The sequence below is a fragment of the Streptomyces sp. NPDC090108 genome (assembly GCF_044747185.1).
Classification (GTDB): Bacteria; Actinomycetota; Actinomycetes; order Streptomycetales; family Streptomycetaceae; genus Streptomyces.
In genome coordinates this window covers 744357-786298 of sequence record NZ_JBIVDQ010000005.1, presented here as the reverse complement: position 1 = coordinate 786298, position 41942 = coordinate 744357, and the positions used below count along the sequence as shown (strand labels likewise).

Genomic DNA, 41942 nt, shown 5'->3' with positions numbered 1-41942 from the left:
CGCCCGGCGCAACGGTGGGGGCCCGCCGGGCCCCACGGCGGTGTTTGCCCGCCGCCCTAACGGCCCCGCCCGGGGGGGGGGGGGGGGGGCGGCCCCCCGCCCCCCCCCCCCCGCGCCGGACGGCTACTTCACTCCCAGCAGCTGCTCCACCGGGTCGATCGCGAAGTAGACCACGAACAGCGCGGAGACCGCCCACAGCAGCCAGTTGACCTCCCTGGCCCTGCCCAGCACCGCCTTGAGGACCACGTAGGACACGAAGCCCGCGCCGATGCCGTCGGTGATCGAGTAGGTGAACGGCATCACGGCGATGGTGAGGAACGCCGGGACGGCGATCTCGTACCGGTCCCAGTCGATGTGCTTGACGTGGCTCATCATCAAAAAGCCCACCGCGATCAGCGCGGGCGCCGCCGCCTGGAGCGGGACGATGGTGAGCAGCGGGGTGAGGAAGAGCGCGAGGCCGAAGAGCCCGCCGGTGACCAGGTTGGCGAAGCCGGTGCGGGCCCCCTCGCCGACGCCCGCGGCGGACTCGATGTAGGCGGTGCTGGAGGAGGCCGAGCCGACGCCGCCGGCGACGGCCGCGGCGCCGTCGATGAACAGGACGCGGCCGATGCCCGGCACCTGCCCCCGCTCGTCCAGCAGCCCGGCCTCCGCGCTGACGCCGACGATGGTGCCCATGGCGTCGAAGAAGTCGGACAGGACGAGGGTGAAGACGAGCAGCACGGCGGTGAGGAAGCCCACCTCGGCGAAGCCGCCGAACAGGCTGAAGTGACCGACGAGCCCGAAGTCGGGGGTCGCGACGATCCTGTCGGGCAGCTTCGGCGTGGTCAGCCCCCAGCTCTTGATGTCCGCGACGGCGTCGATCACGATCGCGACCACCGTCGTCGCGACGATGCTGATGAGGATCGCGCCCTTCACCTTGCGGGCGAGCAGCGCGACGGTCAGCAGCACGCCGAGGCAGAACACCAGCACGGGCCAGCCGGTCAGCCGGCCGTCGGCGCCGAGCTGCACGGGCACGGTGGTGTGCGCGGCGTCGGGGACACGGCTGACGAAGCCGGCGTCCACGAAGCCGATGAAGGCGATGAACAGGCCGATACCGACGCCGATGGCCTGTTTCAGCTGCTGCGGGATCGCGTCCATGATCGCCTTGCGGAGCCCGGTGAGCACCAGCAGGCAGATGAGCAGGCCCTCCACGACGACCAGGCCCATCGCGTCGGGCCAGCTCATCAGCGGGGCCAGCTGGAAGGCGACGACGGCGTTCAGGCCGAGCCCGGCGGCGATGGCGAGCGGGAGGTTGCCGCCGACGCCCATGACGACCGTCATCACACAGGCCACCAGCGCGGTGGCGGTGACGAGCTGGCCGGTGTCGAGGGAGTGCCCGAACTTGTCCTTGGCGCTGCCCAGGATGATCGGGTTCAGGACGAGGATGTAGGCCATGGTGAAGAACGTGGCGAAGCCGCCGCGTATCTCCCGGCCGAAGGTCGATCCCCGTTCGGAGATTCTGAAGTACCGGTCGACGCCGTTGCCGCCCGGGGGCGGCGCGGCGTCGGACCGCTGGTCCGCCTTCTGTGTCTGGGCCATGACCGACACCAACTCCTCATCATCAACAGGCTGTTGTGCGCGGATGCTGGCTGGATTGTTCCCCCGGAAGGGCGGTCTCAGGTTCCCGTCGTGTTACGGAATCGGCCGCGGCACGCGGACCGGCCCCCGCCCCGGCGGAGAATCGCCGGTGACGAGGGCCGGGGCGCGTCAGGAGACGAAGTACGTCGGGTTCGGCAGCTTGTAGGTCCGGTCGGCGTGGCCGCCGTCCAGGTCCGAGTACTGGTCGCCGAAGTTGGCGATGATGTCGTAGCCGAGGTCGTCCTCGATGTGCCCGCGGGTGCCGCCCTTGTACTGCACGGTGGTGCAGGTCCAGGTGCCCGGGGTGGCGCAACCGCTCAGGTAGGCGGGCGGGTTGGCCTTGTTCTTGAGGAACATGTGCGCGGCGTCGAGGTTCACGTCGGCACCGACCTTCTTCAGGTTGGCGACGGCGCCGGCGCGCTGGTCCTCGCTGAGACCGGAGTTGTAGAAGACCTCGACGCCCTTGGACTGGGCGTACCGGACCAGCTCGGGGCTGCCGAACACGGCCGGGCGGTCCGCCCGGTTGACGTAGTCGTTCCACGTCGTGGGGTTGTACGTGTAGTTGTAGCGCTTCTCGTAGTCGAGGCTGAGCAGCAGCGTGTCGTCGATGTCGAAGACGACGGCCGGCTTCTTCCCGTGCCGGTGGGCCTTGCGGGCCGCCCGGTCGATGTACCCGCGGGCATCGGAGTCGATCCGCGCCAGGTCCTTGGCGTACGGGCTGTCCGGGGACGCCTGGTACACGCCGGCACTGTCGGCGGCCGTGCCGTAGTAGGCGTCGATGTCCTTCACCAGGACCCCGATGTTGTACGGCTCGTGGGTCGAGTTCGCCGTCGACTGGCCGGCGGTGGCCGCGCCGGCGCCGTACAGCGCCGAACCGGCGACGACACAGGCGGCACCGACGGCGGCCGCTCTGAGGGACTTCCGCATGGAATCTCCGGATCTGCAGGAATCTGACGATACGTGACATGACCTGAAGGCAGAGGATCAGGCCACGCACTGTCTACGCGCATCACACCGGGAGCGCACGGGGTGTTACCCGATCGATATGCGCCAACTCCCCCGCAGTACGGCCGGAATCGGGAAACAGCGGCACCGGCCGGGACGTCAGCCCGCGTACGGGTCGGGCACCTGCCCCGGCCGGGACAGGAACGCGAAGTCGCAGCCCGTGTCGGCCTGGCTGATCTGCTCCTCGTAGAGCGCGCCGTAGCCGCGCGTGTACCGGGCGGGCGGCGGGGTCCATCCCGCCGTCCTGCGCGCCAGCTCCGCCTCCTCCACGTGGAGATGGAGCCTGCGGGCGGCCACGTCCAGGGTGATGAGGTCGCCGGTGCGGACCATCGCGAGCGGGCCGCCGACGTACGACTCGGGGGCGACGTGCAGCACGCAGGTGCCGTAACTCGTCCCGCTCATCCGGGCGTCGGAGACGCGGACCATGTCCCGTACGCCCTGTTCCAGCAGATGGGCGGGGATGGGGAGCATGCCGTACTCGGGCATGCCGGGACCGCCCCGGGGACCGGCGTTGCGGAGCACCAGGACGCTGTCCGCGGTGATGCCGAGCGCGGGGTCGTCGATGGTGCGCTGCATGACGCGGTAGTCGTCGAAGACGACGGCGGGGCCGGTGTGCCGGAGCAGCCGGGGCTCGGCGGCGATGTGCTTGATGACGGCGCCGTCCGGGCAGAGGTTGCCGCGCAGCACCGCGACCCCGCCCTCGGGCGCGAGGGGGTTGTCCCGTGGCCGGATGACGCCGTCGTGGTGCACCCGGGCACCGGCGAGCTGTTCGCGCAGGGTGTCGTGGGCGACCGTGGGCCGGTCCAGGTGGAGCAGGTCGGGGATGCGGGAGAGGAAGCCGGGCAGGCCGCCCGCGAAGTGGAAGTCCTCCATGAGGTACTTCTGTCCGCCGGGGCGGACGTCGGCGAGGACGGGGACCGTGCGGGCGATGCGGTCGAAGTCGTCCAGGCTCAGGGGCACTCCGGCCCGGCCGGCCATCGCGATCAGGTGGATCACGGCGTTGGTGGAGCCGCCGAGGCCGAGGACGGTGGTGACGGCGTCCTCGAAGGCCTCCCGGGTGAGGATGTCGCGCGGCCCGAGGTCCCGGTGGACCAGTTCGACGGCCGTCCGGCCCGCCCGGGCGGCCATCCGCTCGTGCCCGGAGTCCACGGCCGGGATGGAGGAGGCGCCGGGCACGGTCATGCCGAGCGCCTCGGCCGCCGCGGTGAGCGTGGACGCGGTGCCCATGGTCATGCAGTGGCCGGGCGAGCGGGCCAGGCCGCTCTCCAGTTCGGCGATCTCGCAGTCGCCGATGAGTCCGGCCCGCCGGTCGTCCCAGTACTTCCACATGTCGGTGCCGGAGCCGAGGACCTCGCCGCGCCAGTGGCCGGGCAGCATGGGCCCCGCGGGCACGAACACGGCGGGCAGCCCGGCGGACGCGGCGCCCATCAGCAGGGCGGGCGTGGTCTTGTCGCAGCCGCCCATGAGCACCGCGCCGTCGACGGGGTAGGACCGCAGCAGTTCCTCGGTCTCCATCGCGAGGAGGTTGCGGTAGAGCATGGGGGTCGGCTTCTGGAAGGTCTCGCTCAGGGTGGCGACCGGGAACTCCAGCGGGAAGCCGCCCGCCTGCCACACCCCGCGCTTGACGGCCTGGGCGCGCTCGCGCAGGTGCACATGGCAGGGGTTGATGTCCGACCAGGTGTTGAGGACGGCGACGACCGGCTTGCCGAGGTGCTCCTCGGGCAGGTAGCCGAGCTGGCGGGTGCGGGCGCGGTGACTGAAGGAGCGCAGGCCCCCGGTGCCGTACCACTGGTGGCTGCGCAGCTCCTCCGGCCGCTTCACCGCGACCAGCCGGCGACGATCGCGGCGACCTCGGCCCGTGCCTCCCCGTCCGGCGGTGTGCTCGGCGGGCGGACGTCGGCCCGGCACAGGCCGAGGACGGCGAGCGCCTCCTTGACGACGGCGACGTTGTCCGCCGAGCCGTGGGCGGCCCGCAGTTCCTCGAAGCGGCGGATCCGCTCCCACACCCGCATGGCGGCCGGGTGGTCACCGGCCCGCAGCGCCTCCAGCATGGTCAACGACAGCGCGGGGGCGACGTTGACGAGTCCGGAGGTGAACCCGGTGGCGCCCGCGCCGAAGTAGGCGGGCGCGTAGGTCTCGGCGAGGCCCGCCACCCACACGAACCGCTCCAGGCCGGCGTCCCGGGCGAAGGCCGCGAAGCGCGCGGCGTCCGGGACGGCGTACTTGACGCCGATGACGTTCGGGCAGCCGTCCGCCAGTTCGGCGAGGCGGGCGCCGGGCAGGCGGGCGTCGCGCACGTAGGGGACCACCCCGAGACCGGGCACGGCCTCGGCGACGGCCCGGTGGTAGGCGACCCAGCCGGCCTCGGAGACGTACGGGTGGACGGGCTGGTGGACCATGACCATCCGGGCGCCGAGGGCCTCGGCGTGCCGCGCGGAGGCGACGGCGGTGGGCAGGTCGTGGCCGACGCCGGCCAGGACGGTGGCGCGGTCCCCCGCCTCGTCCACGGTCAGCTCGACGACCAGGCGGCGCTCCCCGGGGGCGAGGGAGTGGAACTCGCCCGTGTTGCCGCCCGGGGTGAGGGTCCTGATCCCGGCGTCGAGCAGGCGGCGCAGCAGGGCCCGGAAGGCGTCCCGGTCGACCGAGCCGTCCTCGGCGAAGGGGGTCACGGGGATGGCCACCACGTCGGCCAGGGCGGCCCGCTGGGCCGCGAACTCCGGACTGCTCACTGTTCCCCTCCCTGTCCCTGCTTCTCTTGCTGTTCCTGCTCCAGTTGCTGTTGCTGCTCCTGCTCCCGCTCCTGCGGGCACGAGGCGGGGAAGGCCCGCCGGGTGAACGAGGTGATGTGGGCGTGCAGGGCGTCCGCCGCGCCGGCCGCGTCGCCGCCCCGCGCGAGGCGGAGGATCTCCCGGTGCTCGGCCGCCTCCCGCTCCCAGGAGGGGTCGGCCGCCCAGGCCACGGCGGCGACGAGGGCGGCCTGGTCGCGGACGTCGTCGAGCATCCGGGCCAGCAGCGGATTGCCGCACGGCAGGTACAGGGCACGGTGGAACGCCCGGTTGGCGAGGGCCCGTTCGGCGGTCGTGCCCGCGGCGTCCGCGCGGTCCAGCGCGTCCTCCGCGGCGTCGAGAGCGGCGCGGCGCGCGACCGTGCGGCGCAGGGCCTCCGGCTCCAGCAGCAGCCGTACGTCGTGGACCTCGCGCGCCGTCACGGCGTCCACCGTGCGCACGGTGACGCCCTTGTACTGGCTCATCACGACGAGTCCGGTGCCGGCGAGGGTCTTCAGCGCCTCGCGCACCGGGGTCTTGGACACCCCGAAGAACGCGGCCAGTTCGGTCTCGACGAGCGGCTGTCCGGGCGTCAGCGTGCCGGTGAGGATGCGGTGCCTGATCGCGTCCAGCACGTACTGGGTGCGGGACGGGACCGGGTCCGGGGCGGGAGGGGGGATCGGGGCGGGAACGGGGGTGGGCCTGGGGCTGGGCACAGCGGTCACGGACGCCTCCCGGTGACACGGCCGCGCGGGCTCGCGGCCGTGAACTCGTCCACCGCGCCTCGTATATGACGTATGGCGTATCGCGTATGGCGTATGAGGCGCGACGCGTCGAAGTTAGGAGGGGGCCCGCGTTTCGTCAATGCCGCCGGCGGAAGACGCGCGGGAACCCGCCGGGTCCGGGCGGGACGGACCGCGGTTCACCCCCTGGGGGCGTCGCGGAACGTGCGGAGACCTAGGGGCGCCATTGGGGGTCGCGGCCGCTCAGGCCGACCGCGCGGTCCAGGGGCAGGGCGTCGGCCGGGACCGGTACGACGGGGCCGAAGGGGCCGTTCTCCCGGTCGAGGCCGCCCGCCGCGGCGGCGAGGAAGCCGAGGGCCGCCTCGACGGCGGCGGGGTCGGGCTCGTAGGGCACGCCGAGGGCGCGGGCCAGGTCCCAGCCGTGGATCACCAGTTCGTCGGCGACGACCGCGCCGGCGACGGCGCCGGGCAGGTCCACCCCGCCCGCGCGGGTCATGCCGGTCCACGCCTCCGGGTCGCGCCAGGCCTCGGCCAGCCCGTCCAGCGCCCCGGCCAGCCGCTCGCGCCAGTCGGGGGCGAGCTGAGGAAGACCCGCCTGCGGGCTGGTGTCGGTCGTCGGTCCGAGATCCTTGCGGGCGGCGTCCCCGAAGGCGACGGCCAGCCCGCTCAGGTGGGCCAGCAGTTCGCGCACCGAGTAGTCCGGGCACGGTGTGGGGTACGCCAGCCGCTCGTCGGTCACCTGGTCGGCGAGCCGCGAGAGGACGCGGGCCTGGGCACCGAGATCGAAGACGGGGTGGGTCATGCCGTGCTCCTTGCGCGTGGGGCATCCGTGGCCGGGTGCGGGGGTGACATCCGTACCCACGAGTGACCGTTCCGGGCACGGGAACTCATCGGAAGCCCCCTCACCGGCCCACGCCCGGCCCGCCACCGCCGTCCCGTACCTCCTCCCCCGTACCTCCTTCCCCGTACCTCCTCCGCTGGCCCTGCCCGCCCCTGGTCCCGCCCGTCTCCTCGCTCAGCGTGCGGACAGGGCGTCGCGGACCGCGGACAGGTCGGCGTCCGACGCCAGTCCGGCGTGGTACAGGCGCAGTTCCGTCGCCCCTTCCGCACGCGCGCGGGCCGCGTCCGCCGCGAGGGTGCCGGGGCTGCCGCCCAGGCCGGCGACCACCGGGAAGTTCGCCGCGAGGACCGGGGCCGCGCGGACCGGCCGCCGCTCCCCCTCAGGCAGCCTCTCCCCCTCAGGCAGCCCCTCCGACTCAGGCCGCCCCTCCCGCCCGGACCGCCCCTCCCGCTCAGCCCGTCCCGCCGCCCCCGCCCCCGCCCGCGCCTGTGCGGCGAAGGGCGCCAGCAGGGACGTGCCGCCCGCGCACGGGACGACCACGCCGTCGGCGACGGACAGGATGTGGGCCGGGTCGACCCCGGCGTCGGCGCCGCAGTGGTACGGCACCGGGTCCGCGTGCAGCAGCACCTGGAAGCCCTCGGGCGCGGCGGCGCGCACGGCGGCGACGGCCGCCTCCTGGAGGGTGCGGGCGGTCTCCTCCCGCCACGCGCGCGTGGCCGACGCGGTGTCCTCCCCGAGGAGCCCGCCCACCGCCGCCCAGCCCCCGTCGTCCGGAGCGCCGCGCCACAACGGCTCCAGGGCGGTCCGTACGGCGGCCGCGAGCGCGTCGGGGTCCAGGCCCCGTCCGCCGTAGCCGGCGCGGCAGTCGGGGCAGAAGCACAGGGACATCAGGTACTGCCCGGCCTCCCCGAGGGCGACCCCGGCGGTCTTGTCGTGGGCGTGCAGGTGCCGCAGCCCGTACCAGCCGAGGGACTCCAGTTCGGTGCCCCGCGCACCCGGCCGTACGGCGGCCTCGGCGGCCAGCGCGGTCAGGTACGCGCGCGTGGCGGGCTGGGCGATGCAGGGCGCCCACGGGTAGCGGTCGCCGTAGGCGTTGACGACGGAGGTGTCCGGGTGTTCAGCGCCCAGGCGGGAGCTGTGCGCGAGGACCACCCAGCTGTGCACCTCCAGACCGGCCGCGCCGAGCGCCTCGGCGGCCCGCCCCCACGCGTCGCCGGGGGCCCAGCGGCCCGCAGGGTACGGGCGCAGGGCCCGGCCCGCCCAGCGGCCGTCGGGCGGGTAGAGGGCGGCCGCGTACTCGGCGGTGACGACCCGGTGGCGGGGGTGGCGCGGGGTCAGGGCGCGGGTGGAGTGGTAGGCGGCGGCGAGGGTCACCTGTGCCACGCCGAGTCCGGCGATCAGATCCGGGGCGGCGGGGTCCCCGTCGACGTCCCAGGGGTAGACGAACGCCGACGCCTTCACGCACCCGCCTCCAGCAGCGCGTGGCCGCGTTCGATCAGCCGGGCGAGCTGCTTGACGTGGTCCTCCGCGGGCTCGTGCAGCGGGGGCCGGACCTCGCCGACGTCCAGACCGCGCAGCCGTACGCCCGCCTTGACGAGGGAGACGGCGTATCCCTGTCCCTGCGCGCGCAGTTCGACGAAGGGACGGTAGAAGCCGTCCAGCAGGCGGTCCGCGGTGGCCCGGTCGCCCGACTCCAGCGCCCGGTGGAAGGCCAGGGCGATCCCGGGGGCGAAGCAGAACACGGCGGAGGAGTACAGGGTGATGCCGAGGGCGCGGTAGGCGAGCTGGGTCTGCTCGGCGGTGGGCAGCCCGTTGAAGTACAGGAACTCCCCCGCGCCCTCGGTGCGCACGGCGCTGACGATCCGCTGCATCAGGTCCAGGTCGCCGACACCGTCCTTGAGGCCGATGACGCCCTCGGTGCGGGCGAGCGCGGCGACGGCCGGCGGGGTGAGGACGGCGTTGTCGCGCTGGTAGACGATCACCGGCAGGGCGGTCGCGGCGGCGATCTCGCGGTAGTGCCGCAGCAGGCCCTCCTGTCCGGCGACGACGAGGTACGGCGGCATGGCGAGGAGCCCGTCGGCGCCCGCCCGTTCGGCGAGGCGCGCGTAGCGGACGGCGAGCGCGGTGCCGTACCCGGCGCCCGCGATCACCGGGACCCGGCCCCCGGCCGCCTCGACAGCGGCCCGGACGCAGGCCTCGAACTCCTCCGGGAGCAGCGCGTGGAACTCGCCGGTGCCGCAGGCGGCGAACACGGCGGCGGCTCCGTCGTCGACGCCCCGGCGCACATGGGCGCGGTAGACGTCGAGGTCGACCGAGCCGTCGGGGCCGTAGGCGGTGACGGGGAAGAACAGCGGCCCGCGGGGATCGCTGAGCCGGGCGGCGAGAGGGGCTGACGTCACGGGCGCTCCCTGTCGGTGCGTACCACAGGTGCACGCATCTGATCGGTGTCCATATCTCTGAACACCCTCACGCTAAGGGCCGCCCACGAGGGCGGTCAAGCGGGCGAACTGCCCACCGGGGAGCGGATTTCCGCACTCCACAGCAGCCCGGGACCCCCTTGACCGCACGCCGGACCCCTCTCTAGCGTGTCCACGCATGTGAATCACGTCCATGCACGCGGCCGTCGGACCAAGTCCCACAAAGGACTTCGAGGACCTCAAGGAGACCGAGGATGCCCGCTCCCCGCACGCTGCTGCTCACCGGCGCCGCCGGCGGCCTCGGCACCCTCATGCGGTCCCTGCTGCCCGCGTACGGCTACACGCTGCGCCTGTTCGACGCGCGCCCCGTGGAGGGCGAGCCGGACGCCGTCACCGCGGACCTCGCCGACAAGGAGGCGCTGCGCGAGGCGGTGCGGGGCGTGGACGCGGTCCTGCACCTCGCGGGCATCTCCCTGGAGGCGCCCTTCGAGAAGATCCTCAAGGCGAACATCGAGGGCACGTACAACCTCTACGAGGCCGCCCGCCGCGAGGGCGTGCCCCGGATCGTCTTCGCCTCCTCCAACCACGCCGTCGGCTACACCCCGGCCCCGCGGCCGGCCGGCCCCGGCTCCACCGCGGCCGTCGCCCCCGGCGACCTGATACCGGTGGACACCCCGCGCCGCCCGGACACCTTCTACGGTCTGTCCAAGTCCTTCGGCGAGGACCTCGCGCAGCTCTACTGGGACCGGCACGGACTGGAGACGGTCTCCGTGCGCATCGGCTCCTGCTTCCCCGAGCCCACGAGTGTGCGCATGCTCTCGCTGTGGATGAGCCCCGCCGACGGCGCCCGTCTCTTCCACGCGGCGCTGACCGCCGGGGAGGTCGGCCACACGGTCGTCCACGGCTCCTCCGCCAACACCCGGCTGTGGTGGGACCTGTCGTCCGCCCGGGCGCTCGGCTACGAACCCCGCGACGACTCCGAGCCGTACGCCGCCCGCCTGATCGCCGAGCAGGGCGAGCTGGACCCGGAGAACCCCGCCCACGGCCACCTGGGCGGCCACTTCGTGAACGACCCGCCGATCTGGCCGTACTGATCCGCCCCGGCGGGCCCGCATCCGGCACCCCCCCCCGGCATCCGCATCCGGCACCCGCATCCGGCGCGACCAGCGCCGCGCGAACACCGCGCCGAACGGCCCCGAGCAGGCCGAAAATGATCGTCCTCCACGGCGGGCGGGCAGCAAACGGGCCCGCCCGCCCCCCTGTTCGGGCACCCGCGCTGCCCGATCCCACGTCCCCGCGCACAGCCGCGCAGGTCCGAGGCGGGCACGAGCAGAACCGATCGGGCACATGCGGGCACCATCGGGCACGCAACAGGCCTGGTCACCGCCGCACACGCGCTGTAGAACTTTCCCCCGAGGGCCTCACCGGGCCCGAACGGGCACAGCAGGGCGACGCACAGCAAGGCAGGGAGGTGGTCGGCGATGACGGCGATGACCGCGGAGGAACGACAGCGCGAGATCGTCAAGGCCGCCCGCGGCACGGGGTCGGTCGACGTCACCAGGCTCGCCGCGGAACTGGGCGTGGCCAAGGAGACGGTACGACGCGATCTGCGCGCCCTGGAGGACCACGGGCTGGTACGCCGCACGCACGGCGGGGCCTACCCCGTGGAGAGCGCCGGCTTCGAGACCACCCTCGCCTTCCGTGCCACCAGCCATGTCCCCGAGAAGCGCCGGATCGCGGCCGCCGCGGCCGAACTGCTCGGTGACGCCGAGACCGTCTTCGTCGACGAGGGCTTCACCCCGCAGCTCATCGCCGAGGCGCTGCCCCGCGACCGCCCGCTGACGGTGGTCACCGCCTCCCTGGCCACCGCCGGGGCGCTCGCGGAGGCCGAGAACACGACGGTGCTGCTGCTGGGCGGCCGGGTCCGCGCCGGCACGCTGGCCACCGTCGACCACTGGACGACCAGGATGCTCGCCGGATTCGTCATCGACCTGGCGTACATCGGCGCCAACGGCATCTCCCGCGACCACGGGCTGACCACCCCGGACCCCGCGGTCAGCGAGGTCAAGGCCCAGGCGGTACGGGCCTCGCGCCGCAGGATCTTCGCGGGGACGCACACCAAGTTCGGGGCGGTGAGCTTCTGCCGGTTCGCCGAGACCGGCGACCTGGAGGCCATCGTCACCAGCACGCTGCTCCCGGCCGCCGAGGCTCACCGCTACTCGCTCCAGGGCCCGCAGGTCATCCGGGTCTGACCACCCCGCCGGATCCCCCGCGGCCCACCGCACCGCCCACGCACCACCGCACCGCCCGGCCGTCCGCCGTACCTCCGGCGAGCCGCACGGCCGGTCCCGCCTACCCGGGCACCGCTCGCTCCACCCCCTCACCCACCCCTTCCGCTTGCCGGGACCATCAGCGATCAGGAGTACCCCTTCCATGCGAACCCAGAGCCGACGAACGCCACGCGTCCTCCTCGCCGCGGCCGCCGCGGGAACGCTCGTCAGCCCCCTGCTCACCGGCTGCGCGGGCGCGGGCGGCGCGGGCGGAGGCGGATCGTCCGCCCACTCCGTCAACGTCCTGATGGTGAACAACCCGCAGATGGTGGAGCTCCAGAAGCTCACCGCCGCGCACTTCACCAAGGAGACCGGCATCAAGGTGAACTTCACCGTGCTGCCGGAAAACGATGTCAGAGACAAGATCAGCCAGGACTTCGCCAACCAGGCGGGCCAGTACGACGTCGCGACCCTCAGCAACTACGAGATCCCGATCTACGCGAAGAACGGCTGGCTCCACGACGTCGACTCCTACGTCAAGGGCGACAGCGGCTTCGACCAGCAGGACATCCTCCCCCCGATGCGGCAGGCGCTGACGGGAGCCGACGGCAAGCTCTACGGCGAGCCGTTCTACGGCGAGTCCTCCTTCCTGATGTACCGCAAGGACGTGCTGGAGAAGAAGGGCCTGAAGATGCCGGCCCACCCGACCTGGAAGCAGGTCGCGGACATCGCCGCGAAGACGGACGGCGCCGAGTCCGGGATGAAGGGCATCTGCCTGCGCGGCCTGCCCGGCTGGGGCGAGGTGATCGCGCCGCTGACCACGGTCGTCAACACCTTCGGCGGCACGTGGTTCGACAAGGACTGGAAGGCGCGGCTGGACTCCCCGGAGTTCAAGAAGGCCGTCCAGTTCTACGTCGACCTGATCCACAAGCACGGCGAGTCCGGCGCGGCCCAGTCCGGCTACGCCGAGTGCCTGAACAACATGACCCAGGGCAAGACGGCCATGTGGTACGACGCCACGGCCGGCGCGGGCTCGCTGGAGGCGGCCGGCTCCCCGGTCAAGGGCAAGATCGGATACGCGCCGGCCCCGGTCGACCGGACGAAGAGCTCCGGCTGGCTCTACACCTGGGCCTGGGGCGTCCAGAAGGCCTCCAAGCACCCCGACGACGCCTGGAAGTTCATCTCGTGGGCGTCCGGCAAGGGCTACGAGAACCTCGTCGGCAAGACGGCGGGCTGGGCGAACGTGCCCGCGGGCAAGCGCGCCTCGACCTACGACATCCCGGAGTACACCAAGGAGGCGGGCGCCTTCGCGGACGTCACCCGTGACGCCATCGCGGACGCGCGGCCGCAGGACCCGGGCGTGCAGCCCCGGCCCGCGCCCGGCATCCAGTTCGTCGGCATCCCCGAGTTCACCGACCTCGGCACCAAGGTCGCCCAGGAGATCAGCAGCGCGATCGCGGGCCGCGAGTCCGTGGACAGCGCGCTGAAGAAGTCGCAGCAGTACGCCGAGACCGTCGGCAAGAAGTACGAGGGATCATGACCGTGACGACATCGGCCCCGGTCGCCGCCGCCCCGGCGCGGCCGGGGGCCCGGCCCTCGAACCGCGTGCGCGCCTGGGCCACCCGGGCCCCGCTGCTGCCCGCGCTGGTCTTCATGGTCGTCGTGACGCAGCTGCCGTTCGTGGCGACCCTGGTGATCTCCTTCTTCAAGTGGAACGCCCTCTACCCCGACGACCGCCACTTCACCGGCCTGTCCAACTACGCCGATGTGCTCAGCACCCCCGAGCTGCGCCAGTCGATGTGGACGACCGTACTGCTGACCGCGTCCGTGGTCCTGGTCAGCGTGGCGCTCGGACTGGTGCTGGCGCTGCTGCTGGACCGCCGCTTCCGCGGCCGGGGCGTCGTACGCACCATGCTCATCGCCCCGTTCCTGCTGGTGCCGGTCGCGGCGGCCCTGCTGTGGAAGCACGTGCTGTTCAACCCCGAGTACGGCCTCTTCAACGGCGTACTGCACTGGCTCGGCGGGAACGGCGCGCCGCAGCCGGACTGGATCTCCGAGATGCCGCTGACGGCCGTCGCCGCCTCGCTGGTCTGGCAGTGGACGCCGTTCATGATGCTGATCCTGCTGGCCGGCCTGCAGAGCCGCGACCCCGAACTCATCGAGGCGGCGCGGATGGACGGCGCCGGCGACTGGCAGGTGTTCGTGCACATCACCCTGCCGCACATGCGGCGTTACCTGGAACTCGGCGTGCTGCTCGGTTCCATCTACATCGTGCAGAACTTCGACGCCGTGTTCACGATCACCTCCGGTGGTCTGGGCACCGCGAACCTGCCGTACACCGTCTACCAGACCTTCTACCAGGCGCACGAGAACGGCCTCGCGTCCGCCGCGGGCGTCCTCGTCGTCATCGGCTCGATCGTCCTCGCGACCTTCGCTCTGCGCGTCGTGTCGTCCCTGTTCCGTGAGGAGGTGTCCCGCGCATGACGACGGCCGTCGACTCCCCCTCCTCCCCCGCGTCCGCCACGCGCCGGACCGCGACCCCGGCCCGCCCGTCCCGTTCCGGACCCGGCCTGAAGGGCACCGTGCTGTCGGTGGCCGCCTGGCTGGCGGGCGTCCTGTTCGTGCTGCCCCTGCTGTGGATGGCCCTGACGTCCTTCCACTCCGAAACGGACGCGGCGACCAACCCGCCCTCCCTCACCGCCCCGCTCACCCTGGACAGCTACCGCGAGTTCTTCGGCCTGAACGGCGGCGCGAGCCCCTGGCCCTCGCTGATCAACTCGACCACGGCGTCGGTGGCCTCGACCGTGCTGACGCTGCTGCTGGCGCTGCCGGCCGCGTACGCGCTGTCGATCCGGCCGGTGAAGAAGTGGACGGACGTCCTGTTCTTCTTCCTGTCCACCAAGATGCTGCCGGCCGTGGCGGGCCTGCTGCCGATCTACCTCTTCGCCAAGGACGCCGGGCTGCTGGACAACATCTGGGCGCTGGTCGTGCTCTACACGTCCATGAACCTGCCGATCGCGGTGTGGATGATGCAGTCCTTCCTCGCCGAGGTGCCGGTGGCGATCATCGAGGCGGCGCAGATCGACGGCGCCAGGCTGCCCACGGTCCTCGGCCGCGTGGTGGCGCCGATCGCCCTGCCGGGCATCGCGGCGACGGCGCTGATCTGCTTCATCTTCAGCTGGAACGAGCTGCTGTTCGCCCGGGTCCTGACGGGCGTGGTCGCCGAGACCGCCCCCGTCTTCCTGACCGGGTTCATCACCAGCCAGGGCCTGTTCCTGGCCAAGGTGTGCGCCGCCTCGCTCGTCATCTCCCTGCCGGTGCTCGCCGCCGGGTTCACCGCCCAGGACAAGCTGGTCCAGGGCCTGTCGCTTGGAGCCGTGAAATGAAGGCCGCCGTCATCGAGTCCGTGGGCCGTGCCGTCGTCACCGAGGTCCCCGACCCGACCCCGGGCCCGCGCGAGGTGGTCGTCGAGGTGGCCGCCTGCGGCCTGTGCGGCACCGATCTGCACATCCTCCAGGGCGAGTTCGCCCCGAAGCTGCCGATCGTCCCCGGGCACGAGTTCGCGGGCGAGGTGGTCGGGGTGGGCACCCAGGTCACCGAGGTCGCGGTCGGCGACCGGGTCGCCGTGGACCCCTCGCTGTACTGCTACGAGTGCCGGTTCTGCCGCGACGGCCACAACAACATGTGCGAGCGGTGGGCCGCGATCGGCGTGACCACGGCCGGCGGCGCCGCGCAGTTCGCGGTGGCCCCCGTGGCCAACTGCGTGAAGCTGCCCGAGCACGTGCGCACCGAGGACGCGGCCCTCATCGAGCCGCTGTCCTGCGCGGTGCGCGGCTACGACGTCCTCAACTCCCGTCTCGGCGCCAACGTCCTGATCTACGGCTCCGGGACCATGGGGCTGATGATGCTGGAGCTCGCCAAGCGCACCGGGGCGGCGAACGTGGACGTGGTCGACATCAACGCGGCCCGGCTGGAGACCGCCCGGCGGCTCGGTGTCTCGGGCGCGGCGGAGAACGCCGACGAGCTGGAGCGCCCGCGGGGCTGGGACGTCGTCATCGACGCGACCGGCAACGCGGCCGCCATCCAGGACGGTCTGGGCCGGGTGGCGAAGGCGGGCACGTTCCTGCAGTTCGGCGTCGCCGACTACGCGACGCGGGTGACCATCGACCCGTACCGCATCTACAACCAGGAGATCACCATCACCGGTTCGATGGCGGTGCTGCACAGCTTCGAGCGGGCCGCCGACCTGTTCGCGAACGGGGTGCTCGACCCGGAGGTGTTCATCAGCGACCGCGTCCCGCTGGAGCGGTACCCGCAGGCGCTGGAGCAGTTCGCGGCGGGGGTGGGCCGCAAGATCGTCGTCGTGCCCTGAGCCGGGCCGGGGGCGCTGGGCCGATCAGGGCTCTGGCAGACCTGGGCGCCGGCAGACCGGGCTCCGGCAGACCGGGCTCTGGGCCGATCGGGGGGCGGGCCGCGGGTAAGGGAACGGCAAAGTGATGTCGTTCGTTCACCCGGCATGACAGCTATGACCCCTGGCTCGAACACCCCTCTGCCGGTCGCCCGGGTGACGGTGGACGTCACCGCCCCGGTGCGGCTCGACGTGTCGGGCCTGCTGCTCACCGCCGACGGCAAGGTGCGCTCCGACGACGACTTCATCTTCTACAACCAGCCCGCGGGACCGGGCGTGACGTACCGGTCCGGCGGGGGCACGGCGCCCGACGCGATCACGGTCGACACGGGTGCCGTGCCGCCGGACATCGAGAAGATCGTGGTCACGGCCAGCCCGGACGCGGCCGGCCAGACCTTCCAGGGCATCGAGCCGACGGCCACCGTCCGTGACGCGGACGGCGGCGCGGAGCTGGCCACGTTCACCCCGCCGCAGCTCGGCACCGAGACCGCGCTGGTGGTCGTCGAGATCTACCGCCGCGGCGGCCAGTGGAAGGTCCGCGCCGTCGGCCAGGGGTACGCCGACGGACTCGCGGGCATCGCAACCGACTTCGGCGTGTCGGTGGAGGAGCCCGCGGCCCCCGCCGCCCCGGCCGCCCCGCCCCGGCAGCCGGTCGCCCCTCCCCCGCCGGCCGCGCCGCCCGTCGCGCAGGCTCCGGCGGCCCCGCAGGCCCCGGCCGCTCCCCCGGCCCCGGCGGCCCCCGCGCCCGGCGCCGGGAAGATCAACCTCGACAAGGGCCGGGTCAGCCTGCAGAAGAACCAGACGGTGTCCCTGGTCAAGGGCGGGCGTCCGCTGCTCTCCCAGGTCAGGATGGGCCTGGGCTGGGAGCCGGCGTTCCGCGGCAAGGACATCGACCTGGACGCCTCGGTCATCGCCTACGGCCCTCAGCGCAACCACGTCGACAGCTGCTACTTCGGCAAGCTGACCATCCTGAACGGCGCGATCAGACACTCCGGCGACAACCTCACCGGCGAGGGCGGCGGCGACGACGAGGTGATCACGGTCGACCTCGGGCAGATCCCCCAGGACGTCACCGGCCTGGTCTTCACCGTGAATTCCTTCTCCGGCCAGAAGTTCACCGAGGTCGCCAAGGCCTACTGCCGCCTGCTGGACGCGGCCACGGGCGAGGAACTGGTCCGCTTCGACCTCACCCACGCCGAACCGCAGACCGGCGTGATGATGGCCAAGCTGGTCCGCCAGTACTCCGGCGAGTGGGACATGACGGCCCTCGGCGACTTCGTGAAGGCCCGCACGGTACGGAACATGAAGGAACCGGGCGCACAGGCGCTGTAACGCCTGCGGGGCGCCGCGCGGACCGGCCGGGCACGCTCACCGGCGCCCCGGGCCTGCGCTGCGCCGCCCGGGCCCCGGGCCGGGGGCACCGGCGGCGCAGGGCGGGAAGCGCGGGCCGGACCCGCCCGCCGCGGTCGCCTGGTGCGCTCCACGGCCGACGCGAGGCCCCGCGGGACCGCGGGGCCGGCCGCAGGGTCCTCCGGGTGACGGAGCGGCGGGCCGGCCTCATGGGCCTCCGCACGGGGAGCCGCACGTCGGGCCGTGCAGGCGGCCGCCCGCCGACCGGCCACCGACCGGCCGTCGGCCGCCGGCCGTCGGCGCCTCTGCCGCCCGGATGCCGGATCCCGGCCCGCGCTCAGCCCGCCTGCTGCGAGCGCGCCTTGAACGCGGCCTTGCGCGCCTCCTTGGCGACCCGCTTGTCCGGGTGCAGCCGTCCCATCGCCTCCAGCACGTCCGCGGTGTCGGGGTGCTCCACCCGCCACGCGGCGGCGAAGAAGCCGCCGTGCTGGGCGGCGAGACCCTCCACCAGGGCCTGGAGCTCCTCGGAGTTGCCCTCCGCCTGGAGCTGGGCGGCCACGGTGTCGATGGTCAGCCAGAAGACCAGGTCCTGCGAGGGCGGGGGCACATCGGCGGCGCCGCGCTCGCTCAGCCAGACCCGGGCGAGACCGCCCAGCTCGGGGTCGTCGAGGACCTCGCGCAGCGCCGGTTCGGCCTCCGCGCCGACCAGGGACAGGGCCTGCTGGCAGCGCAGCCTGCGCAGCGGCGCGCCGGTGTCGGCGCCCCGCGCGGCCGCGAGCAACTCGTGCGCCGCGGCCAGCGGTTCGCGCCGGGCGAGCCACTGCTCGGTCTCGGCGTGGGCGGCGGCCTGCCCGAAGCGGGCGGTGGCGTCGAGGAGCGCGTCGGCGCCCTTGTCGGCGAGTTCTCCGACGGCCGGGGCGTCGAAGCCCGCCTCCAGCAGACGGGCCCGCAGCCCGAACGCGCCGAGGGGCGTGAGGCGGACCATGCCGTAGCGGGAGACGTCGGTGTCGTCGACCGGCGCGGCGGGCTCCTCGTCCGCGTCGGCCATCAGCGCCTCGTCGACGGGCTGGTACTCCACCAGGCCGACGGGCTCCAGGAGCCGGAACTGGTCGTCGAGCCGCATCATCGCGTCGGAGACCTGCTCCAGCACGTCGTTGGTCGGCTCGTCCATGTCGCTGGGGACGATCATGGAGGCGGCGAGCGCGGGCAGCGGCACCGGGCCGTCACCGGATCCGTCCTCGCTGACGGTGAGCAGATACAGGTTGCCGAGGACGCCGTCGAGGAAGTCGGCCTCGGCCTCGGGGTCCCAGTCGAGCGACGAGAAATCGATCTCGCCGCCCTCGTCCATGGCGTCGACCAGGCCGTCGAGGTCGGGGACGCCCGCGTCCCCGATGGCGGTCTCCAGGGCGGCGAGCCAGACCGTGAGGACGTCCTGCGGGGACCCGCCGGTGAGGAGCGCCAGCTCCTCGCCCGCGGCGACGGTCCCGGCCTCCTCGTCGGTGATCTCGACCAGTCCGGCGTCCACCGCGACCCGCCAGGCCTCGCTGGCCGAGGCGGCGGCGTCGTCCCCGGTCAGCCCGAGCAGTTCGGCGGCGGCGGGCAGCTGCTCCTCGGCCAGCCCGCCGCCGGCGTCCACGCGGGTTTCGGGGCCCGCCCACCGGGCCAGCCGGGCGGCGCGGGAGAGCAACGGGGTGGACAGCGCGGCTCGCGCCAGCTCCGCTTCGGGGTGCAGCCGTACGGGCGGCAGGGGGGAGCTGTCTGACATCGGCTGGTTCTCCTCGGACACCGTGAAAGGACTCGGCGGCCAGCCTAGACGGATTTCCACCCATGCCGCCTGGTTCATCTGGCCGCCTCCGGCCGTACATGGCCGAAACCTTGACAACTCCCCACGCCAGGCTGGAGATTGACGCGCGTAGAAGTGGGGGGGACAACTGTTCACTCGACTCTGCGCGTGTCACTCAGGGCCACCGGCCCCCCACGCACACGCATCACCCTCGTCCCGGCGCTCACGAACATCCCCCGGAGGGATTCCCTTGCCGAGCAGGTCTTCCGCGCGTCTCGCCGCGCTCACCGTCGCCGCCGTCTGCAGCGCGGCGTCCGCCGTCGCCCTCACGTCGCCCGCGCACGCCGACTCGGTGCGCATCCACGACATCCAGGGCACCACTCGCATATCGCCGCTCGCGGGCCAGAAGGTGACGGACGTCCCCGGCATCGTCACGGCCACCCGCACCTACGGCTCCTCCAAGGGCTTCTGGCTCCAGGACCCGACGCCGGACGACGACCCGGCGACCAGCGAGGGCGTGTTCGTCTTCACCAGCTCCACCCCGAAGGCCGCCGTCGGCGACTCGGTGACGGTGACCGGCACGGTCTCCGAGTACGTCCCGGGCGGCGCGTCCACCGGCAACCAGTCGGTCACGGAGATCACCAAGCCGGTGATCACCACGGTCTCGACCGGCAACGCGGTCCCGGCGCCGACGGTGATCGGCAAGCACTCGGTGCCGTCCGAGTACACCCCCGCGGGCGACGCGGCGGCGGCCGGCTCGGTCAACGCCCTGCCGCTGGACCCCTCGCGCTACGCGCTGGACTACTACGAGTCCCTGGAAGGGATGAACGTCCAGGTCGCCGACGCCCGGGTGATCACCGCCACCGACCCGTACAGCGAGCTGTGGGTGACGGTGAAGCCGCACGAGCACCGCACCCACCGCGGTGGCACGCTCTACGGCTCCTACGACTCCCAGAACACCGGCCGTCTGCAGATCCAGTCGCTGGGCGCGACCGCCGACTTCCCGAAGGCGAACGTCGGCGACACCCTGGAGGGCGCGACCACCGGCCCGCTGGACTTCAACCAGTTCGGCGGCTACACCCTGGTCGCGGGGCAGCTGGGCACGCTGAAGAGCGGCGGCCTGGAGCGCGAGACGACCCGGAAGCAGTCGTCCCGCGAGCTGGCGGTCGCGACGTACAACGTCGAGAACCTCGACCCGTCGGACGCCACCTTCGGTCAGCACGCCGCCGCGATCGTGAACAACCTCCAGTCGCCGGACATCGTGTCGCTGGAGGAGATCCAGGACGACAACGGCGCCAAGGACGACGGCACGGTCGGCGCGAGCGCGACGGTGAACAAGCTGATCGACGCGATCGTCGCGGCGGGCGGCCCGCGGTACGACTGGCGCTCGATCGACCCGGTCAACGACCAGGACGGCGGCGAGCCCGGCGGCAACATCCGCCAGGTCTTCCTGTTCAACCCCGAGCGGGTGTCCTTCACCGACCGCGCGGGCGGCGACTCCACCACGGCCGTGGGCGTCACCCAGGTCCACGGCAAGGCGCAGCTGACGGCGTCGCCGGGCCGGATCGACCCGGCGAACGCGGCCTGGACCAGCAGCCGCAAGCCGCTGGCCGGTGAGTTCGTCTTCCGCGGCCGGACGGTCTTCGTGATCGCCAACCACCTCAACTCCAAGGGCGGCGACCAGCCCCTGACGGGGCAGTACCAGCCGCCGACGCGCAGCTCCGAGGTCCAGCGCCACGCGCAGGCGACCGAGGTGAACGCGTTCGTCAAGGACATCCTGGCCGCGCAGAAGAACGCGGACGTCATCGCGCTCGGCGACATGAACGACTTCGACTTCTCCGACACCGCGAAGATCCTGGAGGGTGACCACGCGCTCTGGTCGGCGATCAAGTCGCTGCCGAAGAAGGAGCGTTACACCTACGACTACCAGGGCAACGAGCAGGTCCTGGACCAGATCCTGATCAGCCCGGCGATCCGGCACGACGGGGACTTCGCGTACGACAGCGTGCACATCAACTCGGAGTTCAACGACCAGATCAGCGACCACGACCCGCAGGTGCTGCGCTTCCGCCCGTAGCCTGCGGACCGGGCCTGCCGGCGGCACGACCGGCTGTCAGGACCGGCCGAACACCCCGTTCAGCCAGTCCTGCCAGGCGGTCTCGTTCGCGCGGGCGTCGGCGTCCGGCGCGAAGTCGTGCACGCTGACGCCGAGCGGGGCGCCCCAGTGGCCGCGCCCGAAGAAGCGGACGAGGGCGCCGGACGTCCGCAGGCCGATGAAGTAGGGGCTGCGGTAGTCGAGCACGGCGTCCATGGGCCGGCCCGCCGGTCCCTGGACGCCGACCTCGGCCCCGGCGGCCGCGTCGTCGGCCAGGCCGAGGGCCTTGGCCGCCGCGGCGAGGCCTCCCGCGGTCGCCGACGCCGCGGGCCCGTTCACCTGGGCGAAGGCGACCGGAGCGGGCGCGAAGTGCGTGAGGTACTCGCACAGGGTGTGCAGATAGAAGTTGGTGTGCTTGCTCGCGCCGTCGTACTGGTTGTTCCAGTCGTCGGTGAAGATGCCGCTGTGCACATAGCGCACCCAGGCGCGGCGGCCCTCGTCGCGGGGCTCGATGGTGTAGTCGAGCTGGTTGAGCGACTGGGTCGGGAAGGGCACGTCCTCGCTGCGGCTGGTGTAGTGCCGGGGCGGGTCCCAGGCGGTGACGGTGGATCCGAAGGGACCCGCGCCGCCCACCCGCGGCTCCGGCGGCTCCATGGGCCACAGATAGCCACCGGTTCCGGTGGTGACCGCCTCCCACACCTTCTCGGGCGGAACGTCCACCTCGAACTCGCGGACGATCTCGAATTCCTTCTCCTGGGACATGAGGTCCCTCCTGCTCCGAAGTGTGAAGTCTGACGTGTGAAGTGCCGGCCTGCGGGATGCCGGGGCGGGGAGCCGGGCGGCGCCACGGGGCCTTGGGGCCTCGGGGCCTCGGGACCCTGGGGCCCTGGGGCCTCGGGGCCCCATCAGGTTCCCGGGGACTACGAGGCGTCCGGCTCCGGTGGGGCGCCGTCGTCCGGCTGCTCCGGTGGGCCGCCGATCCGCTCCGGCGGGGCGCCCTCGGCCCGTTCGGGCTGCTCAACCTGCTCGGGCTGCTCGACCTGCTCGGGCCGGTCGCGGACCGAAGGATGCAGGGCGACGACGATGCGGTGGTCGCGGCCGCCCTCCGCGCCGGGGGCGTCGTACTTGCGGATCAGCGCGCTCACGCCCGCCGTCAGCTCCTGCACGAAGGCCGCGCGGTCGGCGGCGGACGCGAAGCGGACCTCGCCGTCCAGGGCGTAGGTCGCCAGGCGCTTGCGGGCCCTGGCGGCGCCGGTGATCAGCGCGCCGACGTCCCGCACCAGGCGGGCGCCGACCGCGAGCAGCCAGCGCGCGGAGAGCTGGTCGCGGAAGCGGTCCGGGTCGGGCTGCACGGAGGCGAGGGCGGCCGGCGAGATGACGTACGACGCGGCGGTCGCACGCATCAGCCGCTCGGTCACATTGCCCTTGCGGCGCTCCCCCGCCAGTTCGACCAGGCCGTGCCGCTCCAGCGTCTTGAGGTGGTAGTTCACCTTCTGCCGGGGCAGTCCGACCCGGCCGGCCAGCATGGCGGCCGACGCGGGTCCGGCGGCCAGTTCGGCGAGGAGCCGGGCCCGTATCGGGTCGAGCGATACGGCCGCCGCCTCGGGGTCCTCGATCACGGTCACGTCCAGCATGCGCCCACCCTCGCACCGAAAACTTTTTTTGTCCAGGAGAGGGAAGCTGTCGGTGAGTCCACGGCGGCGACGCCGTCCGGCGGAGCGAGGCTCCACATCTCAGCACTGCTTACCGATATGACGTAGAAGATTTAAGTAGAGCTTCACGTTACGAGTGCCGACACTTGCCCGTATGACGAACCGACCCCGGCCCTTCGGCCGCACGCTCTGCGCGATGATCACCCCGTTCACCGAGACGGGCGGGCTCGACCTGGAGGGCGCGGGGCGGCTGGCCGCCCGGCTGGTGGCGGAGGGCTGCGACGGCCTGGTCCTGAACGGCACCACGGGCGAGTCGCCGACCACCACGGACGCGGAGAAGGCGGAGCTGATCGCGGCCGTACGGGACGCGGTCGGCGACGGCGTCCCCCTGGTGGCGGGCGTGGGCACCTCGGACACCCGGCACACCGTCGAACTGGCCCTCGGCGCCGGGAAGGCGGGCGCCGACGGGGTCCTGGTGGTGACGCCGTACTACAGCAGGCCGCCGCAGGAGGCGGTGGAGGCGCACTTCCGGCAGGTCGCCGACGCGAGCGGGCTGCCCGTGATGCTCTACGACATCCCCGGCCGCACCGGCACCCGGATCGAGCCGGAGACGATGCTCCGCCTCGCCGGGCATCCGCGGATCGTGGCGGTCAAGGACTGCTCCTACGACTTCCTCGGCACCCAGAAGGTGCTGGCGCGCACGGACCTGGCGTACTACGCGGGCTGCGACGAACACGTCCTCGCCCTGTACGCGGTCGGCGCGGCGGGCTGCGTGAGCACGGTGGCCAACGCCGTACCGGGCGCGGTGGCCGCCGTCTTGGACGCCTTCGACGCCGGCGACACGGCCCGCGCGGCCGAACTCCAGCTGCGGGCCACCCCGCTGATCGAGGCGATGACGGACGCCGGCCTGCCCGGCACCGTCACGGCCAAGGCCCTCCTCGCCCGGCTCGGCCTGCCCGCGGGACCGGTCAGGGCGCCCCTGCTGGCCGCCGGCCGGGAGGCGGCGGACGGACTGCTGGCACGGTACGGGGAACTGGTCGGCACGCTGTGAACGGCGGGCCGGGCGAAGGCGGACCGAGAGCGGAACCGGCACCGCACCGTCGCCGGAACCGATACCGGCACCGCCCCCGCCACGGGAACCGCCACCAGCACCGCCACAGGCACCGCCACCAGCACCGGCACCGGGAACACGCCGGAGGATCACGCTGCGTAGACGAGTGGGCTCCGCTTCGTAGCATGAGGCGATGATCAGGTCCGGTGGGCAGCGTCCTCGGCGGCGGGGCGAGCGGCAGGAGACGGAACGGGAACGGCAAAGGGCGGTGCGCCGCCGCGTGGGCGCGTTCGGCCTGGCCGGGACGGGTGTGCTGGTCGCCGCGGCGCTCGTGTCGCGCGCCGGAACGGCACACACGCCCTCCGCCGGTCCGGCGCGGCCCGCCGTACGGCAGACCGCGGTCCCGCGGGCCGGTGCCCCGGCGGCCCCGCGCCCCCTGGCCGACGTGCGGATCGCCGCCGTGGGGGACGTCGTGATGGGCTCGCTGCCGGACGACCTGCCCCCGGACGACGGCGCGTCGTTCTTCGAGCCGGTCGAGGACCTGCTGAGGGGCGATGTGGTGCTCGGGAATCTGGAGGGGACGCTCACCACCGGCGGCTCCAGCAAGTGCGAGTACATCGGGGGCCCGAACTGCTTCGCGTTCCGCGCCCCGCCGTCCTACGGCCACCGGCTCAAGCAGGCCGGGTTCACGGCCATGAACGTGGCGAACAACCACATCGACGACTTCGGGGAGGAAGGGCGCCGCGACACCTTCGACGCGCTGCGTTCCGTGGGGCTGCCCTTCACCGGCCGGCTGGGGCAGATCACCGTCCAGCGCGTGCACGGCGTCAGGGTCGCGCTGGTCGGGTTCGCGCCGGACGAGGGGGCGAACGACCTCACGGACATCCCGGCCGCGAAGCGGCTCGTCGCCAGGGCCGCCGCGGCGGCGGACCTCGTGGTCGTCACGATGCACGCGGGCGCGGAGGGCTCGGACCGCACCCATGTGGAGCCCGGCACCGAGTACTTCGCCGGCGAGGACCGGGGCGACAGTCACCGCTTCAGCCGTGCGGTGATCGACGCCGGCGCCGACCTCGTCGTGGGCAGCGGCCCGCACGTGATGCGGGGCATGGAGTTCTACCGGGGCCGGCTGATCGCCTACAGCCTCGGCAACTTCTCCGGCTACAAGGTGCTCGGCCTCGGCGGCACCCTCTCGACCAGCGGCGTCCTCCAGGTCACCCTCCACGCCGACGGCTCCTACGCCTCCGGACGCCTGCGGCCGACCCGGATCGTGCCCCCGGGCACCCCGGACCAGGGCGGCGACGCGATCGGCCTGGTCTCGAGCATGTCGGACGAGGACTTCGGCCCGTCCGCCGCCCGCATCTCGGAAGAGGGCACGATCGAACCCCCGCACCCGGAGCGGTAGCCGGCCGCTCGGCTCCCCGGCCCCGGCGCGGGCCCCGCCGCTGCCCGCCGGCCGGGAGACGGCCGGCGGACCGCTGTCGCTGCGCGAGGAGTCGACGGCCCTCCGATCACCGCTCGGCGAAGACGGGCTCCCAGCCCTTCTCGCCGGTCGCGGCAAGGGATGTCGAGCCGCTCAGCGGCACGGCCTTGTCGCTTCCGACGGTGACCAGCATGAGCCGGGGACGGTAGAGCCCCGCCCCCGGCGCCCTCTCCCAGGCGAGGAGGCGCCGGTCGTCCACCCAGGCGAGCAGTTGTGCGCCGCGCGCCCTGGCGGTCTCCTTGCCGGTGAGCGGGTCCACGATCCTGGACCACGACCTGCCCTTGGCCTCGGCCGTCACACCGAGCGCGGCACGCCGCCCGTCCGGGGAGAGCCGGGCGGGGATGTCCGCCCGCAGGAACCGCTCGTCCGCGGGCGCCGCGACCGCCTTGCCCGCGAGGTCGTAGAACCGCTCGCTGCCGTCGCTGCCGCTGACACTGCGGGTGTACACCAGCGAGCCGCTGCGGGAGAAGGCGAAATCCTCCTGGCCCTCGTCGTGGCGTCCGGGCACGACCTTGCTCCAGGTCTCCTCACCTGTGGCCACGTCGATGACCGAGAAGCCGGTACGGCTCGACACACCCGCCTGCGGAAGCCACGAGTCCGACGCCGATGCGGGCCCGTTCGTCGGGTCCGCCCTCTCGCGCAGGCCGGGATCCTCGCTGTACGTCGTCGCGACCAGCCTGCTCCCGTCGCGCGAGTACGCCAGTCCACCGGCACCGTGGCTCACGGGGATCCACCGTTCGATCCTGCCCGTGGCGAGGTCGAGCAGGCCGACGCGGTGGGCGGGCAGGTCGCGTTCCAGGACGGCGGCGGTCCTCCCCCCGGGGGCGACGGCGAGCGCTCTCCACCGGGGGTCCTCCCGGTACGTCCCGGTCCGCGGGTCCAGGAGCCAGTAGGTGCTCTCGTACACGCCCTTGCCGTCCGCCCGTACGCGGACGTGGCCGGTGCCGTACGCGACCAGCGCCACCTTCCCCGCGGCGATCAGATCCCGGGGCGGCGACTGGTCCGGGTGCGCCAGGACCCCGGACCCGCCGGGCACGCCCGCCGGACGTACGTCGCGCGGGCCCGGGTCCAGCAGCGGCGCCCTCACACCGACCCCGATCACCGCGACCGCCGCGGCGGCCGCGGCGACGAGCGCGCGGGTACGGCGACGCCGGCGGACGCGCAGCACCCGGTCGGCGAACCCCGGCAGCCCCGGGGCCTGTTCGGCGGCCTGCTCCCGCAGTGTCTCGCGCAGGATTTCCTCGACGTTCACGGGCGCACCTCCACGGGCGAGAAGTCACGGGACGGCTGCCGGCCGGGACCGTCGAACGCGGCCAGCTCGGGGGCGAGCGTGCGCAGCCGGGCCAGGGAGCGGTGGGTGGTGGACCGTACGGTGCCGACGGAGCAGCCGAGCAGCCGGGCCACGTCGGCCTCGGGCAGGTCCTCGAAGTAACGCAGCACCAGCACGGCGCGCTGGCGGGCGGTGAGCCGGGACAGGGCGGAGCGCAGCACGAGCCGCAGGTCGGCGGCGCCGGAGGCGTCCGGAGCGGCGGCCTCCGGCAGGGCGGCGACCACGACCTCACGGCGCGGCCACTTCAGCCGCCAGCGGCTGACCTGCTGCCGGTACAGGACCTGCCGTACGTAGGCCTCCGGCTCGTCGATCCGCTGCCACCGTCCGGCCGCCTTGACCAGGGCGTTCTGCAGCAGGTCCTCGGCGGCGTGCCGGTCCCCGCCGGTCAGCAGCACGGCCGTCCTCAGCAGCGCGGTCGATCTGCCGGCCACGAACTCCCGGAAACTCTCCTGCGCTTGGGCATCCATCGTCACCTTCTCTTCCCCGGCCCGGCCTGTCGTCCGGGCCCTGCATCCTGTGTGACGCGCGGGACGGCGTACGGCTATGCCTGTCCGGCAGGGGGAATCCGGATCACCTCGGCCATGGCGCCCGTACCGGCCTGCCGCGAGGGGGCATGGGGGCGCGGACGGGAGGCGCGAAGGGGGCGCGCGGCCCGGAGGGGCGGGGCGTTCGACGCCGTCAGGGCCCGCCGGGGAGACCGGGGGGCCGGAGGCGCCGGAGCCGGTCATCCGTCCGCGGCGGGCGGAAATGACAGCGGAAATGACAAAGGCAAGGAGGTCACGCGCTCCTTGCCACTCTCAACGTATAGCGCATGGGGGGCCTTGCGGCAAGGCCCCCTCGATGGCGCAGAATCGTCGGCCGAGACCGGGTGGACCCCCTCGGCGCCGTCGCACCGGGCCCCGGCTCCGGCCCCCCGAACACGTGGACCGGTGGACCCTCGCCCCCTCCCGGCCCGAACCCCCGACAGCCGCAGGTCCACGCCGGATCGCTGCCCGACCCGACCACGGGCCCGACCACCCCCGCCCGCCCCGCACACCACAACCACTCATCACTCGCCGCCCGCCACACACCACAACCACTCATGACCCACCACCCGCCACATGGATGACACGCGCGCCGGTCGCGAACGGCCCCGAGCGTGAGCGACCCCGATCGGAGCCGATGCCGTGACCCCGCTGACCACCGGTGTGTTCGACCTTCCGGACCGCCTTTCCGCCAAAGCCGACCCCGGGCTGATCGCCGCCGACGAGGAGCACTTCGCGGCCGTCGCGGAAAGCCTCGCGCAGAGGATCTCCGAACTGTCCGGCCTGCTCGCCGCCGAGCGCCGGGCCCCCGGCGGGGCGGGCCGGCAGGCACTGGACCGGGATGCGGAGATCCACCGGCTGACCGCTCGCCTGCGCACCCTTCGCCGCTTCGGCCTGGACCTGTGCCTCGGGCGCATGGTCGGCGCGGACAGCCCCGAGCCGGTGTACATCGGGCGGCTCGGCCTCACCGACAGCGCGGGCCGCCGGCTGCTGCTCGACTGGCGCTCCCCCGCGGCGGAGCCGTTCTTCGGCGCCACGCACGCCGACCCGATGGGGCTGGCGAGCCGCCGCAGATACCGCTGGACCGACGGCCGGATCGGCGACTACTGGGACGAGGTGTTCACCTCCGGCGGATTCTCCGGGCACGCCGCGCTCGACGACCAGTCCGCCTTCATCGCCACGCTGGGCGGCACCAGGTCGGACCGGATGCGCGACGTGCTCGGCACCATCCAGGCCGACCAGGACGCCGTCATCCGCGCGGGATCCCGGGGCGCCCTGGTCGTCGACGGCGGTCCGGGCACGGGCAAGACCGTGGTCGCCCTGCACCGGTCCGCCTACCTGCTGTACTCCGACCCCCGCCTGGGGCACCGTCGGGGCGGTGTGCTGTTCGTCGGTCCGCACCGGCCCTATCTGGCCTACGTCGCGGACGTCCTGCCCAGCCTCGGAGAGGAGGGCGTGCGGACCTGCACCCTGCGGGACCTGGTCGCCGAGGGAGCCACGGCGGCGGCCGAGACCGACCAGGAGGTGGCCCGCCTGAAGTCGTCGGCACGCATGGTGGGGGCGATCGAGAAGGCCGTCAGGTTCTACGAGGAGCCGCCCACCGAGGGGATGACGGTCACGACGCCCTGGTCCGACATCCGGCTGAGCGCCGGGGACTGGGCGGCGGCCTTCGACTCGGCGGAACCCGGCGCCGCGCACAACGAGGCGCGCGACCAGGTCTGGGAGGAACTGCTCACGATCCTGGCTGACAAGTACGGCGGGGACACGCCGGCCGAAGGGCTGCGCGAGTCGCTGCGCCGGAACAGGGAACTGTCGGCGGCGTTCGGCCGCGCGTGGCCGCTGATCGAGGCGGCCGACCTCGTCGGCGACCTGTGGTCGGTCCCCGCCTATCTGCGGATGTGCGCTCCCTGGCTGAGCCCCGAGGACGTCCGGAAGCTGCGGCGCGCGGACGCCCAGGCCTGGACCGTGTCCGACCTGCCGCTCCTGGACGCGGCACGGCAGCGGCTCGGCGATCCGGAGGCCTCGCGGCGCAGGCGGCGGCACGAGGCCGCCGTCGCCGCCGAACGCGCGCGCATGGACGGCGTCATCGACAACGTGCTCGCGGCCGACGATGACGGCGAGGGCGCGGTGACGATGCTGCGGGGGCAGGACCTGCGGGACACCCTGGTCGACGAGACCGCACTGCCGGGGGCCGAACCGGACCTGCTCGCCGGGCCGTTCGCGCACGTCGTCGTGGACGAGGCCCAGGAACTGACCGACGCCGAGTGGCAGATGCTGCTGCTGCGCTGCCCGTCCCGGAGCTTCACGATCGTCGGGGACCGCGCCCAGGCCCGGCACGGTTTCACGGAGTCGTGGCGGGAACGGCTGGAACGGATCGGCCTCGACCGGATCGAACTGGCCTCCCTGAGCATCAACTACCGGACGCCCGAGGAGATCATGGCGGAAGCCGAGCCGGTCATCCGGTCGGTGCTCCCCGACGCCAACGTGCCGCTCTCCGTCCGCACCGCGGGCGTCCCCGTCACCCACGGATCCACCGCGGATCTGGACACGGTCCTCGGCGCGTGGCTGGCGGCGCATGACGACGGGACCGCCTGCGTCATCGGCGCCCCCGCCTTCCCCGCGACGTCCCGCGTCCGCTCGCTGTCCCCGGAGCTGTCGAAGGGACTCGAGTTCGACCTCGTCGTCCTCGTCGACCCGGAACGGTTCGGCGAGGGCGTCGAAGGCACGGTCGACCGTTACGTCGCGATGACCCGGGCGACCCGGCGACTCGTCGTCCTCACCGGTCCCTGACGCCGTCCGGGACAGCACCCGGGCCGTACGGTGGGCCGCCCCGGCATCGGCCCCCTCCACGTCCGGGCCGAACCGGGCGTCAGGTGTCGGCCTCACCCCGGCACCTGACGCCTGACGCCTGACGCCTGACGCCTCCGGACGAGTCGGGTCAGAGGAGGTCGCGCCAGAAGGGTGCCGTTGCTCGTGGTTTCCAGCTCTCGCCCGCCTCGCCCCGTATCTCGTCGAACTCGCGGTGCATGTAGTCGACCAGGTCCAGCCCGTAGTAGATGATGTCGGTCTGCCACATCGAGAGCACCGGATGCCCGGAACTTCCCCGGCCGGCGGGCAGATACCGGTGGGCGTACACGGGCACGAGCACCGGCACGTCGAGCAGATGACGCCGCGCCGCGTCCAGGGCCGCCGCTCTGTCGGCCGGACGCTCGCCCCCGCCCTCGTACCAGAAGCTGCCGTGCTCGACATCGAGGAGAACACCTGCGACCGGCCAGGCGAGTTGATCGCGCAGGCTGTCCAGATCGCCGCCGCGCCACTCGGGCCAGGGCTTGGACCAGGTCTGCCCTTCCTCGGGCGGGACGTTGACCGGAAGGCCGGCCGCGAGGAACGCCCGGTGGTCGTCCGCGAACTCGAAGCCGAATTCGCGCTCGATGCGCTCGAACTCGGCGTCCGTCAGTCCGGGCTCGAACTCGTAGAGACCTGTCTCCGCCAGGCGGCGCGCCGCCTCCGCACCCCGGCGGGTTCCCTCGTCACTGATCACCGCGGCACGTTGACGCCGACCGGATGCCGTGGTCATCCGAGTTTTCACCGCCGGCGCGGGTCCGGTCCGAGGACGACCGGGTCCTCGACTCGCGGCCGAACGCCGCCTGCACACCCGGGGCTCTTGACCGAATCCGCCAATCAACTTCCTTACCAGAAAGTCCTGTTGGCCTCGTTGACACAGACTTGGCGCAGACGTTTCACTCGACTCTCGTGCGTGGCAACGTTGTCAGGACGCTCCGGAGCGGCCGGCACCGTCGCCTGCCGCCGGCGCCGCCGGTTCCCCGGTGCCGGCGGTACCTGATGTGCGAAGCACGAGCCGCTGTGGAGGCAGCCTGATGGTCCGACCTCGACGTTCTGGTGCACCACTCACCCCCAAGAGATTCCGCCGACGCCTCGCCCTGGTGTCCGTCCTGGGCCTCGTCGTACTCCCCGTTCCGGCGATCGGGGGCGCCCACGCCGCGACCGCCGGGACACCGGCCTTCGTGAAGGACCCCGCGTCCCTCGTGAACCCCCTCATCGGCACCTCCGGTGCGGTGGACACCTTCCCCGGACCCGACATGCCGGCCGGCATGGTGCAGTGGGGTCCGGACACCACACCCGACCGGCCCTCGGGCGGCGGCTACGAGTACGACGACAAGAAGATCTCCGGCTACAGCCTCACCCATGTCTCCGGACCCGGCTGCGGCGTCGCGGGCGACCTGCCCGTCCTGCCGGTGACCGGCGCGCTCTCGGGCAGCCTCGGCAACACGTCCGTCGGGTTCAGCCACGACGACGAACAGGCGGTCGCGGGCTCCTACCGGGTGACCGACGCGAACGGCGTCACGACCCGGCTGACCGACACCACCCGGGCCGGCCTGGGCACCTTCACCTTCCCCGCGGGACAGCAGGCGAACCTGCTGTTCAAGCTCAGCGGGGGCGCCACGCAGGTGGACGGGACACGCGTCCAGGTGGTGAGCGACAAGGAGATCAGCGGGGCGGTCGACAGCGGTCACTTCTGCGGCGCGGGCAACCGGTACACGCTGCACTTCGACATCAAGTTCGACCATCCGTTCATCGCGAACGGCACCTGGGTCGGGGGCACGATCAACCCCGGCGCGAAGACGCTGAAGGCGGGCAGGGCCCGGCAGGACCTTCAGGCGCACCCCTCGGGAGCGCTGAAGGAGAAGCACTTCACCGTCCCCGCGGCGCCCTCCCCGACCGTCCACGGCGGCTCCGCCTCCGCCCCCTCCCCGTCTCCCTCCCCCTCCGGCACGCCGTCCCCCGCTCCGGGCAGCGTCGGCAAGGGCGTGGCGGGCAAGGCCGTACAGCCGCCCACGACGGGCGCCAACGGCATGTACCTGACCTTCGACACCTCCTCGGACCCGACGGTGAGCGCGAAGGTCGGCATCTCGTACACCAGTGACGCGAACGCGGCGGCCAACCTCTCCGCCGAGATCCGGAACTGGAACGCCGACGCGGTGGCGCGCGCGAACCACGACGCCTGGAACACGGTGCTGGACAAGGTCCGGATCGGCGGCGGTACGCCGGACCAGCAGACGCAGTTCTACACCGCGCTCTACCACGCGCTGCTGCACCCGAACGTGTTCTCCGATGCCGACGGCCAGTACATGGGCATGGACAACCAGGTCCACAAGCTGGCGAAGGGACAGCAGGCCCAGTACGCCAACTACTCGGGCTGGGACACCTATCGCTCCCAGACCCAGCTGATGGCGATGGTCGAGCCGAAGGTCACCAGTGACGTGGTCACCTCGATGCTCAACGGCTACGACCAGACGGGCCTGCTGCCCAAGTGGGCCTCGAACAACGGCGAGAGCTACGTGATGGTCGGCGACCCGGCTGCCGGCATCATCGCCGGGGCGTACGCCTTCGGGGCCCGGGACTTTGACACCGACAAGGCGCTCGCGGCCCTCCAGCACGAGGCCGCCTCCCCGAACAACGACCGCCCCGGCGAGTCGGTGCGGGACGCCAAGGGCTACCTGCCGCTGGACGAGAACGACTACGGCTGCTGCAACTTCTACGGCCCCGTCTCCACGCAACTGGAGTACGACTCCGCCGACTACGCCCTCGCGTCCTTCGCGAAGTCGCTCGGGAAGACGGCCGACTACCGGAAGTTCGCCACCCGCGCCCAGGACTGGATGAACGTCTTCGACCCGCAGACCGGCTACATGCACGGCAGGAACAAGGACGGCCAGTTCGTGGGCGGGTTCGCCGCGAGCACCTCCAACGGCTTCGTGGAGGGCACGTCGGCCCAGTACACGCCGATGGTCCCCTTCAACCTCCAGCAGCTCATCCAGGCCCGGGGCGGCGCGAAGGCGTACTCGTCCTACCTGGACAGCCTGCTCGACGACATCGCCCGGCCGGGCGGCACCGACGCCGACCTGAGCAACGAGCCCAGCGTGGAGATCCCCTGGGAGTACGACTACACGGGCGAGCCGTGGAAGACCCAGGCGGCCGTCCGCGACGCGCAGCGGAAGCTGTACTTCAACGCCCCGGTCGGCTCGTTCGGCAACGACGACCTCGGCGCGATGAGCTCCTGGTACGTCTGGTCCGAGCTCGGCATGTACCCGGAGACCCCGGGCACCGACACCCTGGCGCTCGGCAGCCCGGTGTTCCCGGTGGCCGAGGTGACCTTCGCGGGCGGCAGGACGGTGCGGATCGACGCGCCGCAGGCCGCGCCCGACGCGCCCTACGTCCGGTCGCTCGACGTCAAGGGCAAGGAGTGGAAGACCTCCTGGCTGACGTACCAGCAGCTCAAGGGCGCGGGCACGGTCGCCTTCACGCTCGGCACGCAGCCGGACACGACCTGGGCGTCCGGTCCCTCGGCGGCGCCGCCGTCGGACACCACAGGCGGCGGCCGGGTGCTGGCCGCGACCGGGCCCACGAGCGACGGCCTGGTGCTCCAGCCGGACGCGTCGGGCGACGGCACGCTGAACCTGACCAACCTCGGCGACACGTCCGTCACGGTCGACTGGAAGGCGACGGCACCCGCGGGGGTCACGCTGGACACGACGTCCGGCTCGGTGACCGTACCGGCCTCGGGCAGCGCCGAGGCGAAGGTACGCGTGACGGCGGGCGCGGACGAGGGGACGTACCCGGTGACGTTCGCGCTGACCGACCACGGCAGCGGGGCGGCGCTGAACGGGGCGGCCCTGCGGGTCGCCGTGGCCAAGGCCGGTGCGCTGTGGCCGTACGCCACCAACGAGGGCGTCTACCCCGACGGCGCGACCTTCTCGGGCGGCTTCGACGGCGGCGGCTGGTCGTTCTCGCAGAACGCGCTGTCGGCGGCGGGCGTCCAGAGCGGCGGGACCGTCACCGTCGACGGCGTCCCCTACCTGTGGCCCACGGTGAAGTCCGGCCAGGTGGACAACCTGGAGATGGCCGGCCAGACCATCCCGATGGCCGCCGGCACCTCGGGCGCGTCGCTGGGCCTGCTGGGCACGGCGACCAACGCGTCGACCGACGGCAGCGGGGTCTCCGGCACGCTGACCGTCACGTACACGGACGGCACCACGGCCAGGGCGACGGTCGGCTTCTCGGACTGGACGCTCAACGCCGGTTCGACCAAGCCGATGCCGGGTGACACGACGGCCGTCACCACGGGCTACCGGAACACCGGCAGCGGCGGCCGGGACGGCGTGAAGACCTACGTCTTCGCCACGAAGGTCCCGCTCGACCCGGCCAAGCAGGTCGCCTCCCTCACCCTCCCCGTCACCGGCTCGACAGGGACGGACCACCTGTTCGCCTACGGCTTCGGGCAGTAGACGGCGGCCACGAAAGCGGCGGGCCGGCTCCCGGGCACGAACCCCGGGAGCCGGCCCGCCGTAAGAGGACTGACCTCAGCCCGGAACAGGCAGGGACAGCACGGCGCTCACGCACGAGCGCCCTCCCGGGCCGCCCCTGTACCGGGGCTCACGGGAGGGCGCTCGCCGACCGCGATGCGACGGCAGTCGGGGACCGGCTGCGTGAAGAGCCGAGCTCCGGCCGTCCCACCTCAGTTGTGGCTGTGCAGGACCTCGTTCAGGCCGCCCCAGACCGCGTTGTTGGGGCGGGCCTCGACCGCGCCGGTGACCGAGTTGCGGCGGAAGAGGATGTGGGAGGCGCCGCTCAGCTCGCGGGCCTTGACGATCTGGCCGTCGGGCATCGTGACGCGGGTGCCCGCGGTGACGTAGAGGCCGGCCTCGACCACGCACTCGTCGCCCAGCGCGATGCCGACGCCCGCCTCGGCGCCGATCAGGCAGCGCTCGCCGATGGAGATGATGACGTTGCCGCCGCCGGACAGCGTGCCCATGGTGGAGGCGCCGCCGCCGATGTCGGAGCCGTTGCCGACGATGACGCCCGCGGAGATGCGGCCCTCGACCATCGACGTGCCGAGCGTGCCGGCGTTGAAGTTGACGAAGCCCTCGTGCATGACCGTGGTGCCCTCGGCGAGGTGGGCGCCCAGCCGGACCCGGTCCGCGTCGGCGATGCGGACGCCCTTGGGGGCCACGTAGTCCGTCATGCGCGGGAACTTGTCGATCGAGGTGACCTGGAGGTGCAGGCCCTCGGCGCGGGCGGCCAGGCGGACCTTCTCGACGTCGTCGACGGCGACCGGGCCGAGCGAGGTCCAGGCGACGTTGGCGAGGTGGCCGAAGATGCCGTCCAGGTTCTGGCCGTGCGGCTTGACCAGGCGGTGCGAGAGCAGGTGCAGGCGCAGGTAGGCGTCGTGCGCGTCGGCCGGCTTGTCGTCGAGGGAGGCGATGACCGTACGGACCGCAACCACCTCGACGCCGCGGCGGGCGTCCGGGCCGATCGCCGCGGTCGCGCCGGCGCCCAGGAGCTCCACGGCCCGCTCGGCGGAGAGCCGCTCGGTGCCGGCGGGGCCGAGGTCCTCGGCGGCGGCCAGCTCGGGAGCCGGGAACCAGGTGTCGAGAACGGTGCCGTCGGAGGCGAGGGTGGCAAGGCCGGCGGCGACGGCGCCGGTGGTACGGGAAGCAGTGTCGGTCATGCGGAAAACCTAACGTGAGGGACGTCGCCGGGCCTAACCGACGCCGCCCCGGCGCCCCGAGGCCGGCCCGACGCCCCGACGTCCCGACGCCGGCCCGACGCCCCCGCGCGGGCCCCCGCACCCGGCGCGGGCGGCCCGTACCCCCCTCCACCACGGCCCGTACCCCCTCCGCTGCGGGCCGCCCGGACGCGGGCGGTGTCAGCCGCGGTCGCCTGCCTCCCGGACCACGGCCTTCGCGACCACCGAGATGCCCGCGATGATCCTGCCGTCCTCGACCGTCCGCGTCCCCGTGATCCGGTACGTCCGCGGGTCGATCAGCCACTCCTCCCGCATCGGCTTCCCGTTCCTGGGGTCGAGCCCCCGGGCGTAGGACAGCGCGACCACCCGGCGTCCGGTGGCCGTCCTGACCAGGTGACCGGTGAGCCGCCCGCCCGGCAGGGTCGCGAGCGCGCGGTAGAGCGAGGCCAGCCCCTTGGAGGGCATGACGTCGGCGGACAGCAGGACGGCGATCTCCGCGTAGTCGCTGCTCGTCCGGGACTCGCCCTCGCCGTCGGCGACGGCGTTCTTCTCCCGCAGGACCTTCAGCGTCCGCTCACCGCCGGCCGGCAGGGCGGCCAGCACCCGGTAGAGCTCGCGCGGCGAGCGTTCGTCGCCCGCTCCGCCGTTCTCCAGGTGCAGCGGTGTGACGGAGAGCTTTTGGGGCCTGCCCTCGGAGTCGTACTGCCGGTCGGCCGTCGCGGTGCCGTCGTACCGCAGCCAGGTCTCCTGCTCGCGGCCGCGCGGGTCCGTGCTTCCCGGCCCACTCGCCCGCACCAGTTCCTGCGCCCGCCTGGTGTAGATCCATTGCTCTGCCGTCGGTACGGCGTCGTCCGGTTCCGTGTCGACCACGTCGGCCGCGCTCCGCAGGAACGCGGCCGCGCTCATGCCCTCCAGCCGCAGCGCCGGCTGGGCCGCCGGGCGCACCTTCCGCCCCGCGCCCGCGCCCGCGCCCGCCAGCAGCGAGGCGGTGACGGCGACGGCGGCCACCGCGGCCACCACCCCGGTGATCACGAACTCCCGCTGCCGCCACAGCGTCCGGCGCCGCTCACCGGCGCGCGCCGCCTCGGCCAGCCGTGCCCGGCCCGGCGCGAGCCGCGCGCGGTCGGGCAGCGGCGTACCGGCCCGCAGCCCGCGCACCTCGGTCATCTCGTCCATCGCTACGCCACCTCCGCCGCGTCGCTCACGAATGCGGGATCGGCGCCCAGCGCCGTACGGACCTTGCGCCGCGCCCGGTTGAGCCGGGAGCGGACCGTGCCGACCGGGATGGCCAGCGCGTCGGCGACCTCCTGGTAGGTGAGTTCGGCCCAGGCGACGAGCAGCAGGACGTGCCGGTCCCCCGCGCTCAGACCCGCGAGGGCGCCGGCGAGCGGTCCGCGTGCGGCGATCCGGCTGTCGGTGTCCTCGACCCAGGACCCGCTCCAGGAGGCGGCGACCGGATCGTGGCCGGTGCGGGCCAGTGCCCTGAGCGCCCGCACCTCGGCACGGCGCTGCTTGCCGATGAGGTTGCCCGCGATGCCGTACAGCCAGGGGCGCGCGTGGGGGCGGGACAGGTCGTAGCGGGAACGGATGCGGAACGCGGTCAGGAAGGTGTCCGACGTGATGTCGTCGGCCGCCGTGTCGCCCAGGCGCCGGGCCGCGTAGCGGTGGATGTCGGGCGCGTGGCGGTCGTAGAGCAGGGCGAAGAGCTCCGGCTGCTCGATCGACTGGGCGACGATCTCCGCGTCGTCCTCCGTCCGTGTCGTGGACGGCGGTGGTCCGCTCACAAGGACTCCCCCTGGTTCGTCGGTGCGTGCGTGTCGCCTCCTGTTCCCCGGTGGGTGCGGGAGAGTTCACGGTCTCCGGGGAGAGTTCCGGGGGCGCTACCCCCACAACGACGGAACGGCCATACCGCTCAGGTATGGCCGTTCCGTCGTGCTCGGTGGGGGATCAGACGTTGAACCCGAGCGCCCGCAGCTGCTCGCGGCCGTCCTCGGTGATCTTGTCGGGGCCCCACGGCGGCATCCAGACCCAGTTGATGCGCAGTTCGTTCACGATGCCGTCGGTGGCGGACTTGGCCTGGTCCTCGATGACATCCGTCAGCGGGCAGGCCGCGGACGTGAGGGTCATGTCGAGCGTCGCGATGTTCGCTTCGTCGATGTGGATGCCGTAGATCAGGCCGAGGTTGACGACGTCGATGCCGAGCTCGGGGTCGACGACGTCGTACAGCGCCTCGCGGACCTCCTCCTCGGTGGCCGGCTTCGTCGTCAGGCCCTCGCCCGAAGTCGCAGTGTTCTCGCTCATGCCGTCTTCCTCTCGGCGCCCTCGCCCAAGGCCTGGGCGGTCGCGTCCTTCCACGCCATCCAGCTCAGGAGAGCGCACTTGACCCGGGCCGGGTACTTGGAGACACCGGCGAACGCGACCGCGTCCTCCAGGACCTCCTCCATCGCGTCGTCGGGCTCGATCCGGCCCTTGGACTGCATCAGCTCCAGGAAGGTCTCCTGGATCTTCTGCGCCTCGGCCAGCTCCTTGCCGACCAGCAGCTCGTTCAGCACGGACGCCGAGGCCTGGCTGATGGAGCAGCCCTGGCCCTCGTAGCTGACGTCCGAGATCGTCGTGCCGTCGTACTTCACGCGGAGGGTGATCTCGTCACCGCACGTCGGGTTCACATGGTGTACCTCGGCGTCGCCGTCCCTCAGACCACGCCCGTGCGGGTTCTTGTAGTGGTCCAGGATGACTTCCTGGTACATCGAATCCAGCTTCATGCGTTTCCTCGCCAGCCCCTCAGCCGAAGAAGTTCCGTACGTGCTCCAGTCCGTCGACCAGAGCGTCGATCTCGGCCGGCGTGGAGTACAGGTAGAACGACGCTCGCGTGGTCGCGGGAATTCCGTACCGCAGGCAGACCGGCCGCGCGCAGTGGTGGCCGACGCGCACGGCGATGCCCTGCTCGTCGAGGACCTGGCCCACGTCGTGCGGGTGGATGTCGCCGAGCGTGAAGGAGATCGCCGCGCCGCGGTCCTCGGCCGTGGTGGGGCCGATGATCCGGAGGTCGGGGACCTCCGCCAGCCGCTTCACCGCGTACTCGGTGAGCGCGTGCTCGTGGGCGAGGATCTTGTCCATGCCGATCGAGTTGAGGTAGTCGATCGCCGCGCCCAGGCCGACGGCCTGCGCGATCGGCGGGGTGCCCGCCTCGAACTTGTGGGGCGCGGGGGCGTAGGTCGAGGAGTGCATGGACACCGTCTCGATCATCTCGCCGCCGCCGAGGAACGGAGGCAGGTCCTCGAGCAGCTCCTGGCGGCCCCAGAGCACGCCGATGCCGGTCGGGCCGCACATCTTGTGGCCGGTGAAGGCCACGAAGTCGGCGCCGAGGGCCTGGACGTCCAGGGGCATGTGGGGAGCGGCCTGCGAGGCGTCGATGCAGACCAGCGCGCCGACCTCCTGGGCGCGGCGGACGATCGCCTCGACCGGGTTGACCGTGCCCAGGATGTTGGAGACCAGCACGAAGGAGACGATCTTCGTCTTCTCGGTGATGATCTCGTCGATGTTGGACAGGTCCAGGCGGCCGTCGTCGGTGAGGCCGAACCACTTCAGCTTCGCGCCCGTGCGCTGCGCGAGCAGCTGCCACGGCACGATGTTGGAGTGGTGCTCCATCTCCGTGATGACGATCTCGGTCTCGTGGTCGACCCGGTAGGGCTCGTCGGCCCAGCCGAGCATGTTGGCCACGAGGTTCAGCGACTCGGAGGCGTTCTTGGTGAAGATCACCTCGTCGCGGCTGGGCGCGTTGATGAACTCGGCGACCTTGTCGCGCGAGCCCTCGTACAGCGCCGTGGCCTCCTCGGCGAGCACATGCACACCGCGGTGGACGTTGGCGTTGTAGCGCTCGTAGTACTCACTGAGTGCGTCCAGCACCTGGCGCGGCTTCTGCGAGGTCGCCGCGTTGTCCAGGTACACGAGCTTCTTGCCGTCGTGGACCGTGCGGCCCAGGATGGGGAAGTCCTTGCGGATCGCCTCGGTGTCGAGGAGGCCCGGCAGCTGCGTCACGCGACTGCACCTCCAGAGGTCGCTCCGCTCACGGGGCCACCCTTCGTGTAGGCCTCGTAGCCCTCGTTCTCCAGCTTGTCGGCGAGCTCGGCGCCGCCGGACTCGACGATGCGGCCGCCGGAGAAGACGTGCACGAAGTCGGGCTTGATGTAGCGCAGGATGCGCGTGTAGTGGGTGATCAGCATGGTGCCGACCTCACCCGTCTCGCGGACGCGGTTGACGCCCTCGGAGACGATGCGCAGCGCGTCGACGTCGAGGCCGGAGTCGGTCTCGTCGAGGATCGCGATCCGCGGCTTGAGCAGCTCCAGCTGGAGGATCTCGTGCCGCTTCTTCTCACCGCCGGAGAAGCCCTCGTTGACGTTGCGCTCGGCGAAGGACGGGTCCATCTGGAGCTGCGCCATCGTCTCCTTGACCTCCTTCACCCAGGTGCGCAGCTTGGGGGCCTCGCCCCGCACGGCGGTGGCGGAGGTGCGCAGGAAGTTGGAGACGGAGACGCCGGGGACCTCGACCGGGTACTGCATGGCGAGGAACAGGCCGGCGCGGGCGCGCTCGTCGACGGACATCGCGAGGACGTCCTCGCCGTCGAGGGTGACGGTGCCCTGGGTGATCGTGTACTTCGGGTGACCCGCGAGCGAGTAGGCGAGGGTCGACTTGCCGGAGCCGTTGGGGCCCATGATGGCGTGCGTCTCGCCCTGCTTCACGGTGAGGTCGACGCCCTTGAGGATCTCCTTCGTGGCGTTGTCGGCCTCGACGGTGACGTGCAGGTCTCGGATTTCAAGCGTTGCCATGGGTGCCTCAGGACTCCTGGGTGAGGGAGACGAGCACGTCGTCCCCTTCGATCTTTACGGGGTATACGGGGACGGGGCGCGTCGCGGGAAGGTTCGCCGGCTTGCCGGTGCGCAGGTCGAAGCAGGAGCCGTGCAGCCAGCACTCGATCTGGCCGTCCTCCACCTCGCCCTCGGACAGCGAGACGTTCGCGTGCGAGCAGATGTCGTAGATCGCGAACACCTCGCCCTCGGTCTTCACCAGCGAGACCGGCGTGCCGTCGAGTTCCACCCGCTTCGGGGTGTCCTCCTCCAGCTCGCTCAGTCCGCACGCCCGAACGTAGCGGGCTTGGTCGAAGGTGCTGGTCATGCGACCGACGCCTCCAGCTCCTCCTCGATCTTGGCGAGCAGGCGCTCCTCGATGTCGGCGACACCGATCTGCTGGACCAGCTCGGCGAAGAAGCCGCGGACCACCAGACGGCGGGCCTCGTGCTCCGGGATGCCGCGGGCCATCAGGTAGAAGAGCTGCTCGTCGTCGAAGCGGCCGGTGGCGGAGGCGTGGCCGGCGCCGACGATCTCGCCGGTCTCGATCTCCAGGTTCGGCACCGAGTCGACCCGCGCGCCGTCCGTGAGGACCAGGTTGCGGTTCATCTCGTAGGTGTCGGTGCCCTCGGCCGAGGCCTCGATGAGCACGTCGCCGATCCAGACCGCGTGCGCGGCGTCGCCCTGGAGGGCGCCCTTGTAGACGACGTTCGACTTGCAGTGCGGGGTGTTGTGGGTGACCAGCAGGCGGTGCTCCTGGTGCTGGCCGGCGTCCGTGAAGTACAGGCCGAACAGCTCGGCCTCGCCGCCGGTGCCGGCGTACTCGACGCGCGGGTGCAGGCGGACGACGTCGCCGCCGAAGGTGACGACGACGGACTTGAAGGAGGCGTCGCGGCCGATCAGCGCGTTGTGCTGGGCCACGTGCACGGCCTTGTCGTCCCAGTCCTGGACGGAGACGACGGTCAGCTTGGCGCCGTCGCCGAGGACGTAGTCGACGTTGGCGGCGAGCACCGCGTCACCGGTGTGGTCGATGACCACGACCGCCTCGGCGAAGGCGCCCAGCTCGATCACCTGGTGGCCGAAGGCGGTGCCGCCCTCGCCGTGCACCGCGATGCGGATCGGCTCGGTGAGCACGGTGTCCTTGGGCACGGTCACCACGCCGGCCTGCTCGAAGGCGGAGTACGCCTGGGCGGCGACGCGGTCCACCGGGGTGGCGCGGCCG

General features: G+C 72.6%; 35 protein-coding genes (1 of these 35 only partly in view). 12 read left to right on the top strand and 23 right to left on the bottom strand.

The window, feature by feature from the left end:
* Positions 1–123: 123 nt before the first annotated feature.
* The 8 genes from ACIPRD_RS21680 to ACIPRD_RS21645 all read right to left on the bottom strand — a co-directional run bounded on the left by ACIPRD_RS21680 (position 124) and on the right by ACIPRD_RS21645 (position 9370).
* Positions 124–1578, bottom strand: a complete 1455-nt coding sequence (locus tag ACIPRD_RS21680) for an NCS2 family permease (RefSeq protein ID WP_401565126.1) — start codon at positions 1576–1578, stop codon at positions 124–126.
* 168 nt (positions 1579–1746) lie between these two features.
* Entirely contained in the window at positions 1747–2544 is a 798-nt protein-coding gene (locus ACIPRD_RS21675) for an HAD family acid phosphatase (protein ID WP_401565123.1), read from the bottom strand.
* A 177-nt stretch (positions 2545–2721) separates the two neighbouring features.
* The gene (araD, locus tag ACIPRD_RS21670; protein WP_401565121.1) at positions 2722–4443 is read right to left on the bottom strand and encodes an L-arabinonate dehydratase; all 1722 of its coding nucleotides are present in this window, start codon (positions 4441–4443) and stop codon (positions 2722–2724) included.
* Positions 4440–5351: a dihydrodipicolinate synthase family protein gene (locus ACIPRD_RS21665; RefSeq protein ID WP_401565118.1), complete on the bottom strand. Its 912-nt coding sequence runs from the start codon at positions 5349–5351 to the stop codon at positions 4440–4442. The genes araD and ACIPRD_RS21665 overlap by 4 nt, the downstream gene beginning before the upstream one ends.
* Entirely contained in the window at positions 5348–6103 is a 756-nt protein-coding gene (locus tag ACIPRD_RS21660; protein WP_401565185.1) for a GntR family transcriptional regulator, read from the bottom strand. Before ACIPRD_RS21660 ends, ACIPRD_RS21665 begins: the two co-directional genes overlap by 4 nt.
* Before the next feature lie 241 nt (positions 6104–6344).
* Positions 6345–6932 (bottom strand): TIGR03086 family metal-binding protein, encoded by a 588-nt coding sequence (locus tag ACIPRD_RS21655; RefSeq protein WP_356398894.1) that lies wholly within the window; start codon positions 6930–6932, stop codon positions 6345–6347.
* A gap of 213 nt (positions 6933–7145) precedes the next feature.
* Positions 7146–8432, bottom strand: coding sequence for a hypothetical protein (locus ACIPRD_RS21650; protein WP_401565114.1), 1287 nt, complete (start codon positions 8430–8432; stop codon positions 7146–7148).
* Positions 8429–9370, bottom strand: coding sequence for a 5-dehydro-4-deoxyglucarate dehydratase (locus tag ACIPRD_RS21645; protein ID WP_356398890.1), 942 nt, complete (start codon positions 9368–9370; stop codon positions 8429–8431). The genes ACIPRD_RS21650 and ACIPRD_RS21645 overlap by 4 nt, the downstream gene beginning before the upstream one ends.
* A gap of 272 nt (positions 9371–9642) precedes the next feature.
* On the opposite strand from ACIPRD_RS21645, the gene ACIPRD_RS21640 reads away from it, so the two are divergent.
* The 7 genes from ACIPRD_RS21640 to ACIPRD_RS21610 all read left to right on the top strand — a co-directional run bounded on the left by ACIPRD_RS21640 (position 9643) and on the right by ACIPRD_RS21610 (position 17398).
* Positions 9643–10482 carry an NAD(P)-dependent oxidoreductase gene (locus tag ACIPRD_RS21640; protein WP_356398888.1) on the top strand — a complete coding sequence of 280 codons (840 nt, stop codon included), beginning with the start codon at positions 9643–9645 and terminating at the stop codon, positions 10480–10482.
* A 387-nt stretch (positions 10483–10869) separates the two neighbouring features.
* Positions 10870–11640 (top strand): DeoR/GlpR family DNA-binding transcription regulator, encoded by a 771-nt coding sequence (locus ACIPRD_RS21635; protein ID WP_356398886.1) that lies wholly within the window; start codon positions 10870–10872, stop codon positions 11638–11640.
* A 181-nt stretch (positions 11641–11821) separates the two neighbouring features.
* Entirely contained in the window at positions 11822–13198 is a 1377-nt protein-coding gene (locus tag ACIPRD_RS21630; RefSeq protein ID WP_401565109.1) for an ABC transporter substrate-binding protein, read from the top strand.
* On the top strand, positions 13195–14142 hold the full coding sequence (locus ACIPRD_RS21625; RefSeq protein ID WP_356398882.1) for a sugar ABC transporter permease: 948 nt from the start codon (positions 13195–13197) through the stop codon (positions 14140–14142). The genes ACIPRD_RS21630 and ACIPRD_RS21625 overlap by 4 nt, the downstream gene beginning before the upstream one ends.
* Positions 14139–15044: a carbohydrate ABC transporter permease gene (locus tag ACIPRD_RS21620; protein WP_356398880.1), complete on the top strand. Its 906-nt coding sequence runs from the start codon at positions 14139–14141 to the stop codon at positions 15042–15044. Before ACIPRD_RS21625 ends, ACIPRD_RS21620 begins: the two co-directional genes overlap by 4 nt.
* On the top strand, positions 15041–16030 hold the full coding sequence (locus tag ACIPRD_RS21615) for a zinc-dependent alcohol dehydrogenase family protein (RefSeq protein ID WP_356398878.1): 990 nt from the start codon (positions 15041–15043) through the stop codon (positions 16028–16030). Before ACIPRD_RS21620 ends, ACIPRD_RS21615 begins: the two co-directional genes overlap by 4 nt.
* Positions 16031–16183: 153 nt before the next feature.
* Positions 16184–17398 carry a TerD family protein gene (locus ACIPRD_RS21610; RefSeq protein ID WP_401565104.1) on the top strand — a complete coding sequence of 405 codons (1215 nt, stop codon included), beginning with the start codon at positions 16184–16186 and terminating at the stop codon, positions 17396–17398.
* 355 nt (positions 17399–17753) lie between these two features.
* Here ACIPRD_RS21610 and ACIPRD_RS21605 read toward each other — a convergent pair whose 3' ends face one another.
* Positions 17754–19181 carry a hypothetical protein gene (locus ACIPRD_RS21605; RefSeq protein WP_356398874.1) on the bottom strand — a complete coding sequence of 476 codons (1428 nt, stop codon included), beginning with the start codon at positions 19179–19181 and terminating at the stop codon, positions 17754–17756.
* A 268-nt stretch (positions 19182–19449) separates the two neighbouring features.
* On the opposite strand from ACIPRD_RS21605, the gene ACIPRD_RS21600 reads away from it, so the two are divergent.
* Positions 19450–21276, top strand: coding sequence for an endonuclease/exonuclease/phosphatase family protein (locus ACIPRD_RS21600; protein WP_356398872.1), 1827 nt, complete (start codon positions 19450–19452; stop codon positions 21274–21276).
* A 36-nt stretch (positions 21277–21312) separates the two neighbouring features.
* Here the strand turns inward: ACIPRD_RS21600 and ACIPRD_RS21595 are convergent, their stop codons facing one another.
* A complete protein-coding gene (locus tag ACIPRD_RS21595; protein WP_401565101.1) occupies positions 21313–22056 on the bottom strand; it encodes an SRPBCC domain-containing protein in 744 nt (247 codons plus the stop codon).
* A gap of 158 nt (positions 22057–22214) precedes the next feature.
* On the bottom strand, positions 22215–22928 hold the full coding sequence (locus ACIPRD_RS21590; protein ID WP_401565098.1) for an ArsR/SmtB family transcription factor: 714 nt from the start codon (positions 22926–22928) through the stop codon (positions 22215–22217).
* A 172-nt stretch (positions 22929–23100) separates the two neighbouring features.
* On the opposite strand from ACIPRD_RS21590, the gene dapA reads away from it, so the two are divergent.
* The gene (dapA, locus tag ACIPRD_RS21585; protein WP_401565095.1) at positions 23101–23997 is read left to right on the top strand and encodes a 4-hydroxy-tetrahydrodipicolinate synthase; all 897 of its coding nucleotides are present in this window, start codon (positions 23101–23103) and stop codon (positions 23995–23997) included.
* Positions 23998–24190: 193 nt separating this feature from the next.
* On the top strand, positions 24191–25399 hold the full coding sequence (locus tag ACIPRD_RS21580) for a CapA family protein (protein ID WP_401565093.1): 1209 nt from the start codon (positions 24191–24193) through the stop codon (positions 25397–25399).
* Positions 25400–25505: 106 nt separating this feature from the next.
* Here ACIPRD_RS21580 and ACIPRD_RS21575 read toward each other — a convergent pair whose 3' ends face one another.
* Entirely contained in the window at positions 25506–26729 is a 1224-nt protein-coding gene (locus tag ACIPRD_RS21575; RefSeq protein ID WP_401565090.1) for a YncE family protein, read from the bottom strand.
* A complete protein-coding gene (locus ACIPRD_RS21570) occupies positions 26726–27274 on the bottom strand; it encodes a SigE family RNA polymerase sigma factor (RefSeq protein ID WP_401565087.1) in 549 nt (182 codons plus the stop codon). The genes ACIPRD_RS21575 and ACIPRD_RS21570 overlap by 4 nt, the downstream gene beginning before the upstream one ends.
* A 699-nt stretch (positions 27275–27973) precedes the next feature.
* Between ACIPRD_RS21570 and helR the strand changes: the two genes are divergently transcribed.
* Positions 27974–30121 (top strand): RNA polymerase recycling motor ATPase HelR, encoded by a 2148-nt coding sequence (gene helR, locus ACIPRD_RS21565; protein WP_401565084.1) that lies wholly within the window; start codon positions 27974–27976, stop codon positions 30119–30121.
* 148 nt (positions 30122–30269) lie between these two features.
* Here helR and ACIPRD_RS21560 read toward each other — a convergent pair whose 3' ends face one another.
* Complete coding sequence (locus ACIPRD_RS21560) at positions 30270–30872, bottom strand: hypothetical protein (protein ID WP_401565082.1); 603 nt, start codon at positions 30870–30872, stop codon at positions 30270–30272.
* 403 nt (positions 30873–31275) lie between these two features.
* Here ACIPRD_RS21560 and ACIPRD_RS21555 point away from each other — a divergent pair, with 403 nt between their 5' ends.
* Positions 31276–34635: a lectin gene (locus ACIPRD_RS21555; RefSeq protein ID WP_401565079.1), complete on the top strand. Its 3360-nt coding sequence runs from the start codon at positions 31276–31278 to the stop codon at positions 34633–34635.
* Positions 34636–34865: 230 nt separating this feature from the next.
* Here ACIPRD_RS21555 and dapD read toward each other — a convergent pair whose 3' ends face one another.
* From dapD to sufD, 9 genes are all read right to left on the bottom strand, one after another.
* A complete protein-coding gene (dapD, locus tag ACIPRD_RS21550; RefSeq protein WP_401565077.1) occupies positions 34866–35858 on the bottom strand; it encodes a 2,3,4,5-tetrahydropyridine-2,6-dicarboxylate N-succinyltransferase in 993 nt (330 codons plus the stop codon).
* Positions 35859–36056: 198 nt separating this feature from the next.
* A complete protein-coding gene (locus tag ACIPRD_RS21545; RefSeq protein WP_401565074.1) occupies positions 36057–37052 on the bottom strand; it encodes a CU044_5270 family protein in 996 nt (331 codons plus the stop codon).
* A 2-nt stretch (positions 37053–37054) separates the two neighbouring features.
* Positions 37055–37660 (bottom strand): sigma-70 family RNA polymerase sigma factor, encoded by a 606-nt coding sequence (locus ACIPRD_RS21540; protein WP_356398847.1) that lies wholly within the window; start codon positions 37658–37660, stop codon positions 37055–37057.
* Positions 37661–37823: 163 nt separating this feature from the next.
* Positions 37824–38177 carry a metal-sulfur cluster assembly factor gene (locus ACIPRD_RS21535; RefSeq protein ID WP_356398845.1) on the bottom strand — a complete coding sequence of 118 codons (354 nt, stop codon included), beginning with the start codon at positions 38175–38177 and terminating at the stop codon, positions 37824–37826.
* Complete coding sequence (gene sufU / locus ACIPRD_RS21530) at positions 38174–38638, bottom strand: Fe-S cluster assembly sulfur transfer protein SufU (protein WP_356398843.1); 465 nt, start codon at positions 38636–38638, stop codon at positions 38174–38176. Before sufU ends, ACIPRD_RS21535 begins: the two co-directional genes overlap by 4 nt.
* Positions 38639–38657: 19 nt before the next feature.
* A complete protein-coding gene (locus tag ACIPRD_RS21525; RefSeq protein WP_356398841.1) occupies positions 38658–39914 on the bottom strand; it encodes a cysteine desulfurase in 1257 nt (418 codons plus the stop codon).
* Positions 39911–40702, bottom strand: coding sequence for a Fe-S cluster assembly ATPase SufC (gene sufC / locus ACIPRD_RS21520; RefSeq protein ID WP_356398840.1), 792 nt, complete (start codon positions 40700–40702; stop codon positions 39911–39913). Before sufC ends, ACIPRD_RS21525 begins: the two co-directional genes overlap by 4 nt.
* Positions 40703–40709: 7 nt before the next feature.
* Positions 40710–41048: a non-heme iron oxygenase ferredoxin subunit gene (locus ACIPRD_RS21515; protein ID WP_356398838.1), complete on the bottom strand. Its 339-nt coding sequence runs from the start codon at positions 41046–41048 to the stop codon at positions 40710–40712.
* Positions 41045–41942: the 3' portion of a Fe-S cluster assembly protein SufD gene (sufD, locus tag ACIPRD_RS21510; protein ID WP_356398836.1), read on the bottom strand. 284 nt of this gene lie beyond the right edge of the window; the window shows 898 of its 1182 coding nt (coding positions 285–1182); its start codon lies off the right edge, out of view; it ends in the stop codon at positions 41045–41047. The genes ACIPRD_RS21515 and sufD overlap by 4 nt, the downstream gene beginning before the upstream one ends.

Excerpts from the sequence above, each read along its gene's own strand:
- sufU (WP_356398843.1), bottom strand. The coding sequence starts at position 38,638 with ATGAAGCTGGATTCGATGTACCAGGAAGTCATCCTGGACCACTACAAG.
- ACIPRD_RS21635 (WP_356398886.1), top strand. The coding sequence starts at position 10,870 with ATGACGGCGATGACCGCGGAGGAACGACAGCGCGAGATCGTCAAGGCC.
- ACIPRD_RS21545 (WP_401565074.1), bottom strand. The coding sequence starts at position 37,052 with ATGGACGAGATGACCGAGGTGCGCGGGCTGCGGGCCGGTACGCCGCTG.
- ACIPRD_RS21610 (WP_401565104.1), top strand. The coding sequence starts at position 16,184 with ATGACCCCTGGCTCGAACACCCCTCTGCCGGTCGCCCGGGTGACGGTG.
- ACIPRD_RS21625 (WP_356398882.1), top strand. The coding sequence starts at position 13,195 with ATGACCGTGACGACATCGGCCCCGGTCGCCGCCGCCCCGGCGCGGCCG.
- ACIPRD_RS21605 (WP_356398874.1), bottom strand. The coding sequence starts at position 19,181 with ATGTCAGACAGCTCCCCCCTGCCGCCCGTACGGCTGCACCCCGAAGCG.
- ACIPRD_RS21680 (WP_401565126.1), bottom strand. The coding sequence starts at position 1,578 with ATGGCCCAGACACAGAAGGCGGACCAGCGGTCCGACGCCGCGCCGCCC.
- ACIPRD_RS21515 (WP_356398838.1), bottom strand. The coding sequence starts at position 41,048 with ATGACCAGCACCTTCGACCAAGCCCGCTACGTTCGGGCGTGCGGACTG.
- dapD (WP_401565077.1), bottom strand. The coding sequence starts at position 35,858 with ATGACCGACACTGCTTCCCGTACCACCGGCGCCGTCGCCGCCGGCCTT.
- ACIPRD_RS21570 (WP_401565087.1), bottom strand. The coding sequence starts at position 27,274 with ATGGATGCCCAAGCGCAGGAGAGTTTCCGGGAGTTCGTGGCCGGCAGA.
- ACIPRD_RS21590 (WP_401565098.1), bottom strand. The coding sequence starts at position 22,928 with ATGCTGGACGTGACCGTGATCGAGGACCCCGAGGCGGCGGCCGTATCG.
- ACIPRD_RS21640 (WP_356398888.1), top strand. The coding sequence starts at position 9,643 with ATGCCCGCTCCCCGCACGCTGCTGCTCACCGGCGCCGCCGGCGGCCTC.
- ACIPRD_RS21535 (WP_356398845.1), bottom strand. The coding sequence starts at position 38,177 with ATGAGCGAGAACACTGCGACTTCGGGCGAGGGCCTGACGACGAAGCCG.
- ACIPRD_RS21630 (WP_401565109.1), top strand. The coding sequence starts at position 11,822 with ATGCGAACCCAGAGCCGACGAACGCCACGCGTCCTCCTCGCCGCGGCC.
- ACIPRD_RS21620 (WP_356398880.1), top strand. The coding sequence starts at position 14,139 with ATGACGACGGCCGTCGACTCCCCCTCCTCCCCCGCGTCCGCCACGCGC.
- ACIPRD_RS21615 (WP_356398878.1), top strand. The coding sequence starts at position 15,041 with ATGAAGGCCGCCGTCATCGAGTCCGTGGGCCGTGCCGTCGTCACCGAG.
- sufC (WP_356398840.1), bottom strand. The coding sequence starts at position 40,702 with ATGGCAACGCTTGAAATCCGAGACCTGCACGTCACCGTCGAGGCCGAC.
- ACIPRD_RS21595 (WP_401565101.1), bottom strand. The coding sequence starts at position 22,056 with ATGTCCCAGGAGAAGGAATTCGAGATCGTCCGCGAGTTCGAGGTGGAC.
- ACIPRD_RS21580 (WP_401565093.1), top strand. The coding sequence starts at position 24,191 with ATGATCAGGTCCGGTGGGCAGCGTCCTCGGCGGCGGGGCGAGCGGCAG.
- dapA (WP_401565095.1), top strand. The coding sequence starts at position 23,101 with ATGACGAACCGACCCCGGCCCTTCGGCCGCACGCTCTGCGCGATGATC.
- ACIPRD_RS21675 (WP_401565123.1), bottom strand. The coding sequence starts at position 2,544 with ATGCGGAAGTCCCTCAGAGCGGCCGCCGTCGGTGCCGCCTGTGTCGTC.
- ACIPRD_RS21655 (WP_356398894.1), bottom strand. The coding sequence starts at position 6,932 with ATGACCCACCCCGTCTTCGATCTCGGTGCCCAGGCCCGCGTCCTCTCG.